We start from the raw sequence: 47,763 nt of genomic DNA, 5'->3' as shown, positions 1-47,763 counted from the left end.
GATCCTCAAACGACCCGTTTGAGGATCAGGTCAGCACGCTCGTTGCCAGGGGCGGGGTCAGACCCCGGCGGGTCCGGCCACCACGTCCTCCTCCTCCACGACGGGGGCGCTGAACTGCGACTCGTAGAGCCGCGCGTACGCCCCGCCGGCAGCCAGCAGCGCGTCGTGGTCGCCCTGCTCCACGATGTGCCCGTGCTCCATCACCACGATGGTGTCGGCGTCCCGGATCGTCGACAGGCGGTGCGCGATGACGAACGACGTGCGGTTCGCCCGCAGCGCGTTCATCGCCTGCTGCACCAGCACCTCCGTGCGGGTGTCGACCGAGCTGGTCGCCTCGTCGAGCACGAGGATCTCCGGGTCGGCGAGGAACGCGCGGGCGATGGTGAGCAGCTGCTTCTCGCCCGCCGACAGGGACGTCGCCTCGTCGTCCAGGAGCGTCGCGTACCCGTCGGGCAGCGTCCGGACGAACGGGTCCACGTGGGTGGCCTCGGTGGCGGCGCGGAACTCCGCCTCCCCCACCGTGGCGCCGTCGCGCACCCCGTACCGGAGGTTCTCCTCGATGGTGCCCTTGAACAGCCAGGTGTCCTGCAGCACCATGCCGATCCGCGAGCGAAGGTCGTCCCGCGTCATGTCCCGGGTGTCCACGCCGTCGAGCGTGATGCGCCCTGCATTCACCTCGTAGAACCGCATCAGCAGGTTGACCAGCGTCGTCTTGCCGGCGCCCGTCGGACCGACGATCGCGATCGTCTGGCCAGGCTCCGCGACGAGGTCGAGGTGCTCGATGAGCGGTGTCTCGGGGTCGTAGGAGAACGACACGTCCTCGAACGCCACCCGACCGCGGACGTGCTCGAGGCGTCGCGGGTCGGCCGGGTCCGGGTCCTGCTCGGGGGCGTCGAGCAGCTCGAACACGCGCTCGGCCGACGCGACACCGGACTGCAGCAGGTTCATCATCGACGCGATCTGCGTGAGCGGCTGCGTGAACTGCCGCGAGTACTGGATGAACGCCTGCACGTCACCCAGCGACAGCTGCCCCGACGCCACGCGCAGGCCGCCGACGACGGCCACGACCACGTAGTTGAGGTTCGCCAGAAAGCCCATCGAGGGCTGCATGGTCCCCGAGATGAACTGCGACTTGCGGGACGCCTCGAACAGCGCCTCGTTCTCGGCACCGAACTTCTCGGCGGCGGCCTGCTGGCGCCCGTACACCTTGACGAGCGAGTGCCCGGTGAACATCTCCTCGACGTGCGCGTTGAGCCGTCCGGTCGCCGCCCACTGCGCCACGAACTGCGGCTGGGAGCGCTTGGCGATCTGCATCGTGAGCACCACGGACAGCGGCACGGTGACGAGCGCGACCAGCGCCAGCACCCACGAGATCCAGAACATCATGCCCAGCACGCCGATCACCGTGAGCACGGAGGTCACGAGCTGTGCCAGCGTCTGCGTCGTCGTCTGCGCGACGTTGTCGATGTCGTTGGTGACGCGCGAGAGGATCTCGCCCTTGGCCTGCTTGTCCACGTAGCTCAGCGGGATGCGGTGGAGCTTGGCCTCCACCTCGTCCCGCAGGCGCCGCATCGTGTTCTGCACCGCGATCGTCATGATCCGCGCCTGGAGCCATCCGAAGAGGAACGCGCCCAGGTAGATGGCGAGCACCCACAGGAGGATCTGGCCGAGCCGCGTGAAGTCGACGCCCTGGCCGGACACGACGTTCGGCAGGGAGGAGATCAGCCCGGCCTGGGCGTCGTCGCCGGAGGCGCGCAGCATCGCGGCGGCCTCGTCCCCGGTGGTCCCCGCGGGGACGCCCGCGGACGCGAGCCCCTTGCCGACCACGCCGGCGAAGATGACGTTGGTCGCGTCGCCGAGGATCTTCGGGCCGGCCACGGTGAGCGCCACGGAGACGACGCCGCACAGGGTGAGCAGGACGACGCGTGCCCGCTCGGGCCGCATCACGCCCGCGAAGCGCCGGAGCGACCCGCGGAAGTCCATCGCCTTCGCGACGGGGGCGCCGCCGCCCATGCCCATGGGGCCGCCGCCGCGGGGGCCGCCCGGTCGAGGCGTCGCCGCCGGGGCCTTGCGTTCGGTGCTCATGCCGCCTCCTCGAGGGACATCTGGGAGGAGACGATCTCCTGGTAGGTCTCGTTGTCGGCCAGCAGCTCGGCGTGCGTGCCGCGCCCGACGATGCGGCCGTGGTCCAGCACGAGGATCTGGTCCGCGTCCCGGATGGTCGCCACCCGCTGCGCGACGACGAGGACGCTCGCGTCCTGCGTGCGGGGACGCAGCGCCGCGCGCAGGCGGGCGTCGGTGCTGTAGTCGAGCGCCGAGAACGAGTCGTCGAACAGGTACACCCGTGGCCGGCGCACGACGGCTCGTGCGATGGCGAGCCGCTGGCGCTGACCGCCCGAGAACGTGGTGCCGCCCTGCGCCACCGGCGCCTGGAGCCCTTCGGGGAGCGCCTCGACGAAGTCGCGCGCCTGCGCGATCTCGAGCGCGGCCCACATCTCGTCCTCGGTGGCGTCCGCCTTGCCGTAGCGCAGGTTGTCCGCGACGGTGCCGCTGAACAGGAACGCCTTCTGCGGTACCAGGCCGAGCATGGAGCCGAGGTCCCCGGTGGACAGGTCGCGCACGTCCACACCGTCCACGAGCACCCGGCCGCCGGTGACGTCGAAGAGCCGCGGCACGAGGTTGAGGAGCGTCGTCTTGCCCGCACCCGTGGACCCGATGATCGCGGTGGTCCGGCCGGGCGAGGCGGTGAACGACAGGTCGTGCAGCACCGGCTCGTCGGCGCCCGGGTACCGGAACTCGACGCCCTCGAACACGACCTCTCCGCGCGGTCCCTCGCCGTCGGCGAGCGAGGTGAGGGAGACCGGGGCGGGCGGCTCGGTGACGGAGGTCTCCGTGCCGAGGACGTCCGAGATGCGGCCGGCGGCCACGGAGGCGCGCGGCACCATCATGACCATCATCGTCGACATCATCACGGCCATGAGGATGTACATGATGTAGCTGAGGAAGGCCATGAGCGCGCCCACCTGCATCTCGCCGTTGTCGATGCGCTGCGCGCCGAACCACAGCACGGCGACGCTCGAGGCGTTCATGATGAGCATGACCATCGGGAACGCCAGCGCCATGAGCTTGCCCGCGTTGAGCGACGTGTCGTACAGGGCCTCGTTGGTGGCACCGAACCGCTCCAGCTCGCGGTTCTCGCGGACGAAGGCCCGCACCACCCGCAGCCCGGTGATCTGCTCGCGCAGCACGCCGTTGATCGCGTCGATCCGCTTCTGCATGGCCCGGAAGTACGGCACCATCCGCCACATCAGCAGGCCCATCGCGATGCCCAGCACGGGCACGACGACCAGCAGCAGCGCCGACAGCTCGACGTCCTCCTGCAGCGCCATGATGACGCCGCCGACCAGCATGATGGGCGCCATCACCATGATGGTGAAGGTCATCAGCACGACCATCATCACCTGCTGGACGTCGTTGGTCGTGCGGGTGATGAGCGACGGGGCCCCGAACTGGCCCAGCTCGCGGGCGGAGAAGCCCTGCACGGAGTCGAACAGGTCACGACGCACGTCGCGGCCCAGCGCGGTGGCGGTGCGCGCGCCGAGGAACACGGCGCCGATCGCGCACACGACCTGGCCGAGGCTCACGACGAGCATCCAGCCGCCCACCCGCATGATGTAGGCGGTGTCCCCCGTCGTCACGCCGTTGTCGACGATGTCCGCGTTGAGGGAGGGCAGGTAGAGGGACGCGAGCGTCGCCAGCAGCTGGAGCACCAGCAGCAGCACGACGGCGCCGGAGTACGGGCGCAGATAGCTCCGCGCCAGGGAGACGAGCATCAGGGCTCCTGAGGGTGGGGGGTGCGGGGCGTGGCCCCGGGGGGATTCTCCGTCGCCGCGGGCTCGCGGTCCTGGCTTTTTTCGTCGGCCGGCGGCTCGGCAGGCTCCTCGGCGGTGCGCGCGATGCCGTGCACGAGCGCGTCGGCGACCACGCGGGGCGAGGGCGCCGGCAGCAGGTGGTCCACGCGGGCGTGGGTGCCGGCGATGCTCGCCTCGAGGAGCGCCACCGCGACCTCGATCGGCACGCGCAGCCGGTGCTCGTCGGGCTGGAGCACGCCGACGAGCCCGGCGACCGTCGCCTCGCGCTGCCGCTCGCGCTGCTCCGCGAGCTGCGCGCGGAACTCCTGCACGTGGTCGGGCGGCACCATGTCTCGCGCGCCCGTGCGATGGTGCAGCACGCGCAGCACCGTCATCCAGCGCACGACGTCGCTCATCCGGCGCCGGCCGAGCTCGATGACGCGTTCGAGCCGCTCCTCGAGGGGTGCCTCGCGGTCGATCGCCGCCAGCTCGGCGCGGGTCTCGACCGGCCCGGAGGCTCGGTGCAGCCCCTCGACCGCGACGGCGCCGACCAGCGTGAGCTTGTCGCCGAACGCCCGGAACAGGGTGCCCTCGGCGACCCCCGCGGCGTCGGCCAGCTCGCGGCTCGTCACGTCGACGCCGAACTCCCCGACGAGCGGGAGCACGGCCTCGATGATGGCGGACCGCCGGTCGTCCGGGGAGAGGGGGGTGGCGCGACGGCTCGCGCCCGGGGCAGCCAGCATGGGCGTCATCGTAAGTGAGTGAGCACTCACTCGACAAGTGGTCAGCTCCGGCGGCGCCGCACCAGGACCAGGACCAGGCCCGCGAGCAGGAGCACCACCGCCAAGCCGGCGATCCCTGCCTCCAGCCCGGTCACGGGGAGCGGCCACCCGGGGCCGGCGTCGGGTGCCGGACCGGCGCCCGGCGGGCTCGCGGTCGACGTCGCTCCCGGGCTCGGAGTGCTCGGCGTGCTCGGAGCGCTCGGGGTCGGGCTCGGGGTCGGCCGGGCCGGCGGCACGTCCGAGCACGCCTCCGCCGCCGCGGCCTCGCCGTCCGGACCGAGCAGCGTGGCCGTGTTGAGGAAGCCGCTGCCGCGCTCCGCGCCGACCGCCCCCTGGCAGACGCGGGCGGCGTCGAGGACGGAGTCCGGCACCCGCGCGGAGACCGTGACGTCGAACCGGTGGCTGGCGCCCGCCGCGACCGAGGCCCCCGCCACGACCGTGGCGTCTCCCGTACCGTCCCACCTCGGGTTGATCCGGGCGTCGGACGACACGACGCGGGCCGCCACCACCCGGATCCCGCCGCCGAAGCGCAACCGGTCGGACAGGTCGTACCGCTGGGAGACGCCTCCGGGGTTGCCCACCGTGATCCGGTAACCGAGCTCGAAGACGCCCGCCCCCCGGTCCACGGGCCCGCTCACCACCTCCTTCTCGACGGTGAGCGCCGCCGCCCGGGCGTTCGTGAACCGGCACAGGACCGTGTCACCGGCCCGGACGTCCACGGTGGCGTTCGCGCCGTCCACGGTGACCTGGCCGCTCGACCCGGTGCAGTCCAGGCCCTGGAGCTGCCAGCCGTCGGCGCCGTCCTCGGCCACGGTATAGGTGCCCGGCTCCAGCGGAGGCGTCGTGAACGGCTCGTCCGCGTCCGCCAGGGTGAACCGCTCCTGCGCACCCCCGGCGGGGCCCCAGGCGAACCCGAACTCCTGGTCGGACGGCGGGACCGTCGTCTTGTCCACGACCAGCACGCCCCACCGGGTGTTCGAGTACGTGCAGGTCACCGTCTCCCCCGGGTCCAGGGCGATGGTGGCGTCGAGGCCGTCGACGGTCGACGTCGCGCCGTCGGCCATGCTGTCCGTGCACACCAGCCCGGTGCCTTCGTACCCGTCGCGCGCCACCTCCGCCAGGGTGTGCTCGCCAGGGGCCACGTCCTCGAACGTGCGGGCCCCCGTGCCGCCGGACGTCGTGATCGTGAAGTCCTCGGGGTCGAGCCAGGAGCCGGTGAAGCCGAACTCCGCGTCGGCTCCGTCCACCGCCTTCACCACGACGATGCGCCCGAGGCGGGTGTTCGTCGCCGAGCAGTCGAGGTGAGCCCCCGGGTCCACGGTGAACGCGCCCAGGTCGGCGACCGGGGTCGCGTCGCCCCCGCCTGCCGGCGTGACCGTGCACGCGAGCGTCTCGGTCGCGGTCCAGCCGTCGGCCTGCTGCTCGCCCAGCGCGTACGTGACCCCCGGCAGCAGCTCCGGGAGGTCCGCGCTGCCCGAGCCGCCCGCGGTGGTCACCGTGACCGTCTGGTCGGGCTGCCCTTCCGGGGTGAGCACGAACACGAAGTCGCCGTCGTCGCCCACGGCGGTCTTGGTGATCGTGCCGGTCGCCGGGTCGGGCGAGTTCACGACGTCGCACGCGACGTCCTGGCCGGACACCGGCACGAGCTGGAAGCCGGGGGCCTCGCTCGCGTCCTCGAGCAGGTCGCCGGCAGAGGTGCAGCTGAACCCGCCGGCCGTCCAGCCCGCCGGCACCTCACTCTCGACGAGGGTGTACGTCGCGCCCGGCACCAGGCCCGCCCACGTCCCCGGGTCCGACGTCTCGTCGCCGGTCCCGGTGAGGGTCCGCGTCCCCTCGGGAGCTCCGGGCGGGGTCAAGGTCACCGCGAACGACCATGCCGTGTCGTCGGGCGCGCCCGTCACCGTCTTGGTGACGCTCAGGTCCGCCGGGACGGCGGCGTTCGTCACGGCGCAGGAGATGTCGTCCCCTGGCTCGGGCGTGAACCGCACGCCGAGGTCGATCGGGACGTCGTCGACGTCGCAGGTCATCTCGCCGGCGTCGTAGCCGTCGGCCACCTCGGTGAGGTCGTAGGACGTCCCGGGCACCAGGCCCGTCCACCCGAGCGGGCTGCTCGGGGCGTTGCCGGTGCCGGTGGCGTCCTGCGTCCCGACGCCGCCCGCCGGCGGGTCGAGCGTGACGGGGAACGACCACTCGTGGTCGTCGGCGACCCCCTCGACGGTCTTGACAAACGACAGCTCGGCCGGAGCCGCGGCGTTGGCCACCCCGCAGGTGAGGCTCTGGCCCAGGGTGGGGCGCAGCTGGAGGCCGGCGGTCTCCGGGTCCAGGTCGGTGATGCCGGCGCACGTGAAGCCTGGCGAGGTCCAGCCCGCCGGCAGGTTCTCCGTCAGCGTGTAGAGCGTGCCCGGCACCAGGTCGGTGAACGTCGCCGGGGCGCTCGTCCCGTTCCCCGTGCCCGTGAGGGAGACCGGGTTGCCCGGCGTCGCCGCCGGGGTCAGCGACACGTCGAACGACCAGTCCAGGTCACCGTCGACGCCCGTCACCGTCTTGGTCACGGTGACGTCGGCGGGGCGGGCGGCGTTCGCGACCGCGCACGACACGACCTCGTTGAGGCCCGCCACGAGCTGGAAGCCCGCCGCCCCGCTCGCGTCGTCGACGGAGGTGCCCCCCACGGTGCACGTGAACGTGCCGCCGGTCCAGCCGGCCGGCAGCGCCTCGGAGAGCGTGTAGGTGACGCCGGGAACCAGGCCGGTCCAGGTGGCCGCCGCCGACGTGGCGGACCCGGTCCCGGTGAGGTTCTGCGTCGCCTGCGGCGAGGCCGCGGGCGAGATCGTCACGGGGAACGACCAGGCGACCTCGTCGGCCACGCCGGTCGTGGTCTTCACGACGCTCACCCGGGAGGCGGCGCCGGCGTTCGCGACCCCGCACTGGAGGGCCAGGCCCGGTGTCGCGGTGAACTGGAAGCCGGGGTCGGCGCTCTCGTCCGTCAGCCCGGGGCACTGGACGAGCCCCAGCACCCACCCGGCCTGCGGCGTCTCGGCGAGGGTGTACCTCGTGCCGGGCACGAGATCGGTCCAGGTCACGGGCGCCGACGTGGCGTTGCCGGTCCCGGTGGCCGCCTGCGGGCCCGCCGGGTCGGCGTCGGGCGTGAGCGTGAGCTCGAACGACCAGCTCAGCCCGGCGGCGATCCCCGAAACCGTCTTGGTGACGGTGACGGACGCCGCGGCGGCGGTGTTGACGAGCGTGCACTCCAGGCTCTGCCCGACTCCCGCGACGAACTGGAAGCCGGCGGCGGGGCTCGCGTCCGTCAGGCCGGAGCACTCCAGGCCGCCGGAGGTCCATCCGCCCGGTGCGGGCTCGCTGAGGGTGTAGGTCACCCCGGGCGTGAGGTTCGACCAGCTCACCGTGCCGGAGCCCGGCGCGGTGCCGCTGACCGTCTGGGTGCCCCCGGGCGTGACCCCCGCCGCCGGGCTCAGGGTGACCGGGAACGACCACGGCGTGCCGTCGGCCAGCCCCTCGGCGGTCTTCGTCACCTCCACCGACGCCGTCGCCGCGCGGTTGGAGAAGAAGCAGGTGACGACGTCCGCCGCCTCCAGCTCGACGGTGATCGACCGCGCCTGAGGGTCCAGCGTCCACCCGTCCGCCGTGTTGCAGAACGTCGCGTCGTTCAGGGTGTTGAGGCTCCACCCCGAGGGCATCTCGCCCTCGGTGAGCGTGTAGGTGCCTTCGAGCAGGCCGGTCCAGGAGCGGATCGCGCCGTCGACGCTCGGGTCGGAGTTGATGACGAAGGCCTCGTCCTCTGGCGCGATGCTCGGGCCGGTGACGGTGAAGTCGAAGTCCTGGTCGAAGTTCGCCGGGACCGACCTCTTGATGAGGATGAGGCTCCCTTCGACCGCGTTGGTGAAGTAGCACTCGGTGGTCTCCCCCGGCAGCACCTCGAACCCCAGGCGCCGGTTCTCCCGGTCCTCCGGGGTTCCGCTGTGGTCCTCGCCGCCGTACGTGCAGGACAGGTCCGCGAGCACGGTCTTCGGGTCGCCGTTGTCCGTGGTCTCCTCGAAGAAGTAGTCCTGGCCCGGCGCGACGTCCTCGATCACGGTCTCGTAGAGCGTGCCGTCGTCCCGCACGCCCTCGACCGTGAAGGCCTCGTGGCCGTCGACGTTGCTCGTGAAGTCGAAGTCGCGCGCCTGGTCGCCGGTGCCGTGCACCTCCTTGTAGAGGATCACCCGGCCGTCCGCGGTGTTCTCGGCCGTGCAGGCGATGCTGTCGCCCGCCTGCACGCCGAAGTCCGTGAGGTCGGCGATCGGCGTGGGGTCTCCGCCGGACGGCGTGCGCGTGCAGGCGAGCGGCCCGGTCTGCCGCCAGCCGTCGACGGCCTGCTCGGTGAGCGAGTAGCGGTTCCCCGGGAGCAGGGTCGGCAGGTCGACGCTGCCGGTCCCGCCGGAGGTGGTGACCGGGACGGTCGTGGGCGCGCCCGACGACGGCACGGTGTCCAGGAGGAAGGCGAAGTCGCCGTCCCCGCCCACCGACGTCTTGGTGATGCTGCCGGTCACGGCGGGTGCCGAGTTGTCGGCCACGCACGTGTACTCGGCGCCCGGCGCCACGACGAGGCGCGAGGCGTCGATCGACGCGCCGGTCCCGTCGTCGCAGACGATGCCCTCGGCGGTCCACCCGGCCCCGGGGCCGGCTTCCGTCAGGGAGTAGACGCTGCCGGGAGACAGCTCCGTCCACGTGTGGGAGTCGTCGCCGAGGCCCGGCCCGGTGCCGGAGAGGGTCACCGTGCCGTCCTGCCCCTCGGGCGCCGGCGAGAGCGTCAGGTCGAACGACCAGTCGAGCGTGTCGCCGATCCCGGCGGTGCGCTTGCGGATCGTGGCCGACGCCGGGAGCGCGGTGTTCGTCGCCGAGCACGCGTACGACTGCCCCGGCTCGATGTCGAGCTGCACGCCCGGCGTGAACGGGTCGTCGTCCCCGCCCCCCAGGCCGCAGGTGATCGGCCCCGCGTCCCACCCCTCGAGGCCGCCCTCCTGGAGCGTGTAGCGGCCCGGCTCGAGATCCTCCCAGGCGACCGACGACGAACCGGGCCCTGTCCCGGACACCTCCCGTGCGTCGTCGTCCCCGCCCTGGGGGGTGAGCGTCACAGGGAACGACCACTCGTAGTCGTCGGTGATGCCGGCGGTGTGCTTGGTGAACGAGACAGTCCCGGGCGCGATGTCGTTCTCCACCGTGCAGGCCACGCTGTCCCCGACCGAGACGGTGAAGTCCGTGACGTCCTCGATGGTGTGCTCGTCGCCGGTCGCGGGCGTGACGGTGCAGACGATCTCGCCCTCGACCCATCCGGGCTGGTCGCGCTCCACCAGGGAGTAGCGCACGCCCGGGACCAGCGACAACGCCGCCGAGCCGCTTCCCGCCGTCGTCGTGATCGGGACCGTGGCGGGGGTGTCGCCCGTGCCGAGGGTGGTCAGGTCGAACGTGAAGCTGCCGTCGCCCTCCGTCGTCGTCTTCGTCAGCGTGGCCTCCACGGGCGCGACGAAGTTGGTGAGGCTGCACGACACGCTGGCGTCGAGCGGCGCGACGAAGCGGAAGCCGCCCTCGATCTGGTCGACGCCGCCTCCTGTGCAGGTCTCCAGCCGCTGGGTGACCTCGTCCGGCAGGTTCACCTCCGTGACCTCGTAGGTCTGACCGGGCAGCAGGTTGTCCCAGCCGACGGTCACGGCCGACTGGCCCACCCCGGAGACCGTGGTCGGGTTGGTGGCACCCTCCGGCACCGGCGTGATCTGGACGTCGTAGGACCAGGGGTAGTCCGCCGACAGCCCGGTGGTGACCTTGCGCAGGCTCACCGACGACGGCTGCCCGGTGTTCGTCATGCCGCACGACAGCTCCTGCGCGACCCCCGCGACGAAGGTGAAGGTGAGGTCGTCGCCGTCGAGGTCTGCCACGGTGCCGTCCGCGTCCGTGCACGTGATCGGGCCCATGGTCCAGCCGGACAGCGGCTGCTCCCGGACCACGTAGCGCTGCCCGGGCACCAGCTCGCCCCACGACGTGCTCGCGCTCCCCGGCCCGGTGCCCGTCAGGGTGGTCGAGGTGCCCGGGTCCGGCGAGAGCGAGACGTCGACGCTCCACGCGAGGTCCGGGCCGATGTTCGCCGTCGTCTTGGTCAGCGTCGCCCGAGCGGGCCGGGCGAGGTTGGAGTACAGGCAGGTGACGATCGCGCCGTCCTCGAGCGTGACGTCCGTGGCAGCGCCGTCCCGGCTCCAGGTGAGGTCGGCACCGTCGGCGCGCTGGCACACGACGTCCTGGATGCCCCACCCCGGCAGCTCGTCCTCGGTGATCGTGTAGTCCCCTGCCGGGATCTCCTGCACCACCCACGACCAGTCGTCCCCGACGGTGTTGAGCGTGAACGCCGCGTCGTCGAACCCCTCCGGGCCCGTGACCGCGAAGGGGAAGTCCGCGTCCCACTCCACCATCGGCGCGGTCGCCTTCTGCACCACGAGGGTGGCCCCCTCCGGCTCCGCGATGTCCTCGAAGGAGCAGGTCAGCTGGGATCCGGGGCGCACGGTGAACGTCGCCGTCGGCGGTTCGACGTCCAGCTCCGCCTCGTAGTCGTAGGGCGGGTCCCAGCAGGACAGGTCGGCCAGCAGGTACCCCTCGGGCACCTCCTCGGAGACGGAGTACTCCCCCGGCGGCACCTCGAACTGCTGCGAGTCCGTGGCGTTCGTCGTCTGCGGCACGACCACCGGCGTGAGCGTGAACTCGCCGAGGTCACCGGTGAAGTCGAACGAGGTGCCCGCGCTGTCCTGGGGCACGCGCTTCTCGATCGTCACCGTGGCGAGCTGCGTGTTGGTGAACGTGCACCCGAGGTTCTCCCCGACCACCGGCGTGACCGTCACGGAGGCGCCGGTCTGGGTGGTCCCGTCCGTGCACCGGACCTCCGGCGTCATCCAGCCGTCGACGGCGTCCTCGGCCACGGTGAGGTCGTCACCTGCGGGCACGGCGAACGTCTGGCTCTCACCGTCGCCGAGGGTGGCCGTCTCGTCGCCCACGGCGAAGTCGAAGTCCTGGACGGCGCCGTCGGGCAGCGTCTGCTTGGTCACGGTCACCAGGGCGGCGTCGTTGGTGAGGGTGCAGTCGGTCCGCCCGCCACCCAGCAGGGTGAACGGGGTGGCCGGGTCCGTCACGTCGACGGTATGTCGCTCGCCCACCTGGTCGGTGTAGGCGCACTCCGCCGCGGTGAGCTCCCACGGTGGAGGCACCCCGGTCTCCTCCAGGTGGAGCAGCGAGCTGGACAGGACGTTCTCGTACGTCCGCGTCTGCCCGGCCCGCACGGTGTCCTCGATGCTCGTCCGGTCGGGCGGGACCACCACGCCCTGGGAGCTCTCGTTCGTGACCCGGAAGGCGAAGTCGTCGTCCGTCTGTCCTGTCGGCGTCCGCTTCGTGACGGTCAGCGTGCCGCAGTTGGAGATCTCGAGCGGCTCGGGGGTGTTGAAGAAGAAGTCGGCGATCGTCGCGGTCTCGGCGGCGCCGGTGCGCGACATCAGGGAGGTGATCGCGAAGGTCGAGCACTGGTCGTCCCCGAACAGACCCGCCGCGGTGAGGTCGATCGCGTACTCGCCGAAGGTGTCCTGCTGCTGGTTGCCCAGCGGGGGCGCCTCGGTGCGCTGGCCCATCGCGAAGGCGAAGTCGACGGCCCGGCCCGTGGTGGACCACGTGCCGGCCCCGTCCGGGTTCGCGCAGCCGTCGCCCGCGGTCGGGGTCCACTCGAGGAAGCGGGTGGTCCCCTCCGCGTAGAGCACGTCGAGCAGCAGGTCGTCGCAACGCCCCGGCTCCGGCCCCTCGAACACCGTGTAGATGCTCACGGAGCCGTTGCCGGCCCGGCGGGTGAAGTACCCGTACATGATGAAGTGCCGCAGGCCCGTCTCGTCGGACAGCGCCTCCGTCGCGTACCCCGCGCTGCACAGGTTCGCCTTGTCCTGCACGTTCGCGGGCGCGGCCACCCACGGGTTCGTGTTCCCGTTCTGGCTGCCCTGGTTCGCCGTCGGGTCCGTTCCCTGGCCGTCGCAGTTGGAGTAGGCGCCGTCGTCCCAGAAGAAGCCGCCCGCGAAGACCCCGGACGAGCGGAAGCCGCCCGCGGTGGTGTAGGGCGCGGTGGGGACGAACGTGGGGGTCTGTGTCGACGACGGCTGCGGCTGGAGGACGTCGTTCCAGTCGAAGGTGTCCGGCGGCGTCCCGCTCGTCTTGTCCCCGTCGATCTGGAACCCGGTCTGCAGACCCGAGGGGAGGGTGACGGCCGCCGCCTCTCGGCTCGGGACGCCGGGAGCCAGCGGCACGAGGAAGGCCAGGAGCAGCGTCAGCGCCGTCAGCCCGGCGACACGACGACGGCCGGCCAGGCGGTGTGCCCGTTCCGGCGGACGTGCTCCCTGCTGCGCTGACCCGTGCACCCGCCCCTCCCCGAGGACGCCGAACGGCTCGACCGTGGCGCCGCTGCCCCCTGCGACACGGCGCGCTGTCCCGATCAACGTACCCACGGGGCCGGGAGACCGCGCGACAGGAACCGGATCTGCGGGGACGACGGACCCCGCCACCCACGAGGGGTGACGGGGTCCGGTCAGGCAGCGTGACGACTACTGCTGCTCGGGGTCCGCCGGCTCGCCGCCGAGCGGGCGGGGCTGGGTGCCGGGCACCGGGGGCGTCGCCGGACCGCCGGCAGGACGCTGACCGCGCTCGGCCGAGGGGTCGAAGGGCGCGCCCGAACGGGTGCCCGCGCTGGTGGCGTCGGCCGTCGCGGCCTCGGCCTGGCGGCGCGCCTCGGCGAGGGCCTCGCCCGGGTCGGTCAGCGCGGTCTCGCCGAACGCGGTGCGCGGGCGCGGCGTGCGCTCGCCCTCGTCGTCCGACGGCGGGGCGGGGATGCCGGGCGTGCCCGGGACGCCGCCGAAGCCCTGCGCGATCGAGCCGAGCGCGGCCGTGAACTCCGTCGGCACGACCCACAGCTTCGAGGCGTTGCCGTTGGCGATCTGCGGCAGCATCTGCAGGTACTGGTACGCGAGCAGCTTCGGGTCGGCGTCGCCCTGGTGGATGGCGTCGAAGACCTGCAGGATCGCCCGCGCCTCACCCTCGGCGGTGAGGATCGCCGCCTGGGCGTTGCCCTCGGCCCGCAGGATCTGGGACTGCTTCTCGCCCTCCGCGGTGAGGATCTGCGACTGCTTGACACCCTCCGCGGTGAGGATCGTGGCGCGGCGGTCACGCTCGGCGCGCATCTGCTGCTCCATCGCGCCCTGCACGCTCGCGGGCGGGTCGATCGACTTGAGCTCGACGCGGTTGACGCGGACGCCCCAGCGGCCGGTGGCCTCGTCGAGCACCCCGCGCAGCTGGCCGTTGATCTGGTCCCGGCTGGTGAGGGTCTGCTCGAGGTCCATCGAGCCGACGACGTTGCGCAGCGTGGTGACGGTGAGCTGCTCGATGGCCGTGATGTAGTTCGCGATCTCGTAGACGGCGGACTTCGGCTCGGTCACCTGGAAGTACACGACCGTGTCGATGCTCACCACGAGGTTGTCGCTCGTGATCACCGGCTGCGGCGGGAAGGAGACGACCTGCTCGCGCAGGTCGACGCCCGCGCGCACGCGGTCGATGAACGGCACCAGCCAGTGCAGGCCCGGCTCGAACGTGTGCCGGTAGCGGCCGAGGCGCTCGATGATGAGCGCCGTGGCCTGCGGCACCACCCGCACCATCTTGAACAGCGCCACGACCACGAAGATCACGAGCGCGAGAATCACGATCCACAGCACGATGGTGCCGGCGGAGGGGTCGGACACGATGGTCCCTTTCTGTCGACGTCGAACAGGACTGCCGGCAGCCCCGGCAGGGTGGTACGCGACCGCAGGGCGGCTCCGTCAGGCGCTGTGCTCGGGCTGGGAGCGCGACGACGGGACGGGTTCGACGACGGCGGTCGCGCCCTCGATCCGCACGACCCGCAGCTCGGCGCCCGCGGGCACCCGCCCGGACGAGTCCGGCACGCCGTCGTCGACGAGCCGGGCGCTCCAGACCTCGCCGGCCAGCTTGACCCGGCCGCCGGCCTCGGTCACCTCGCTCAGCGCGACGGCCGGACGCCCGACGTGGGCCGCGACGTTGGTCTCCTGGAGCGGCACGCGCTGCTTGAGGTGCTGGAGCAGGAACGGGCGCAGCAGGAGCACGAGCAGCAGCGCGAACACGCACGCCACCACGAACTGCAGCCAGACCGGGCCGCCCGCGGCCGCCGTGACGGCGCCGGCGACAGCGCCCCCGGCGAGCATGATGAACACGAGGTCGAGGGAGAACATCTCGATGGCGGCCAGCACGAGTGCCGCACCGACCCACCACAGCCAGGAATCCATGGTCACCTCCGCCAGGCCCTGCGCCGGGACCGGAGTGTCACGGCCACAGGGTTTTGCTCAGACTTTACCAAGTTTCCCCCGGCGCTGGGGAACGGTCAGCGACCGGCCGGGCGGGCCGCCCGCGCGAGCCAACGACCGCCCCCGTGGGCCACCATCAGCGGCGTCCCGAAAGCCTGCGAGAGGTTGTCCGCGGTGAGCACCTCGTGGATCGGCCCGGCGGCCTGGATCCCGCCCTGGCGCATGAGCAGCAGGTGCGTGAAGCCCGGCGGGATCTCCTCGACGTGGTGCGTGACGAGCACCAGGACGGGCGAGGCAGGGTCCGCCGCCAGCTCGGACAGGGCGCTCACCAGCTCCTCGCGCCCGGCGAGGTCCAGCCCGGCGGCCGGCTCGTCGAGCAGGAGGATCTCCGGGTCCGTCATGAGCGCGCGCGCGATCTGGACCCGCTTGCGCTCCCCCTCGGACAGCGTCCCGTAGTACCGGTCCGACAGGTCCGCGACGTCGAACGCCGCGAGCAGGTCCTTGGCACGCTGCTCGTCGAACTCCTCGTACGTCTCCTGCCACCGGCCGGTGACGCCGTAGGCGGCCGTGAGCACCACGTCGCGCACCGTCTCGTGGCCGGGGATGCGGTCCGCGAGCGCCGCGGAGGCGAAGCCGATCCGGGGACGCAGCTCGAAGACGTCCACGCGTCCCAGCCGCTCCCCCAGGAGCTCCGCGGTCCCGGCCGTCGGGTGCGAGCGGGCCGCGAGGATCTGGAGCATCGTCGTCTTGCCGGCCCCGTTGGGCCCGAGGACCACCCAGCGCTCGCCCTCGTTCACCTGCCAGTCCACGGCGTCGAGGATGGTGGTGGTACCGCGTCGAACGGTGACGCCCTGCAGGTCGAGAACCGCGCTCATGAGGCCCGACCCTACCCGAGCCGGGACGCCGGACCGCCCTGCGTCCCGACGGGGCGGACGTCTAGTGTGAGGCCGTGGAGACCTCCCCCGACGCACTGCCGCGCAGCGTCGTCCTCGCGCTCTGGCTGCAGACCGTGGGGGCGGCACCCGGCGTCGTGGTGCGCAGCGTGCAGGGCGACGACGAGCCGCACGGCGTGGTGGGGATGCCGGGCCGCGAGGACGACGCCGACCTGCGCGACCTCGTCACCGCGTGGCTCGACGGGCCGCGCGAGGTCTGCGCCCTCCTGCCCGCCCCGGGCGACCTGGGCGGCGTGCCCGCCACGGTGAGCGCCGAGGCCACCGACGCCGGGGAGTGCGTGATGGTCACCACCGGGGCCGGGTCGTGGGCCGCGGTGCCCGCCGTGACGACGTTCGGGAGCTCGTTCGAACCGGGCCACCTCGTGGCGTGGCAGGTGCGCCCCGTGCCCTCGTGGTCCACCCGGGTGGCCGGCACGCTGGGCTCCTTGGCGGACGCGGAGCGCGAGCTGCGCACCAGCCTCGTCACGGCCACGGACGCGCTCGACGCGCTCGACGTGGCGCGCTGGCGCGACGACGCGGCCGACGCGATCGAGCGCCTGCGCGGGGGCAGCACCGACGGGTGGCCGGTGCCCGCTCTCGACGGCAGGCGAGCGCGGGTGCTGCAGCTCGCCACCCGACTGCTGGCGATCGTCGACCTGGCGACCGTCGACGACGGCGGCGCCGTCAACGTGTGGCAGTCCGACCAGCGTTCGACCGCCCTGCGAGAGGTGGAGCGCACCGCACGTCGCGCGCTCGCCGCCGCGACCTACGGCGTCGTGCGCTGACGGGTCGGTCGCGCAGCCGGCCGCTCAGCCGGCCGCTCAGCCAGCCAGCACGCCCCGGTACACGTCGAGCGTGCGCTCCGCGACGGCCTGCCACGAGAAGAGCTCCTCCGCCCGGCGCCGACCTGCGGCACCCATCTCGGCGGCGCGTGCCGGGTCGTCCAGCACCCGCCCGAGCGCCGCGGCCAGGTCGGCGACGAACCGCTCGGGGTCCAGCGGCGTCCCCGTGCCGTCGTCGGCCTGCTCGATCGGCACGAGGGCGCCCGTCACGCCGTCGTCGACCACCTCGGGGATGCCGCCCGTCGCCGTGCCGACCACGGGCAGGCCCACGGCCATCGCCTCGAGGTTGACGATGCCGAGCGGCTCGTACACGGAGGGGCATACGAAGACGGTGCTGGCCGCGAGCACGGCGACCAGGTCGGGGCGCGGCAGCATCTGCTCGATCCAGACCACGCCGGCCTCGGCGCCGGCCCCACCCGGGCCGGCCTCGCCCGTGCCGCCCCGCGCGCGGCGCAGGTCGGCGACCAGGCCGCGCACCTCGTCCATCAGCTCCGCGGTGTCCGGGGCTCCGGCGCACAGCACCAGCTGCACCTCGCGCGGCAGGCGGGCGGCCGCGCGCAGCAGGAACGGCAGCCCCTTCTGCCGGGTGATGCGGCCCACGAAGACGACGGCCGGGCGGTCGGGGTCGATGCCGAGGTCGCGCACCACACGGTCCGTCTGCGGGTCGTCGTCGGCGGGCCGGCGCCAACCGGCCAGGTCGATCCCGTTGTGCACCACGTGCACCCGCGCCGGGTCGAGCTCGGGGTACACGCGCAGGATGTCGGCGCGCATGCCCGCCGACACCGCGATCACCCCCGCGGCGCCCAGGTACGCGGAGCGCTCCGCCCACGACGACAGCGCGTACCCGCCGCCGAGCTGCTCCGCCTTCCACGGCCGCAGCGGCTCGAGGGAGTGCGCGGTCACGACGTGGGGCACGCCGTGCAGCAGCCCGCCCAGGTGACCCGCGAGGTTCGCGTACCAGGTGTGGGAGTGCAGCACGTCGGCGCCCGCGGCGTCCTGCGCCATCGCGAGGTCGACACCGAACGTGCCGAGGGCGGGGTTGGCGCCGGCGAGCTCGGCCGGCACGCCGTAGCCCGTCACCCCGGCCGCGTCGTCGTCCGCGCGCGGGCCGTCGAAGCAGCGCACCCGCACGTCGACGTGCCGGCGCAGCACGGCGGACAGCTCCTCGACGTGGACCCCCGCGCCGCCGTACACGTGCGGCGGGTACTCGCGGGTCAGGAGGTCGACCCGGAAAGGACTGCTCTGCGGCGTGCTCACGCCGCCAACCTAGCGGTGCGGGCGGGTCGCAGGCGCGGTGGCCCACGACGCCCTAGGGTCGGGGCATGGCGTCGACCCAGCCCCGCGTGCTCGCGATCGTCCTCGCCGGCGGCGAGGGCAAGCGGCTCATGCCCCTCACCGCGCACCGTGCCAAGCCGGCGGTCCCCTTCGGAGGGATCTACCGGCTCGTGGACTTCGCGCTGTCCAACATCATCAACTCGCGCTACCTGCGCGTCGTCGTGCTCACCCAGTACAAGTCGCACTCCCTGGACCGGCACATCTCCAAGACCTGGCGGATGTCCTCGCTGCTGGGCAACTACGTGTCGTCCGTGCCCGCGCAGCAGCGGGTGGGCAAGCACTGGTACCTCGGCTCGGCCGACGCGATCTACCAGTGCCTCAACATCATCGACGACGAACGTCCCGACATCGTGGTCGTGGTCGGTGCCGACCACGTGTACCGGATGGACTTCTCCCAGATGGTCGAGTCGCACGTGGCGTCCGGGGCGCGCGCCACGGTGGCGGCCATCCGGCAGCCCATCGCGATGGCCGACCAGTTCGGTGTCATCGAGGTGGACCGCGAGGACCCGACGCGCATCAGGGAGTTCCTCGAGAAGCCCGAGAGCCCCGTGGGCCTGCCCGACTCCCCCACCGAGGTGCTCGCCTCGATGGGCAACTACGTGTTCGACGCCGACGCGCTCGTCGAGGCGGTCACGAAGGACTCGGCCGACCCGGACTCCCGGCACGACATGGGCGGCGACATCATCCCCGCGTTCGTGCGCGACGGTACCGCCGGCGTCTACGACTTCATCCGCAACGAGATCCCGGGCTCCACCGAGCGCGACCGCGACTACTGGCGCGACGTCGGCACCATCGACGCCTACTTCGAGGCGAACACGGATCTCATCGCCGTCCAGCCCGTGTTCAACCTGTACAACCAGGACTGGCCGCTGCTCACCGGGTACACGGGGCTCCCGCCCGCCAAGTTCGTGCACGCGGGGCCGGGCCGCCTGGGCCACGCCGCCGACTCGATCGTCTCGCCTGGTGTCCTCATCTCCGGCGCGACGGTCGCAGGGTCCATCCTCTCCCCGGGCGCGTACCTGCACTCGTGGGCCACCGTGACCGACGCGGTCCTGATGGACAACGTCCAGGTGGAGCGGCACGCCCAGGTCCACCGCGCCATCCTCGACAAGAACGTGGTGGTGAGCGAGCGAGCCCGGGTCGGCGTCGACCACGAGGAGGACCGGGCCCGCGGCTTCACCATCTCCGCGTCGGGGATCACCGTCGTCCCGAAGGGCACCGTCGTTGCTTGACCCCGATCCCCGCACCGCTCCTGCCGAGCGGGTCCGTCCCCGCCTGGTCGTGACCGACGTCGACTCGACGTTCATCACCGCCGAGGTCATCGAGATGCTCGCCGACCACGCCGGCACGCGCGCGCAGGTCGCCGAGGTGACCGAGCGCGCCATGCGGGGCGAGCTGGACTTCGCCGGCTCCCTGCGCGAGCGGGTCGCCACCCTGCGCGGCGTCCCCGTGGAGGCCCTGACGGCGGTGCGCGAGGCCGTGGTGCTCACGCCGGGCGCCGCCGACCTCGTCAGCGAGGTGCACCGCCGCGGCTGGGAGTTCGGCCTCGTCTCCGGCGGCTTCGCCGAGATCCTCGGCCCGATCGCCGCCGCCCTCGGCATCGAGCGCTGGCGGGCGAACCGCCTGGAGGTCGCCGACGGCGTCCTCACCGGCCGCACCGTCGGACCGGTCGTGGACCGGGCCGACAAGGCAGCCACGCTGCGCCGGTGGGCCGACGAGTGCGGCCTGCGGATGGTCGACACCGTGGCGGTGGGCGACGGCGCGAACGACCTCGACATGATCGGCGCCGCGGGCATCGGCATCGCGTTCGCGGCCAAGCCGGTCGTGCGCGCGCAGGCGCCGTTCAGCGTGGACGGGCCCCGCCTCGACGCCGTGCTCGACGTCATCGACGAGGTCGACGCCGCCGCGGGACGCGCCCCCCGCACGGTGCGCCCCTAGCACGGTGAACCCCTAGCACGGCGCGCCCCTCGGCGGACGGGCCGGCGCCCGGCCCCCGCGCTCCCCACCCCCGCCCGTCGCCCGGGCGGAGACCCGCCGCCGCTGGCACCATCGACCCAGGCGGGAGGAGGACGCGGATGTCCGACGTCGGATGGTGGTCGGTCGCCGGCGCCCTCGCGGTCCTCGCGATCGTGTACGGGGTCCAGTGGGTGGCGGGCCACTGCGTCGCCAACCAGGTCCTGGACAAGCTGGGCCGCCCGCGCCCCACCCCGGGGTTCACGATCATGGTCCGGTCGGATACGACATGGCCCTACCCGCAGATCTCGTGGCAGAAGAGGTGGAAGCGTCCGGCGTCGGAGCTGTCGGCCTTCACCTGGGCGGACGAGCGGCCGTCGTGGGACGAGCAGGCCGCCCAGCTCCGGCGCTCGTTCCTGCGCCGGACCCAGGAGACGGCGGAGAAGTGGCGGACGATCTTCGCCGCGCTGCTCGCCGTCTTCGGTGCCGTCCTCCTCGTCAAGCCCAGCCTGCCGCAGGGGCCGCAAGGGATGGGGCTCGGCCTCTACCTGTGCACCTGGGCGGCACTCGTCCTCGCGGTGCAGGCGGTCGCGTACACCGGGTGGGCTGCCGCCGGTCTGCCCAAGATCCTGGTCGACGTCGACGCCGAGTCCGCGTTCATCGAGACGACCCTCCACGCCGCCCACGCCCTGGCCCGGCTGCGGGTCGGGCTCGTCTGCGGCGCGCTCGCGGCGCTCGCGCTGCTCGGAGGGTTCGCGGCCCTGCTGGCTCCCCCCGGCTGACACCCTCACCAGCCGTAGCGCCAGACGGCCGGCAGGGCCAGGATCGGACCCATGGCGACGACGGTCGAGACCAACGCTCTGAACACCATCGACGAGTCCGAGCGGCACGGGCGCCCGCGCGACCTGTTCTGGCCGTGGTTCGCGGCGAACGTGTCCGTGCTCGGCCTCGGTTACGGCGCGTACCTGCTGGCGTTCGGGGTGTCCTTCTGGCAGGCCGTCGTCGTGGGGTTCGTCGGCATCGTGGTGTCGTTCCTGTGCTGCGGGTTCATCTCGTTGGCCGGACGGCGCGGCTCCGCCCCCACCATGGTGCTCAGCCGCGCCGCCTTCGGCGTGGACGGCAACCGCCTGCCGTCCCTGCTCTCCTGGATCCTCACCGTGGGCTGGGAGACCGTCCTGGTCGCGCTCGCGACGCTCGCCACCGCCACGGTGCTCACCACGCTCGGGTGGGGCGGCGGCACGGTGACGCAGGTCGTCACGCTGGCCGTCGTGGCGCTCGTCGTGGTCACGGCGGGCATCTTCGGCTTCCAGCTCGTGATGCGGCTCCAGCAGATCATCACCGTCCTCACCGCGGTGCTCACCGTGGTGTACGTGGTGCTCGTGGCGGGCCACGTCGACTGGGCGACGGTGGCGGCGATCCCGCCCGGTCAGGCGCCGCAGGTGATCGGCGGGCTCGTCTTCATGATGACGGGGTTCGGGCTCGGCTGGGTCAACATGGCCGCCGACTACTCGCGCTACCTGCCCCGCACGTCGTCCGGACCGGGCGTCGTCGGCTGGACGACCTTCGGCGCGTCCCTGCCGCCCGTGCTGCTCCTGGTGGCGGGCCTGCTGCTCGCCGGCTCGGACCCCGCGCTCGCCGACGCGATCGGCGCGGACCCCATCGGCGCGCTCGCCGTGCTGCTCCCCGAGTGGTTCCTCGTCCCGTTCATCGTCGTCGCCCTGGCGGGGCTCATCGGCGGCGCCGCGCTCGACATCTACTCCTCCGGCCTCGCCCTCCTGTCCCTCGGCCTGCCCGCGCCCCGCTGGGTCGCCGCCGCGATCGACGGGGTGCTGATGGTGCTCGGCGCCGTCTACGTCGTCTTCGTCGCCGACGACTTCTTCGGGCCGTTCCAGGGGTTCCTCATCACCCTCGGCGTCCCCGTCGCCGCCTGGTGCGGTGTGCTCCTCGCCGACATCGCGCTGCGCCGTCGCGACTACGCCGACGCCGAGCTGGGCGACCGCCGGGGGCGGTACGGGAGCGTGCGGTGGTCCGCGGTGCTCCTCGTGGTGGGCGGCACCGTGCTCGGGTGGGGCCTCGTGACCAACTCCTACGCGGGGTGGCTGTCGTGGCAGGGCTACCTGCTGGGTCCCCTGGGGCTCGGCGGCCGCGACGGGCAGTGGGCGGGAGCCAATCTCGGCGTGCTGGCGGCCCTCGCCCTGGGGCTGCTCGGGACGTTCTTGCTCACCGCGCGCACCGTCCGCCGGCAGGAGGCCGCATGACCGCAGCGCTGGTCGTCGTCGACATGCAGACGGTCTTCGGGCGACCCGGCAGCCCCTGGGCGTCGGCGGACTTCCCCGCCGCGGCCGCGGGCGTGCGGCGGCTCCTGCCCGCGTTCGACGGGCGCACCGTGTGGACCCGCTACGTGGCACCCGCGGCACCCGCCGGCGCGTGGCAGGAGTACTTCGCGCAATGGCCCTTCGCCCTGGTGCCGGACGACGACCCTCTGTACGCGTTCGCCGACGGCCTCGACCCGGCGGGCGCGCCCGTCGTCACCGCGACGACGTTCGGCAAGTGGGGGCCGGAGCTCGACGCGGCGACCGGGGGTGCCGGGGAACTGGTGGTGGCGGGCGTGTCCACCGACTGCTGCGTGCTGTCGACCGTGCTGCCTGCCGCGGACGCCGGGCGGCGGGTGCGGGTGGTGGCCGACGCGTGCGCCGGCGCGAGCCCCGCGGACCACGAGCGGGCGCTGGCCGCGATGCGGCTGTACGCCCCGCTCGTGGAGGTCACCTCGGTCGACGAGGTGCTGGGCGACCTCTGAGAGAACGGCGGGCGGCGGCAGCGCCCGCCCCTGGGACGGTCAGGAGGGGCGGCCCACGTGCACGAGCCGCGACGTGCTGCGGCCCCAGTCCGCCCACGACAGCTCGGCGGACTCCAGCACGGAGTAGGTGGCCGTCGGGACGCCCACCCGCACCTGGGCGAGCGCCGCCGGCTCGGACCCTTCGGCGGCGAGGTACGCCGCCGTCGCGGCCATGGTCGGCTCGTGCCCGACGACGAGGACGGTCCGTGTGGAGTCCTCCACCTCCCGCAGGAGACCGAGGACGTCGCGCACGCTCGCCTCGTAGAGCTCGTCGCGCACCTCGAGGACGGTGGCCGACGAGCCCGACAGGTGGGCGGAGGCCAGGTCCCAGGTCTGCCTGGTGCGCAGCGCGGACGACACGAGCGCGACCTGCGGCACGAGACCCGCCGCCGTCAGGGCCATGCCCACCCGGCTCGCCTGCTTGCGCCCGTTCAGCGCGAGCGGCCGCTGCTCGTCCGACAGCGCGCCCCTGCCGGGCTCCGCCTTCGCGTGCCGCAGCAGCACGAGACGCCGGGTCGGCGCCTCGTGGTCGGCCTGCGTTACCGCTCTCATGCGCTCCGTCTCACAGGTCGGTCCGGGGGTCGCTCCGGGACCGGACCCGTCACTGACCCATCGCGTGCACACCACCGTCGACGTGGACGATCTCACCCGTCGTGGCAGGGAACCAGTCCGAGAGAAGCGCCACGACGGCGCGCGCAGCAGGCTCCGCCGTCGTCTGGTCCCAACCCAGCGGGGCGCGCTGCGGCCAGGCGTCCTCCATGGTCGCGAACCCCGGGATGGACTTCGCGGCCGTGGTGCGGATGGGCCCGGCGGAGACGAGATTACACCGGATGCCGTGCGGCCCGAGGTCACGGGCCAGGTAGCGGTTCGCGGACTCCAGCCCGGCCTTCGCGACGCCCATCCAGTCGTAGACCGGCCAGGCGAACGAGGCGTCGAACGTGAGCCCCACGTAGGCGCCGCCCGACATCAGCGGCCGCGCCGCCTCGATCAGCGACTTGTAGGAGTAGGTGGAGACCTGGAGCGCCGTGGCGACGTCGCCCCACTCGGCCGCGAGGAAGTTGCCGCCCATGACCGACTGCGGGGCGAAGCCGATCGAGTGCACGACGCCGTCGATGCCGTCGACGTGCTCGCGCACGCGCTCCGGGAGCGCCGCGAGGTCCTCGTCGCTCGTGACGTCGAGCTCGACCACGGGCGCCGCGACCGGCAGCCGCTTGGCGAAGGCCTGCGTGAGCTTCATCTGGCGGCCGAAGGAGGTGAGCACCACCTCGGCGCCCTCCTCCTGGGCGAGGCGGGCGGCGTGGAACGCGATCGAGCTGTCCGTGAGGACGCCCGTGACGAGGAGCTTCTTGCCGTCGAGCAGAGCCATGATGACCTTCCGGTTGTGCGGGGGGTGGAGCGGAGCGGGTGATGCGCGACGGGCCCGGGCCCGCCGGTGGTCTCGGTGCGTCAGTGCCCCATGCCGAGGCCGCCGTCGACGGGGATGACGGCCCCGGAGACGTACGCCGCGGCGTCGGACGCGAGGAAGCCGACGACGCCTGCCACCTCGTCGGTCGAGGCGAACCGGCCCGCGGGGATGCTCGCCTTGTACTGCTTCTGGGTGGCCTCGGGCAGCGCCGCGGTCATGTCCGTCTCGACGAAGCCCGGCGCGACGACGTTCGCCGTGATGCCGCGGCCGCCGAGCTCGCGGGTGATCGACCGCGCCATGCCGACGAGCGCGGCCTTGGACGACGAGTAGTTGACCTGCCCGGGGCCGCCGTACAGGCCGACGACCGACCCGACCAGCACGATGCGGCCCTTGCGCGCACGGATCATGCCCTTGGACGCCCGGCGCACGCAGCGGAAGGTGCCGGTGAGGTTGACGTCGAGGACGGTCTCAAACTCTTCGTCGCTCATGCGCATGAGGAGCTGGTCGCGCGTGACGCCCGCGTTGGCGACGAGGACCTCGACGGGGCCCAGCTCGCTCTCGACGGCGGAGAAGGCCGCGTCCACGGCGGCGGAGTCCGTGACGTCCGCGACGTAGCCGTGCACGCCGGCGGGGAGGTCGCCGCCGCGGTAGAGCGTCGCGACGGTGTCACCGGCCGCGACGAAGTGCTCGGCGATCGTGCGGCCGATGCCGCGCGCGGCGCCGGTGACGACGACGACCCGGCCCGTGGGACCGGCGCCGGCGGCGGGCGCCGGGGTGGGCTGGGAGGCGGGGGCGTCGGTCACGGGGTCTCCTCGGCGGTGTGCTCGTGGTCGCGGTCGGTGCTGGTGGGGTGCTGGTGGGACGAGGTGCAGGTGGGACGACGGGCGCTGCCGCACGGCGGGTGCGGCGGCCGACGCCCTGGTGACGGTACCCCGACGCGGCGCTCCCGCAGGGTCGCGGCGCGTCACAGGTCCTCGCGGCCGTTTGTCGGATCCCTACAAGGCGACCGCCGTGCCGACCCGTCCGGGGCGGCCGCGGGCCCGCCGTAGACTGGCCGGGTGAGCAATGCCCGCGCGACCCCGCCGGGTCCGCGCCCCTCCGGGAACCACCGGCACGGCGGGGACCGCGGTGCCGAGGTCCCCTCCATCACCAGCGCCCCGGAGCCGCTGGAGGAGGACCAGGCGCGCCGCACCCGGCGCTACCTGGTGCAGATGGGCATCCGGATCGTCTGCTTCATCGGCGCCGTCCTCGTGGACGAGCTCTGGGTGCGCCTGGTGCTCGTCGCCGCCGCCGTCGTGCTGCCGTACTCGGCCGTGCTGTTCGCCAACGCCGGGCGCGACCGCGTCTCGTACGACACGTCGCCCGTGTCCGACGTCCCGCCCGCGGAGCTCCCGGGACCGCTCCCGGCACCTGACCGGCACGACCCTGCCGGGCCGGGGTCGTTCGACAGCGGTCACCGCGTCGTGGAGCACCAGGACGACGACGGTGACGACCGGGACACCCAGGACGACGCGCACACCCAGGACGACGCGGGCGACCGGGACGGCGCGGGCGGCCGCACCGACGAGAACCGTGGAGGAGACCGCTGATGGACGTGCTCGGGACCGGGGCCGACGCGGTGGCAGGCGAGCTGGTCTGCTCCGCCAAGGGCTGCCGCGCGGACGCCGCGTGGGGCCTGCTGTGGAACAACCCGCGGCTGCACACGCCCGAGCGCCGCAAGGTCTGGCTGGCGTGCGACGACCACCGCGAGCACCTCGAGCAGTTCCTCGGGGCACGCTCCTTCTGGAAGCAGACGGTCCCGGTCGTGGAGCTCGACCGCGCGTGACCGCCTCCCCCGCGCCCTCGTCGGGCCGCTCCGCCGACCTGCCCGCACCCGCCGCCCCGCGCACGCGCAGGCAGTGGATCACCCTCGGCCTCGGCGCCGTGCTGCTCGCGGCGCTGTGCATCCTCGCCGCCGTCTGGCAGTGGCACCGGTACACCTGGCGCGAGGCCCAGATCGAGCTGGTCGAGACCAACTACGCCGCCACCCCGGCCCCGCTCGAGGACCTCCTGCCCGAACCGGGCGCCGTGCTGCCCGCGCACGACGAGTGGCGCCCCGCGGTGGCCACCGGCACGTACCGGCCCGAGGACACCGTGCTGCTGCGCAACCGGCCCGTCGGCGGCCAGCCGGGCTTCCACGTCCTGGTGCCGTTCGAGACCTCCGGCGCCGACGGCCGCCCGCTGGTCCTCGTCGTCGACCGCGGCTTCGTGCCCCTGGGCGAGGACGCGGGCAACCCGTCCTCCGTCCCCGACCCGCCGAGCGGCCCGGTCGAGGTGACGATGACCATGCGCCCCGACGAGCCCACCTCCACGCGGGGCACGCCCCCCGGGCAGGTGCAGGCCATCAACACCGCCCAGGTGCTCGCCGCCGGGCAGGACGGCGCAGGCTGGGCCGACGGGGCGACGGTCGGCGGCTACGGGCAGCTGCGCAGCGAGGACCCCGCACCCGCGACGGCCCTCGGCGCGCTGCCGGAGCCGGACACCGACCCGGGCTCGCACCTGAGCTACACCGTGCAGTGGTGCATCTTCGCGCTCGGCGCGCTCGGCGGGTACGTCGTGCTCTGGCGCCGTGAGACCCAGCCCGTGCGCGTCACCGCCGGCGACCTCCTGGCCGCGCAGGACGGGCCGGACCCGGACGGGTCCGGCCGAGGTGGCCCTGCCGGCCCTGCCGGCCCCTGGGGCCCGCGACGGCGGCGCGTGGACGAGGACTACGAGGACGCCCTGCTCGACGCCGCCGAGCGGAAGGACACCGCGCAGAAGGACGCCGCGCAGGGCGACACCGCCCGTCAGGCGAGGGACACGAGCTCCGCGTAGTCCGCCGACCACAGGTCCTCGTCGCCGTCCGGCAGCAGCAGGACGCGCTCCGGGTTGAGCGCCTCGACCGCGCCGTCGTCGTGGGTCACCATGACGACGGCGCCCTCGTACGTGTCGAGCGCGCCGAGGATCTCCGCGCGGGAGGCGGGGTCCAGGTTGTTCGTCGGCTCGTCGAGCAGCAGGACGTTCGCGCTGGAGACCACCAGCGTGGCGAGCGCCAGCCGCGTCTTCTCCCCGCCGGACAGCACGCTGGTCGGCTTGTCGGCGTCGTCCCCGCTGAAGAGGAACGACCCGAGCACCGAGCGCACCTGCGTGTCGGTGAGGTCGGGCGCGGCGTGCCGCAGGTTCTCGACCACGGTGACGTCCATGTCCAGGGTGTCGTGCTCCTGGGCGTAGTACCCGATCTTCAGGCCGTGCCCCGGGACGACGCGTCCGGTGTCGGGCTCCTCGACCCCGCCGAGGATGCGCAGCAGCGTGGTCTTGCCCGCGCCGTTGAGGCCGAGGATGACGACGCGGGAGCCGCGGTCGATCGCGAGGTCGACACCGGCGAAGACCTCCTGCGAGCCGTAGCTCTTGGACAGCTCGGTGGCGGTCAGCGGCGTGCGGCCGCAGGGCGCCGGCTTCGGGAACCGCAGGTGCGCGACCTTGTCGGCGCGTCGCTCGCCCTCGACGCCCGAGAGCATGCGCTCGGCGCGCTTCATCATGTTCTGCGCGGCGGTGGCCTTGGTGGCCTTGGCGCGCATCTTCTCGGCCTGGGCGACGAGGGCGCCGGCCTTCTTCTCGGCGTTGGCGCGCTCGCGACGGCGGCGGCGCTCGTCCTGCTCCCGCTGCTCCAGGTAGGCGTCCCAGCCGAGGTTGTACTGGTCGAGCTCGCCGCGGTTCGCGTCCAGGTGGAACACCTTGTTGACCGTGGCGCGCAGCAGGTCGACGTCGTGGCTGATCACGACGAACCCGCCGCTGTACGTCTTGAGGTAGTCGCGCAGCCACGCGATCGAGTCGGCGTCCAGGTGGTTCGTCGGCTCGTCCAGCAGCAGCGTGTCGACGCCGGAGAAGAGGATCCGGGCGAGCTCGATCCGGCGGCGCTGACCGCCGGAGAGGGTGTTCAGGGGCTGCGCGAGCACGCGGTCGTCGAGCCCCAGGTTGCTGGTGATGCGGTGCGCCTCCGACTCGGCGGCGTACCCGCCCGCGGCGAGGAAGCGCGCCTCGAGCTTCGGGTACCGCTCGAGCGCCGCCGTCTGGGTCTCGACGTCGGCCGACGCCATGAGGCCTTCGGTCTCGCGCATCTGCGACACGATGTGGTCCAGCCCTCGCGCGCTCAGGACGCGGTCCATCGCGACGACGTCGAGGTCGCCCGTGCGCGGGTCCTGCGGCAGGTAGCCGATGTCGGTGCCCCGGGTGATCTGTCCGCTCGTGGGCAGGGTCTCCCCCGCGAGCGTCTTGGTGAGCGTCGTCTTGCCCGCCCCGTTGCGGCCGACGAGGCCGATGCGGTCGCCCGGGGCGATGCGGAACGTCGCCTCGTGCAGCAGGGTCCGGGCGCCGAAGCGCAGCTCGACGCCGTGGGCGGTGATCAAGGCAGGGGTGTCCTTCGTCGGTACGGTGGGGGGCGGTGCCAGTCTACGGGCCGGGACAGCCTCGCCACGAGGACGCCCGTCACACCCGCCCCGGCCGACGCTAAGGTGTGCGCGTGACCCTCCCCGACGCGCTCCCGGTGGACGCGCGCGCCCGCGCACGCGGCCCCGTCCGGTGAGCACACCGGTGACGGCGGTCCCGCGGACCGCGTCCGCGCTGCTCGCGCTCCTCGTGGTGCTCCTCGGCCTCGGCGCCCGGCTGCTGCTGCCCGCTGCTGTCGGCGGCCCGGTCGGCGACGCCCTCTACGCGACGCTCGTGGTGCTCCTCGTCGCCCTGGTGCGGCCCCGCACGAAGCCCGCCGTCGCGGCCCTCGTCGGCCTCGTCCTGTGCGGCGCGGTCGAGCTGGCGCAGGCGACGGGCGTGCCCGCCGAGATCGTGGCGCGCGTCCCGGTGGCCCGCTTCGTGCTCGGTACGACGTTCGTCCCCACCGACCTCGCCTGGTACGCCGCCGGGGCCGCGGCCGGCGGGGCCGTCGTCGCCCTGGTCGCGTCCCGGCCCGCCCGGGTCGACGGCAGGCTGCGGCACGTGAGCGCCCCGCCGGACCGCCGCAGTCGGCGCGCCAGGGTCGTCGTGCCCGTCGTCGTGGTCCTGCTGCTCGGCGCCGCGGGCGGCGCCCTCGCGTGGGTGCTGCACGACGAGGCGAGCGCGCTGACCACCGAGGTCGCCGTCGCGCAGGAGACCCTCGACGACTCGGCCGACCGGGTGGCAGACGACACCGTCCGGCCCGCCCTGGCCGCGTCGATCGACCGGGCCGAGGCCCTGCTGGGGGCCACGCCGCTGCTCGAGCGCCGCCCCGGCGACGCGGACACGCTGCGTGCCGAGCTCGCCCGCGACGCCGAGGCGGTGCAGCGCTCCCGCCTCGAGCATGCGCGCGCCCAGGTCACCGAGGCCCGCGAGTCCCTCGCCCCCGTGACCCGTCGGGCCGAGCAGATCCTGTCGGCCGCCGCGAGGCTCGCGGCGGACGGTCAAGGGGCCGGCGACGCGGTCCGGACCAGCGCCGACGACGCCCTGGCCACCGCGCAGGACGCGCTGGCTGCGACGTCCGACGAGGCGCTCGACTCGGTCGGAGCGGCCGGCGCGCCCGCCGTGGAGGCGGCCGCCGCCTCTCTCGGCGCGAGCCGCGACGACCTCGGCCGGGCGACGACCGACCTCCTGACCGCGCAGGACGCCGTCGTGTGCCCCGAGCCGGACCAGGTGTGGTTCCCGGAGACCGGCCGTCTCGCCGACGACCGGCTCGCGGAGATCCCGTGGGCCTCGGGCTACCGCGTGCGGTCCGACGTCCTCGACGGCCTCGTCGCCCTCGACGACGCCTACCGGGCCGAGTTCGGCACGCACCTGACGGTGAACTCCGCCTACCGCAGCCACGCGCAGCAGGTCGCGGTGTACGACCCGGAGCACCCGAACCCCCTGGCCGCGCCCCCGGGCTGCTCGAACCACGGCCTGGGCACCGCGGTCGACCTGAGCATGGGACCCGCCGGCTTCGACAGCCCCGCCTACGCCTGGCTGAAGAAGAACGCCGGGCGGTTCGGCTGGACCCACCCCGACTGGGCGGAGCCGGACGGCCGCCTGCCGGAGCCGTGGCACTGGCAGTCCGAGAAGACCCCCGTCGGCTACGGCTCCTGACCCGAGGGTGTGAGCGGGAGACACGCCCGCGACACGCCGGGACGCGGGGCCAGACGCCCGCTCACAGCGTGGGGCGGGGTCAGGTCCCGGGCAGGGAGCGGACGTCCAGCGGGATCTCCGTGGCGCCGGCGCCGTCGCGCTCCACCCGGAACACGGGCCGTCCGGGGCGCTCGCACACGGCGTCGACGGCCACGCCGTCGACGAACCGGACGGCGGCGTACTCGTCCACCGCGTACCCGGCCGGGAGCGCCCCCGACGCGACCCAGCCCAGGTAGGCCTCGCGCCGGTCGGCCTCCCCCAGGTAGTGCGGGCAGGCGCTGCCGGGCAGCAGGCCGAGCCCGTCCTCCAGGGGCGCGAGCGGCCCGAACGAGTCGGTCGAGGAGGCCTCGAACCAGCAGTTCATGCCCGCGCTGATCCCCGCGAGCACCGTCCCCTGCGCGGCCGCCCGCGCGAGCAGCTCCGGCAGGCCGTGGCGCCGCCAGACGTCGAGGAGGTTCGCGGTCGAGCCCCCGCCGACGTACACGACGTCCTGCTCCAGCAGCACGTGCGGGTCGGTGTACCCCCACGGCTCGCGGCAGAAGAGCGACAGGACCGACGTCCTGGCCCGACCCGCGAACGCCGCCTCGAACCGGCGGGCGTACCCGGCGTCGTCGCCGCTCGCCGTCGGGACGAAGCACACTCTCGGGGTGGCCTTGCCCGTGAGGTCGAGAAGGTGGTCGTCGAGGGCCGAGGAGCCGTCGTCCGACATCGAGAAGCCGCCGCCGCCGAGGGTGAGCACCGTGCCGTTCATGGCCGCACCCTAGCCAGCGCGACGCACGGGGCGCCCGTCCTTTCCCGCGTCCTTCCCAGCAGGTCCACCAGGGCGCGGCCGCGGGCCCACCCGCGAGCGACCTACCGCCCACCGCCCTACCGTGTGCTCGTGACCTTCAACGACGGCGGACAGTTCGAGGGCGGACGCGTCCGCAAGGGTGGGCGAGGCCGGGGCGTCGCCGTCGGCGGCGGGATCGGCGCGGTCGTGGTCGCGCTGCTGGCCGTCCTCCTCGGCGGCGGGGACCTGGGGCAGCTCACGGACGCCCTGGGCGGCGCGGAGGGCGACGCGGGTGCGCCCGTCGGGGCGGGCCAGGAGCAGTACGTCGACGACTGCACGGCCCAGCAGGCGAACACCGACCGCGAGTGCCGGCTCTCGGCCACCGTCCAGTCCCTGGACGCGTACTGGGACACGGTCCTGCCCGCCCAGGCGGGCGTCCGGTACACGTTGCCGGAGGTCGTGAGCTTCTCCGGGTCGACGGCGACGGGCTGCGGCTCGGCGTCGAGCGCGACCGGTCCGTTCTACTGCCCGCCCGACCAGACGGTCTACGTGGACGTGTCCTTCTTCGACCAGCTCAGCGCCCAGTTCGGCGCCGAGGGCGGGCCGCTCGCCGAGGAGTACGTCGTGGCGCACGAGGTGGGCCACCACGTCGAACAGCTCACCGGCGCGATGGACGCCGCCGACCGGGGCGGCAGCGGCCCGGAGTCCGACTCGGTGCGGATCGAGCTGATGGCGGACTGCCTGGCGGGGATGTGGGCGGGATCTGCCGCGACCGAGGTCGACCCGGACACGGGGGTCACGTTCCTCGACCCGATCTCGCAGGACCAGCTGCACCAGGCGCTCGACGCCGCGGCCGCCGTCGGGGACGACCACATCCAGCAGCAGGCGACCGGCCGCATCAGTCCGGAAGGGTTCACCCACGGCACGTCGGAACAGCGGGTGCGCTGGTTCAGCGTGGGGTACGACGGCGGCACGCTGCGCGACTGCGACACCCTGTCCGCGCGGCGGCTCTGAGCGCTCCCGGGCTGCAGCACCGCAGGTCAGAACCTACGATCCGAACATGGGTGACGGAGCGAACCAGCACACGATCCTCGTGACCGGTGCGTCCGGTCCGGCCGGCCGCACCCTGGGTGCCCAGCTCGCCGCCAGGCACGACGCGGGACGGCGCCACGTGGTGGGCGTCGACCTCGCCCCCAGCCCGGTGGCCGGCTACGCGGCGGTCGAGAGCGTCCCCGCCGCCGCCGACCCCGCCTACGACGCCGCGACGCTCGAGCTCCTGGCCCGTCACCGGCCCCGGCTCGTCGTCCCGACCGTCTCGGACGAGCTGCCGCGGCTCGCGGTCCTCGCGCGCGCCGCCGGGCTCGGGGACGCCGTCGTCCTGTCGCCGCCCGGCCCCGCCGCCGTCGCGGGCGACAAGCTCCTCACCATGTGGGCGCTCGCGCGCGAGGGCGTCGCGGTGCCCCGGCACGCGCCCGCCGACGAGGTGGCCTCTGCCGCCGAGGCGCTCGCGTGGGACGACGCGCCGGTCGTGGTCAAGCCGCGGGTCTCGCGCGGCGGCCGGGGCGTGCAGGTGGTGGAGCATCCCGACGACCCGGTCTGGGCAGGCCTCGACGCCTCGTGGGTGGTGCAGGCCTTCGCTCCCGGGACGGAGTACAGCCCGCAGGTCTACCGGTCCCCCGCGGACGGCCGCTGCGTCGTCGTCGTGCTGGAGAAGACGGGGCGCAAGGAGGGCCGGGTCGGCAACGCGACCACCGTCGAGCGGCTGCCGGAGGGCGCGGTGCCGGACGTCGAGGACCTGGCACGGCGCACGGCCGAGGCGCTCGACCTCGTCGGCCCCCTCGACATGGACGTGCGGCGCCTCGCGGACGGCACCCCGGTGGTCCTGGAGGTGAACGCCCGGTTCGGCGCCGTGTCCGCGGGCGCGCCGGAGCTGCTGGACGCCGTCCTCGACGAGTGGCCGGGCCGGTCGTGACGTCCGTCCTGGTCGCCCTCGTCCTCGTCCTCGGTCTGTCGTTGCTGGTCGTGGGCCTCGTGCGGCTCGCGTTCGTGCCCGCCGCCCTCGTCTTCGAGGCGCGGCGCCGCCGCGACGACCCCGGGCCTGTCGGGTGCGGCCCCGAGTTCGACCGGGTCCCCCTGGTGAGCGTCGTCGTGCCGGCCTTCGACGAGGCGGTGGTCATCGAGAACTGCGTGCGCTCCGTCGTGCGCAGCGAGCACCCGTCGCTGGAGGTCGTGTGCGTCGACGACGGCTCGTCCGACGACACGTTCGCCCGGATGGAGCAGCTCGCGGCGGAGCACCCGCAGGTGCGCGCGCTGCGGCAGGAGAACGCCGGCAAGGGTGCGGCCCTCAACACGGGGATCGCCGCGGCGCGGGGCGAGATCCTCGTGCTCGTCGACGCCGACGGGCTGTTCCGCCCGGACACCGTCACCCGGCTGCTGCGCGGCTTCCGCGACCCCCGGGTCGGGGCCGTGTGCGGCAACGACCGGCCGGTCAACCTGGACCGCGTCCTCACGCGCCTGCTCGCGCTCATCAGCCACGTCGGCACCGGCCTGATGCGCCGCGCCCTGGACGTGCTCGGCTGCCTGCCCATCGTCTCGGGGAACATCGGCGCGTTCCGGCGCGAGGCCCTGGACCGCATCGGCCCGCTGCGCACCGACACGCTCGGCGAGGACCTCGAGCTGACGTGGCGCGTCCACCGGGCCGGGTACCGGGTGACGTTCGCCCCGGACGCGCTCGTGTACGCCGAGTCGCCGTCGACCCTGCGAGGGCTGTGGCGGCAGCGGGTGCGCTGGTCGCGCGGGCTGCTGCAGGTGACGGCGATGCACCGGTCGATGGTGGGCAACCCACGGTACGGCGGCTTCGGGCTCTACCTGGCCTACAACACGCTCGCGCAGGTCGTCGCCCCGTTCGTCCAGGTGGTGGCGCTCGTCGTGCTCGCCGCGCTCGTGCTCGTGGACGGCCCCACCTGGCTGCCGTCGTCGTGGTGGGCCTGGGTCCTGCTGCTGGGGCTGCCGCTCTCGGTCGCGCTGCTGCTCCTCGCGGTGCTCCTGGACCGCGCCCCCGGCGACCTCCGGCAGGCGTGGACCCTGCCCCTGTGGCCGGTCTACTCGGTGATGATGACGCTGGTGGTGCTCGACGCCGCCCGGCTCGAGCTCGGGAACGCGGAGAACCGATGGAACAAGCTCGACCGCAGCGGGACGGTGTCGGTGCGCGGTCTCGTCGACGACGATGGCCCTGGGTCCTGATCGTCGTGCTCGCGCTCGGCGCGGCGGTCGCGGCCGCCGTCCTCCTCGCGCGCCCCTGGGAGGACGTCCCGCCCGCGATGCGGCCGGCCGTCGCCCCCGACGAGCGGCGGTCGGTCAGCGTGGACTTCGGCATCGTCACCGACCCCGGCACCGACTGGGCGGCGGTCGACCGCCACCTCGACGCCGTGGGTGCCAACGGCGTCGACCTCAACGCCGGCCGGGTCGAGTTCACCGCCTTCGACTGGCCCGCCCACCCCGACGTCGCGGCGGAGCCCGGCGCGGACCACCTCGCCCGCGCGGCGCGCGCCCTGCACACGAACGCGGACGGCTCCACGCGGCAGGTCGGGCTCGTCGTCGACGCGTACGTGCCCGAGTGGATCGCCGCCGACCCGTCCGTGGCCGGGCGCTCCCCCGACGGCAGCCCGTCGCCCTACCAGGCCTCGGCCACGCAGCTCACCACCGGCGAGGTCGGCGACCGCCTCGTCGCCTACGTGACGGCCCTCGGCGAGCGCTACGACCCGAGCCAGATCGCCGTCACCGAGCTCTTCCTCAACCGGTGCTTCGGCGACGACGACCTCGCGCTCTACCGGAAGATGACGGGGGCCGACGACTGGCCTCGCGACGCCGCGGGCATGATCGACCAGGACTCCCCCGCGCTCGCGACGTGGAAGGCGGAGGTGCTCGCCGGGCTCCTCGGCCGGATGCGCGCCGCCCTCGACCAGGTGCGCGGCGGGGACGGCGCGCAGATCGAGCTCGCGATGGACGTCCGCGTCGACTGGGACGACCCCGCCGGCGGGGCGACCGGGAGCGGTCACGACTACCGGGTCCTCCTCGGCGCGGCCGACCGCCTGGTCGTGTGGGCGTACGTCGGTTCCGGGCACACGCCCGCCGACGTGGAGCGGGTGACCGCCGCGCTCGCGGGGGCGGGCTTCGACATGTCGCGCCTCACGATGTCGGTCGGCCTCTGGGCGGGCGGCGCCGACGCCGATCCGCCCCGGGCCATCTCCCCGGCTCTCATGACGCGGTCGATCGAGGCGGCCTCCACCCACGGGATCACGGCCGTCAACGTCACTCCCCTGTCGCACCTGTCCGCCGCCCACTGGACCGCCCTGGGGAAGGTCTGGGCAGGCTCGTGACCGTCCAGGACGCTCAGCCGGCGCGTCAGCCTGCGCGGCCGACCGACCCTGCGAGGTCGGGCAGCACGACGTCGACCTCCGTGCCGTGCCCGAGCTCGCTGCGGATCGTCATCGTGCCGCCGTGGTCGTGCACGATCTGGTCCACGAGCGCCAGCCCGAGACCCACGCCCCGCACCTGGCGCCGCCGCGTGTCGCGGGTCCGGTAGAAGCGCTGGATCACCCGGTCGAGCTCGTCGGGGGCGATCCCGGTGCCGTCGTCCGCGACCCGCACCCGTGCCCGGCGGCTGCCGTCCGGGGCCCGGTCCGCGGTGACGACGATCCGGACGTTCCCGCCCCGCCGGCTGTACTTCACGGCGTTGCTCAGCAGGTTGTCGACCACCTGCCCGAGCCGGTCGGCGTCCGACAGGAGGGGCACGCGCGGGTCCCCCTGGACCTCCACGTCCACGCCCGCCGCTGCTGCGGTCGGTGCCTGGCTCGCGACGGCGTCGCGCGCCACCTGCACGACGTCGACCTCCTGGGCCACCATCCGGTAGGTCCCGGAGACGATCTGCGCGCTGGTGAGCAGGTCGTCCACCAGCGTCTGCAGTCGGTGGGCGTTGCGCTCCACGACGGCGAGATACCCCCGCTGCTCCTCGTCCAGCCTGCTGCCGTCGAGCCGCAGCAGGTCGAGGTAGCCGAGGATCGACGCGAGCGGCGTGCGCAGCTCGTGGCTCACGAGACCGATGAACTCGTCCTGGGTGCGCTCGTCCTCGAAGCGGGCGGTCACGTCGGTCACCACGAACAGGTAGCCGGCGGGCAGCTCCGGGGCAGAGCCGCCGAGCGCCGGGCGCGGGGTCACGACGAACTCGAGGTGGCGCCGCCCCCCGTCGGGCAGGACGCAGACCCACTCGTCCACCTGCGTGCCGCCGGTGGCGGCGCACCCGACGAGCACGCGGTGCACGGCGTCCGGGCCGTGGGGGGCGCCCGGGGCAGCCAGCCGCTCCGCGAGCTCCTCGGGCGCGACGAACCGGTCCATCGGCGTGCCGAGCAGGTCCGCCTCGCGGCGCCCGAGCACCCGCTCCGCCCCGACGTTGACCGACACGACCGTCCCGGCCTCGTCGGTCGCGACGAACCCCTGCTCGGTCGCGGCCGCCATCATGCTGCGCAACGTGTCCCGCGAGTCCCGCAGCCGCTGCGCGCCGACCGCGAGGTCGTCCCGCGCGAGCGTCAGCTCCCGGGCCTGGCGGCGCGCCACCCCGACGATCCCGTGCGCCCCGACGGCGACGAAGCCGATGATGAGCAGGTCCACGAGCGCGTGCACCGCGGGGTGCACGACGTCGTTCTTCGTGATCGGCAGCAGGGACGGCACGAACATCAGCACCGCCGACCCGCACAGGGCCACCACCAGCCCCCAGGGGCCCGGTTGCAGGGCGAGGCTGACCACCGGCAGCACGAACAGGACGTGGAAGCTCGCCAGGGACAGCGTGGAGCCGATCGACAGCACGCCGATCGCCAGCATCTGCACCAGCGGCAGCACGTACCGCCAGGCGGTCGGCCACCGGTCCCAGCGGCCGAGGCTCCCCACGGCCTGCACGGCGACGACCAGGGCGGCCGCCAGGGCGACGAGCAGGCCGTCGCTGCCGATCCCGCTGGTCCAGTGGATCACCAGGACGAGCGCGAACGAGATGGTGAGCGGCAGCTGCCGCAGCCCGACCGCGTCGTCCGCGAACCAGGCCGTCCAGACCCGGCCGTAGACCTCCGCGATCCTCCCGGCCGTGCCGCGCTCCATCAGCCCGGCCCGTCCGCCTCGGGGCGCCAGACCCCTGCCTCGACCGGGACGCCGGAGTCCTGCCCGTCGACGGCGGGCACCGCGCGGACCCGGGAGGCCCGCGCGACGGTCTCGCTCGACCGCACCGTCTCGAGGGGCTCCACCTCGCGCGCCGGGCTGAACCGCGCCCAGTACCGGGCGGTGGCGCGCACCACGTCGGGCTGCATGTACTCCCGGTGGGCCTGCGACACGTAGGCGGCGAGCATCCGCAGCTTGGTCTCCACGAAGCCGTCCACGTCGACGAAACGGGTCGGTGCGAAGTCGACCGTGGCCGACGGGCTCTGGAAGCACCACAGGCTGGGGACCTCGCGGGCGGCGATCTGGACGGCGGCGTTCACCGCCCGGTGGTCCTGGTGCCGGTCGTGCGCGCTGTGGGTGTAGACCCGGTCGGGCACGACCTCGGCGACGACCTCCTCGATCGCGGTGATGGGGCCGGCGGCCGGGTCGAGGTGGGTGTCCGGGAAGTCGAGGTGCACGAGGCGCGCGCCCACGACGGCCGCGGCGGCGAGGGCCTCCTCGTGCCGATCTGCGACAGCCCCGCCGACCGCCCCGCCCGAGAGCGTGAGGATCACGAGCTCGTCCCCGGCGGCCGCGTGCGCCGCCAGGGTGGCGCCGATGCCGATCTCGACGTCGTCGGGGTGCGCGCCCACCGCCAGCACCCGTTGCCGCGACGACTCCCGCTCGCGCCGCGCCCGCTGCGCCAGCTCCGTGGCGCGCTCGACGACGTGGGACGCCGTCACGGGCTTGACCAGGAAGTCGTCCGCCGCCTCGCGCAGCGCCGAGACCGCGTAGCTGACCGACGGGTGCGCGGTGACGATCATGATCGGCAGGGTCGGGTCGGTCGCGCGCACCTCCGGGAGGATGTCCAGACCCGAGCGTCCCGGGAGCTGGATGTCGCTCACCAGGATGTCGTAGGTCGCGGAGCGCAGCGCCCGCAGCGCCTGGTCGGCGTCGCCGGCGACGTCCACGTGCATCCCGCCGTAACGCTCCAGCGCGATGCGGAGGAACTCGGCCGCGTCTGGGTCGTCCTCGAGCACGAGCGCCCGGAATCGGTCGTCCGACAATGCTCCCCCTCGCGGTCCCGGTCTCGCTCGTACCGTACGCGCCGGACGACCGGGACGCGCGAGGACGCGCACGTCAGGGGTCCAGGCGCACCCGCGGCGCCCGGGCCCCCGACGCCTCGGCCAGCCGGCGGCCGAGCTCGTCCGCCGGCAGCTCGGCGCGGGCGCCGGTGGCCGCGTCGGTCACGGCCAGGACGCCGGCCCGCGCCTCCCGTGGTCCCAGCACCGCGAGGAGCGCGTCCCGCCGCCCGCGGGCGAGCCGGACGCGGTTGCCGAGCGACCCGCCGGACTCGACGCGCACCCGCACCCCACGTCGCCGCAGCGCGCCGGCCGCCTCGGCGGCGGCCGCGGGGTCGTCACCCACCGGCAGCAGGCACACCTGCACGGGCGCCAGCCAGACGGGCAGCCGGCCCGCGTGCTGCTCCAGCAGGAAGGCGACCATGCGCTCCATCGAGCCCACGGTGCCGCGGTGGATCATCACGACGCGCTGCCGCGAGCCGTCCGCCGCGGTGTAGCCGAGGTCGAACCGCTCCGGCTGGTTCAGGTCGAGCTGCACGGTCGCGAGGGTCTCCTCGTGCCCGCGGGCGTCGCGCACCTGCACGTCGAGCTTGGGCCCGTAGAACGCCGCCTCCCCCGGGCCGTCGACCCACGGCAGCCCGGCCGAGGCGAGCGCGTCGCGCAACCGGTCCTCGGCGTCCGCCCACTGCGCGGGCGCGCCCAGCCAGCCGTCGGAGTCGTCGCTGCGCGAGAGCCGGACGTGGTCGAGCGCGATCCCCAGCACCTCCAGCACGCCGAGGACGGCGTCGAGGGCGGCCCGGACCTCGTCGGCCACCTGGTCGGGCCGGCAGAAGACGTGGGTGTCGTCGAGGTTGATCTGGCGCACGCGGGACAGACCGCTGAGCACCCCCGAGCGCTCCGCCCGGAACATCGATCCCAGCTCGTGGTAGCGCACCGGCAGGTCGCGGTGGCTGCGCGGCTCGGCGGCATACAGCTGCGCGTGGTGGGGGCAGTTGGCCGGCCGCAGCACGAGCGGGTCGTCGCTGCCGTCGTCCAGCGCAGGGAACATGTCGGCGGCGAACTTCGCCAGGTGCCCCGACCGCTCGAAGAGGGACCGCTTGCCGAGCACCGGGGTGTACACGGGCTCGCAGCCGCCCGCGAGCGCGACGTCCTCGGCGAGCCGCTCCAGCTCGCGGCGCACGGCGGCGCCGGCCGGCTGCCACAACGGCAGTCCGGGGCCGACCAGCGGGCTGGTGGTGAAGATCCCCATCGCGCGGGCGAGGTCGCGGTGGTCGAGGACCGCCGGCTCGGCGCCCGCGTTCAGGTCGGCGTTCAGGTCGGTGTTCACGTCGGTGCTCCTTCGAGAGGGAGCCGCCCGGGTACGACGAAGGCCCCGGAGCGAGCTCCGGGGCCTGGGTGCGTGCAGTGCGGGTGCAGCGGTCAGTCGGCGCCGGAGGTGTCCGGCGTCGTCGTGACCAGCTGGCTGCGCATGCTCTGACGCTACGCGGCCCGACGTCGCGAGGTCAACGGCGCCGGCCGACGGACGGCGGGGACCCACCGCGCCGCCGTGAGCCCCCGCCGTCGTGCGCGCGTCAGCCCGCCGCGGCCGCCCACCGCTGGCTCGCCGCCGCGGTGTCGGTGCGCTGCACCACCGCGCCGCCCGGGTCGGCCGTCAGCGAGAGGCCGGAGTTCTTGTTGCGGAGCTCGAGCCTCCCGTCCTGGACGCTGACCTGCCAGACCTGGTTGTCGGTGCCGCCGCAGCCGTACTGCCCGACCAGCGCCCCCTCCGCCCGGGAGCTGGAGAACACGTCGACGCACTGGCCGCTGCCCGCGTTCCGGATCGTGTAGTCCGTGCCGCCGAGCCGGGTGAGGATCCACTTCTGGCTCGGCGAGCTCGACTCCGGCGCGACCGTGAGCTGGGTGGACTCGTTGCCGGGCGCCGTCAGCCGCTGCCCGCTCGCCAGGGTGAGCGAGTACTGGCCGTCCGCGACCGGCGGCGGCACCACCACCTGGGTGCCCGTCGCGAGCGCGAACACGTGCACCGCCGCGTTCGACGGCAGCGTCACCGCCACGACCCGCTTGTCCGGGTCGACGGGGATGGTGTTCGTGTACAGGCGGTACTGCGTGGTCGGGTAGGCCGCCCCGGACGGGGTGTTCTTGCCGAGGGTGACGACGGCGATCTTCGCCCCGTAGGAGTTCGTCGCCAGGCAGCACCAGTTCGGCATGCCCAGCGTGCTCGCGGCGGTGCTGCCGTCGGCATAGTGCACCGTGACTCCGCCCGTCGCCGACCCGCTGGTACCCGTCCCGAGGACCCCGATGACGTTGCCCTCGCCGGAGACGGGGACCGTCTGCCCGGCGCTGCCGACGTTGTCGGGCGTGCCCGGAGGGGCCGACGGGAACGTGAAGTCGAAGCCGTTCGCGCTCACCGTCGCGCCCGGGGTCACCCCCTGGGCGGCGAGCCGCTCCGCGATGAAGCTGCTCCCCCCGCCGTCGATGTCGCCCTTCTCCGGTGCTGCCAGCGTCGTCACGGCGACGTTGTCGAACGCCGCGGCGAGGTCGGCGTAGGCGACGGTCGTCTGCGCCCGCGCCGCCACCTGACGGGGTGTGGCCCGCACGCGGTAGTCGACGGTGCCGCTGATCGTCGTCTGGCCGGGCGACGCCGTCGGCGGCGGCGTGACGTCGAACGTCGCGGTGAAGGTCGCCCCGTCCTTGAGGGCCTTGGCGGTGGTCGGCGACGTCGCCGCCACGGTCCACCCTTCAGGTGCGCTCAGGGCCGCCCCGGTGACGTCGACCGGCGTGCCGGTGTGGTTGGTGACGGCCAGCGTCGCCTGTCCCGCCGTGCCGGCCAACGACAACGACGGCGCGGTGACGACGGCGTCGACCGCCCGCTCCTGCGGGTGCTGCCCGCCGACGGCCGACGACCCCGTCACCCGGACGTCGAAGGCCCTGTCGGTGTCGACCCGCGCCGTCTGGACCGTCAGGACGCCGCTCGCCGGGTCGAAGACGTACCCGGGGCCGCGGTCCAGGTCGTCGACCGTCGCGGCCGCGGACAGCCGCTCGCCGCCGACCCGCACGGTCGCGGGAGCGGTGTCGGTGTGCAGGGTGAACCGGTAGCTGCGTGCGGTGGGCTTGCCGGTGTAGTCCCCGGTCAGCGCGCCCACGGCGACGTCGATCGGGCCCTTCCCGGCCTGCGGGGCGGACACCGCGAGCCGCTGCGAGGCGTGCGCGCCCGCGGCGTACTCCTGCGTCCGGCCGTCGTCCTCGTAGAGGGTGAACTCGGACGACCCCTGCGGGTACACGTCCACGTCCAGCCGCGCCGCCTGCTTGCCCGCCTGCCAGTCGGTGGTCCCCTCGGGGAACATCGGCACGATCGCGCCGCCGCGGACGAACAGCGGCAGCCGGTCGAGCGGGGCGGAGTACCCGTCGATCGTGGTCGGGCCGGTGTACGTCCGCCCGGTCCAGTAGTCGGTCCAGGTGCCCTCCGGCAGGTAGATGCCGTCGCGCACCGTGCTGTCCTCGTACACGGGCGCGACCAGGAAGTCGTCCCCGGCGAGGAACTCGTACTTCACGTCGTCGCCCCACGTCTTGGGGTCGTCCGGGTAGTTCACGTACAGCGGGCGTGTCGAGCCGAGGCCGGTCGCATGGGCGTCCGCCTGGTACGTGTACAGGTAGGGCAGCAACCGCTCGTGGAGCTGCAGGTACGAGCGGTTGATCGACGTGTACGGCTCGCCGTACCGGTAGGGCTGCTTGTCGCTCGCCGCCCAGCCGCTCATCGCGTACGTCATCGGCAGGAACATCTTCCACTGCAGGTCGCGCGTGTAGGTCTGCGCGCTGCCGCCGAAGATGCCGTCGACGTCGCCCGTCGTGGCCGCCTGACCGGACATGGTCGAGCCCGCGTAGGTCGGGATCTGCCAGCGGATGTAGTCCCAGCTGCCCGACTGGTCGCCGCTCCACATCGCACCGCACCGCTGCGTGCCGGCCCAGCCCTCGATGGTCACCACGGTGGCGCGGTCGGCCGAGCTGTCCTCGATGCCGGCGCTCGCCTTCTCGCAGGCAGACAGCGCGAAGCGGTAGCCGGGGCCCACCCAGGCGACGTCGGTCTTGCGGACCCGGACGCCGCTGGCCACCTCGGCCGGCTGCTCGGTCAGGTCGGCCTGCGTCCACAGCCCCAGCTCGGAGCCGTGCTCGGTGAGCATGTCGTGGGTCTCGGACAGGTCCTCGTACCCGCAGCCGTAGCCGTCGTTGACGAGCATCCAGCCCAGGGGCATGTCGTGGTCCGTGTAGCCCTCCGCGATCGCGGTGGAGTCGCGCAGCGTCTCGCGCTCGCCGCGGTTGGCGTTGTGCAGGTAGCAGTCGGCGTCGCCGAGCTCCATCGCGTACATGGGCAGCATGGCGGGGCGTCCGGTCAGGGTGGTGAGGTCGTCGAGCACCTTGCGGGTGTCTCCGACGAAGTAGTAGGCGTCGAACCGCTGCTCGGCGTGCTGCGTCGCGACGGGGTCCCCGAAGGCGTAGCTGCCGGGCGCGAACGTGTTGCGCAGCACCCCGTAGCCGTTGCTGGACAGGTAGAACGGGGACGCGTTCGGGTTGCCGCCGTCGTCCCAGTCGTAGTCGCGGGAGATCGTGATCGTCTCGTCGCGGTGCGAGAACCGTCCGTTCTGCATGCCACCGCCGAAGAACTGCTCGGTCGCCCCGCGCGTCAGGGACTGCGTCGTGCCCGACGGCCCCCACGCAAGCGGCGCGGTCTCGGCCCACAGGCGCCGGCCGTCGGCGTCGGCGAGCGCCAGCGTCAGGGGCGACTTCGTGACGGTGAGCGTGGCCTGCGTCGTCGTGATCCGGTACGCCGCGTCGTCCTCCGTCACGGTGGTGGCGGCGTCGCCGTCGAGCTGCCCGACGACGATCTTCGCGGCCGGGGCGGCGGGGTCGCTCGGGGTGTCGTTCGCCGGGTCGGTGAACTTCCCGTCCGGCGCGAGCCACACCCGCAGCGCGCCCGGGTCGAGGAAGGACACCCGGAGCCGGGCCTCTCCCCCGGCGGTGGTGCCGGCGGCGAACGTGTACGTGTCGCCGTCGCGCTCGAGGGCGGTGACGTCCGCGAGCGACGTCCCCGCCACGGCCGGGGCGGCCTCGGTGGGCGCAGTCCCGGCCGTGGCCGAGGCCGTCGCCGGCACCGCGAGCGCCAGCCCCGGGACGAGCACGAGCGCCGTGAGCGCGGCCACCGCGCCGCGCCTTCGCCGTCGTCCCGGCCGTGTCCCTGTCGTGCTGCTGATCCGTGAACCTGTCTTCGTCGACATGTCGGTCTCCCGTGATCCAGGCACTTCGACGGTCACGCTCCGCCCTCTCCGTCGAGGGCGCAGTGATCGAAGTTGCTCGGATTCTCGCAGTGATGCGCGCGAACAAGCAAGGGGAACGTCATGTCGCGTCGACCGGCTGCCGCGCCTACGCCTCCAGGAGCTCGGTCCAGGCCTCGGTCTGCTTGGCGATGACCCCCTCGACCTTCGACACGAAGCCGCCTCGTCGAGACGGCGGCTGCGCCGGGTCGAAGCCTGCGAGCAGGATCTCGAGGCTCCTGGCGGTGCGTGCGTACGAGCCGGCGATCCGCTCGTGCTGCTCCCCCGCGACGTGCGCCGCGACGGCCGCCGCGACGGTGGCCAGCGCACCGACCCACGCCGACACCTGCAGCCCGTCGACCGCACCTCCGAGCGCCGCGAGGACCCCCGCGGCGAGCGTGTCGGCGAGCTGGACCCGGCGCCAGCGCCGACCGACGGCGTGGTGCTCGGCGGCGCGTCGCGCGTGCCAGTCCTGCTGCCCGCGCGCCCGGTCCTCCGCGTAGTCCGCGAGGGAGGAGATCTCGGGCAGGCGGGGGTCGTCGGTTCGCGCAGGGGCGGGCAGGAACAGGTCGGCGTCCGTGCGGTCCTCGACCGCACGGACCTTGCGCGCGAGCTCCTTGTCCCGGTTCGCCTCGGCGAAGGGCGGGGCGCCCGCGAGGTACATGTAGGCCAGGCTCTTGAGCGACTCGGCGGCCGCCCGTGCGTTCAGCCGCTCGCGCACCCTGGCGTTCGTCAGGAACTGCGCCTGGACGAACGCTGCCGTGGCGAGGGCGACCGCGCTCAGCCCGCCGACCGCTCGGGCTGCTCCGACGGTGAGGCCGCCCGTGGCGACCGTGACGGCGGTGACCGACCCGAGGACGATGAGGCTCAGGTTGGCGATCCGCGCACGTTGCAGCCCGGAGTGCAGCCGCTCCGCTGCCGCCGACCAGCACAGGTACTGCTCCCAGAGCAGCTCGATCGGCATCCTGGCCCCCCGGCGGTCACACGTGGAGCTCGACGTCGCGGTAGAGCATCCCGCCGTACCAGTCGAGGTTCTCCTGGGCGAGGTGCTCGGCCACCTGCCGGCCGAGCCTGCTCAGCTCCTCGGGACGCGTCGCCACCGACAACCGCTCGCCGAGCGTCGCGAGGACCTCGCCGCTGTGCAGGGCGCGGGCCGCGTTCTGCTGCAGGTTGCGTTGCGCGCGCAGCGCGCCGAGCGCGGCCCCGACGGCGGGCAGCACGATCGCCACCAGGGCGAACAGGCCCGCGAGGTGTCCCCCGGCGTCACGAAGGTCCGTCACCAGGTGGGTCGCCACCGCCGCGAGGGTCACGGCGAACAGGCCGTACACCGCACCCAGCACGGCCCGCTCCTGCCGACCCAGCCGGCGGCCGCGCGAGACCTGGTACCTGGCCTGGTCCTCGACCCAGCCGCGGACCAGCAGCTCGCGCAGCTGCCCGGCGCGCACGGGGACGTCGCCGCGAGGCCGTGCCAGCCAGAGCTCCTCCGCGGCGCGAGGGACCCAGCGCCCGGTCCGTTGACCGACCGACGCGCCGGTCCGGCCCCGGGACCCGTCCTCGACCAGGGCGAGGAAGAAGGAGCTGCGGCACACCTCCGCCAGGGCACGGTAGGAGAGCCACCTCGCATGGAGCTCGCCCCGTCGCGCCACGACCACCAGGGCGAGCAGGCCGACCAGCAGGACGAGCTCGCCGGCGACGAGCCAGACCTGGTCGTGCAGGACGACGACCTGCAGCGCCCCCAGCGCCACGGCGAGCGCAGACCCCACGAACAGGCCGCTGGTGGAGAGGTTGTACAGCCGCTGGTACCGGACGGCCAGGGCGTCGGCGCGGTCGAAGGCCGGCGAGATCCAGCGCAGCCAGGGGTCGAGCACCCCGTCGGGGACGGCGGCCGCCTGGGCCGCCCGGCGGACGGTCCCGGCGAGGCCGTCCGCGCCGTCAGCGCCGTCAGCACCCGGGGTGGACTCACCGACGAACCGGGCGAGCTGGACGTAGGCCGTGACGTCCAGGCTCCCGGTGTCGCGCTCCAGGCGCCAGGTCCCCGGCTGGATCCGCCAGATCACCGGGGACGGCACGGCACGGCGCGCCGCAGCCACCACGTCGGCGGTACCTCCCAGGCCGTGGGCGGGCGCCCCGTCCCAGACCGCGACGAGCACGTCGCACCGCTCGACCACGCGGTAGCCGGCCAGCATGTACGCCGACTCGCGGTCTGCCGACGCCGGTTCCGTCCGCACGGAGGCGGCGCGGCCGAGCAGCTCGCGGAACTCCGCCCGTGACGCGGCGCCGTCGAAGTCGCGCTCGTAGTCGTCGGCCGGCAGGGGCAGCGCGGCCTCGAGCACCGCGCCAGGCTCCGCGAGGACCGTACGGGCGATGATGCGGTCGGAGCCCTCGGCGAGCGCCGACACGACACCGAACAGGACCTCGTCGATCCCCGCCGCCTGGACCGCCGCCCGTGTCTCGGCGATCACCTGGGACACGGCCGCGACGAAGGCGTCGGTCTCGGTGACGTCGCGGTGCCCGGTGGCGCCGATCCAGACCCGGACCGGGACACGCACCACGGGCCGTGACCCCATGGCTCAGAGACCGGACGGCACGGGACCGTCGCCCCCGCCGCCGGAGGTGTCCGTGGCCAGGACGACGATGAGGAGCACCAGCCCGAGGACCGCCACGGCGAGGCAGGTCCAGAACGCCGCCTTCGCCCGCCGCTCCTTCCTGCTCAGCCCGACGCCGGCCACGATCACGCCGGCCCATGCGACGAGCCCGAGGCTGAACAGCCCGGCGCCCGCGAGCACGAACGCCACCGTCGACAGGACTGCGCGGTCCGACGGGGCCACGGTCGGTGCGGGCGCGGCCGGCGGTGCGGCGGCAGGTCCCTGCGCCGCCGCACCGGCCCAGGGGCGCGGCGCTGCGGCTCGGTGCGGCGACGACGGGGCGGACTGCGGCGGCACCCGTGACGGCGTCGACGGCGCAGACGTCGGCCCGGACGACGGGGCCGGCTTCGGCACCGTCGCTGCGGGCGCAGGCGCGGGCGTCGGGACGTGGGTGGGCGTCGGGGCGGAGGGGGCGGGCGCCGGAACGGAGGCGGGTGCAGGCGCAGCCTGCGCCAGGAACGCGACGATGGCCGCGTCCACGTCCTTCACCACGTCCGGACGGCTGCTCAGGCGGTGGAGCAGGTCCACCAGGTCGTCGCGGGTACGCGGGTCGTCCTCCATCTTGAGGCTGAGCTTGATGTCCTCGAGCAGGCGCGACTGCTGCCTCCACGTCAGCTCGTCGGCGTCCAGCTGGACGACGAAGTCGTGGATGTACGCGCCCGGCACCGGTGGGCGTTCCGGCGTCGGGTCGACCGGGACGGGCGGCATCGCGCCCAGTCTCTTGACCTCGTTCATGAGGGTGATGAACGAGTCGACCGACGTCGGGTCGTAGTCGATGATCTGCTCGAGCGACTCCTGGGTGCGTGCCAGGTCGATGTCGTCGATGCGGACGACGAGGACCGGCTTGCGGAGCGCGCGGGCGTAGGCGCGTTCGGCCTGGCACGCCTTCGACCGGCGCGAGTGCTGGGAGAGCGCGTAGACGAGCACGTCCGTCTGCTCGATCTGGTCGAGGATCTGCCCCCACCAGGTCCCGCCGCCGTGCAGCTCCCGGTCGATCCAGGCGTCGACGTCCACGTTGCGCAGCGACTTGGCCATGATCTCGACCGGAGGCCGGTCGGGGCTGGAGTAGCTGATGAACACGTGGGGGTTCGGCATGGCGCACCTGCTCAAGGTCGGCCGCGGCGGAGACCGCGTCACCTCGAAGGGAACGACCGCGGCGGGCCCTGATACCCGACGCGCACGCGACCCGCGGGGCCGCGTACGTCCCATCTCCGACCGGGGCGCCGGGGTCGCAGCGGTTCGCGACAAGTTCACCCACCCGTTGCACCGAAGACGGAGGGACTCACGGCGTCGCCGTGAGTCCCTCCGTCCCCTCCCTCCGTCCT

At 73.9% G+C, this 47,763-nt stretch carries 34 protein-coding genes; 14 read left to right on the top strand and 20 right to left on the bottom strand.

The window, feature by feature from the left end:
• Nucleotides 1-57 precede the first annotated feature (57 nt).
• The 7 genes from ACFT55_RS03920 to ACFT55_RS03890 all read right to left on the bottom strand — a co-directional run bounded on the left by ACFT55_RS03920 (nt 58) and on the right by ACFT55_RS03890 (nt 15,884).
• The gene (locus tag ACFT55_RS03920; RefSeq protein WP_380241688.1) at nt 58-2,085 is read right to left on the bottom strand and encodes an ABC transporter ATP-binding protein; all 2,028 of its coding nucleotides are present in this window, start codon (nt 2,083-2,085) and stop codon (nt 58-60) included.
• Nucleotides 2,082-3,833, bottom strand: coding sequence for an ABC transporter ATP-binding protein (locus ACFT55_RS03915; RefSeq protein ID WP_380241685.1), 1,752 nt, complete (start codon nt 3,831-3,833; stop codon nt 2,082-2,084). Before ACFT55_RS03915 ends, ACFT55_RS03920 begins: the two co-directional genes overlap by 4 nt.
• Nucleotides 3,833-4,594, bottom strand: a complete 762-nt coding sequence (locus ACFT55_RS03910) for a TetR/AcrR family transcriptional regulator (protein WP_380241683.1) — start codon at nt 4,592-4,594, stop codon at nt 3,833-3,835. Before ACFT55_RS03910 ends, ACFT55_RS03915 begins: the two co-directional genes overlap by 1 nt.
• 41 nt (nt 4,595-4,635) lie before the next feature.
• Entirely contained in the window at nt 4,636-13,149 is an 8,514-nt protein-coding gene (locus ACFT55_RS03905; protein ID WP_380241680.1) for a hypothetical protein, read from the bottom strand.
• A 96-nt stretch (nt 13,150-13,245) separates the two neighbouring features.
• Nucleotides 13,246-14,436, bottom strand: a complete 1,191-nt coding sequence (locus ACFT55_RS03900) for an SPFH domain-containing protein (protein ID WP_380241690.1) — start codon at nt 14,434-14,436, stop codon at nt 13,246-13,248.
• 75 nt (nt 14,437-14,511) lie between these two features.
• Nucleotides 14,512-14,991 (bottom strand): NfeD family protein, encoded by a 480-nt coding sequence (locus ACFT55_RS03895; RefSeq protein ID WP_380241678.1) that lies wholly within the window; start codon nt 14,989-14,991, stop codon nt 14,512-14,514.
• Nucleotides 14,992-15,086: 95 nt separating this feature from the next.
• Nucleotides 15,087-15,884 (bottom strand): ABC transporter ATP-binding protein, encoded by a 798-nt coding sequence (locus ACFT55_RS03890; RefSeq protein ID WP_380241676.1) that lies wholly within the window; start codon nt 15,882-15,884, stop codon nt 15,087-15,089.
• 74 nt (nt 15,885-15,958) lie between these two features.
• Between ACFT55_RS03890 and ACFT55_RS03885 the strand changes: the two genes are divergently transcribed.
• A complete protein-coding gene (locus ACFT55_RS03885) occupies nt 15,959-16,726 on the top strand; it encodes a hypothetical protein (protein WP_380241674.1) in 768 nt (255 codons plus the stop codon).
• Between the two features lie 36 nt (nt 16,727-16,762).
• Here the strand turns inward: ACFT55_RS03885 and glgA are convergent, their stop codons facing one another.
• Nucleotides 16,763-18,040, bottom strand: coding sequence for a glycogen synthase (glgA, locus tag ACFT55_RS03880; protein WP_380241672.1), 1,278 nt, complete (start codon nt 18,038-18,040; stop codon nt 16,763-16,765).
• Nucleotides 18,041-18,105: 65 nt separating this feature from the next.
• Between glgA and glgC the strand changes: the two genes are divergently transcribed.
• The 5 genes from glgC to ACFT55_RS03855 all read left to right on the top strand — a co-directional run bounded on the left by glgC (nt 18,106) and on the right by ACFT55_RS03855 (nt 22,868).
• Nucleotides 18,106-19,350 (top strand): glucose-1-phosphate adenylyltransferase, encoded by a 1,245-nt coding sequence (gene glgC, locus ACFT55_RS03875; RefSeq protein WP_380241670.1) that lies wholly within the window; start codon nt 18,106-18,108, stop codon nt 19,348-19,350.
• On the top strand, nt 19,343-20,056 hold the full coding sequence (gene serB / locus ACFT55_RS03870; RefSeq protein ID WP_380241668.1) for a phosphoserine phosphatase SerB: 714 nt from the start codon (nt 19,343-19,345) through the stop codon (nt 20,054-20,056). The genes glgC and serB overlap by 8 nt, the downstream gene beginning before the upstream one ends.
• A gap of 137 nt (nt 20,057-20,193) precedes the next feature.
• Nucleotides 20,194-20,853: a hypothetical protein gene (locus ACFT55_RS03865; RefSeq protein WP_380241665.1), complete on the top strand. Its 660-nt coding sequence runs from the start codon at nt 20,194-20,196 to the stop codon at nt 20,851-20,853.
• Nucleotides 20,854-20,904: 51 nt separating this feature from the next.
• Nucleotides 20,905-22,329, top strand: coding sequence for a purine-cytosine permease family protein (locus tag ACFT55_RS03860; protein WP_380241663.1), 1,425 nt, complete (start codon nt 20,905-20,907; stop codon nt 22,327-22,329).
• Nucleotides 22,326-22,868 carry a cysteine hydrolase family protein gene (locus ACFT55_RS03855; RefSeq protein WP_380241661.1) on the top strand — a complete coding sequence of 181 codons (543 nt, stop codon included), beginning with the start codon at nt 22,326-22,328 and terminating at the stop codon, nt 22,866-22,868. Before ACFT55_RS03860 ends, ACFT55_RS03855 begins: the two co-directional genes overlap by 4 nt.
• 39 nt (nt 22,869-22,907) lie before the next feature.
• Here ACFT55_RS03855 and ACFT55_RS03850 read toward each other — a convergent pair whose 3' ends face one another.
• The 3 genes from ACFT55_RS03850 to fabG form a co-directional block, all read right to left on the bottom strand.
• Nucleotides 22,908-23,459: a SixA phosphatase family protein gene (locus ACFT55_RS03850; protein ID WP_380241659.1), complete on the bottom strand. Its 552-nt coding sequence runs from the start codon at nt 23,457-23,459 to the stop codon at nt 22,908-22,910.
• A gap of 49 nt (nt 23,460-23,508) precedes the next feature.
• Nucleotides 23,509-24,273 (bottom strand): enoyl-ACP reductase FabI, encoded by a 765-nt coding sequence (fabI, locus tag ACFT55_RS03845; protein WP_380241657.1) that lies wholly within the window; start codon nt 24,271-24,273, stop codon nt 23,509-23,511.
• An 80-nt stretch (nt 24,274-24,353) separates the two neighbouring features.
• Nucleotides 24,354-25,115, bottom strand: a complete 762-nt coding sequence (gene fabG / locus ACFT55_RS03840) for a 3-oxoacyl-ACP reductase FabG (RefSeq protein ID WP_380241654.1) — start codon at nt 25,113-25,115, stop codon at nt 24,354-24,356.
• Between the two features lie 255 nt (nt 25,116-25,370).
• Between fabG and ACFT55_RS03835 the strand changes: the two genes are divergently transcribed.
• The 3 genes from ACFT55_RS03835 to ACFT55_RS03825 are packed head-to-tail and all read left to right on the top strand — an operon-like array spanning nt 25,371 to nt 27,165.
• Nucleotides 25,371-25,901, top strand: coding sequence for a DUF3099 domain-containing protein (locus tag ACFT55_RS03835; protein WP_380241652.1), 531 nt, complete (start codon nt 25,371-25,373; stop codon nt 25,899-25,901).
• Nucleotides 25,901-26,137: a hypothetical protein gene (locus ACFT55_RS03830; RefSeq protein ID WP_380241651.1), complete on the top strand. Its 237-nt coding sequence runs from the start codon at nt 25,901-25,903 to the stop codon at nt 26,135-26,137. The genes ACFT55_RS03835 and ACFT55_RS03830 overlap by 1 nt, the downstream gene beginning before the upstream one ends.
• Nucleotides 26,134-27,165: an SURF1 family protein gene (locus tag ACFT55_RS03825; RefSeq protein WP_380241649.1), complete on the top strand. Its 1,032-nt coding sequence runs from the start codon at nt 26,134-26,136 to the stop codon at nt 27,163-27,165. The genes ACFT55_RS03830 and ACFT55_RS03825 overlap by 4 nt, the downstream gene beginning before the upstream one ends.
• Here ACFT55_RS03825 and ACFT55_RS03820 read toward each other — a convergent pair.
• Nucleotides 27,138-28,736: an ABC-F family ATP-binding cassette domain-containing protein gene (locus tag ACFT55_RS03820; RefSeq protein ID WP_380241647.1), complete on the bottom strand. Its 1,599-nt coding sequence runs from the start codon at nt 28,734-28,736 to the stop codon at nt 27,138-27,140. The genes ACFT55_RS03825 and ACFT55_RS03820 overlap by 28 nt on opposite strands.
• 172 nt (nt 28,737-28,908) lie before the next feature.
• Between ACFT55_RS03820 and ACFT55_RS03815 the strand changes: the two genes are divergently transcribed.
• Nucleotides 28,909-30,417, top strand: a complete 1,509-nt coding sequence (locus tag ACFT55_RS03815; protein WP_380241645.1) for a DUF2809 domain-containing protein — start codon at nt 28,909-28,911, stop codon at nt 30,415-30,417.
• A 79-nt stretch (nt 30,418-30,496) separates the two neighbouring features.
• Here the strand turns inward: ACFT55_RS03815 and ACFT55_RS03810 are convergent, their stop codons facing one another.
• On the bottom strand, nt 30,497-31,207 hold the full coding sequence (locus ACFT55_RS03810) for a Type 1 glutamine amidotransferase-like domain-containing protein (protein WP_380241643.1): 711 nt from the start codon (nt 31,205-31,207) through the stop codon (nt 30,497-30,499).
• A gap of 129 nt (nt 31,208-31,336) precedes the next feature.
• Between ACFT55_RS03810 and ACFT55_RS03805 the strand changes: the two genes are divergently transcribed.
• From ACFT55_RS03805 to ACFT55_RS03790, 4 genes are read left to right on the top strand one after another with little or no spacing between them, the layout of a single operon-like run.
• The gene (locus ACFT55_RS03805; RefSeq protein ID WP_380241641.1) at nt 31,337-32,239 is read left to right on the top strand and encodes a neutral zinc metallopeptidase; all 903 of its coding nucleotides are present in this window, start codon (nt 31,337-31,339) and stop codon (nt 32,237-32,239) included.
• Between the two features lie 46 nt (nt 32,240-32,285).
• Nucleotides 32,286-33,197 (top strand): ATP-grasp domain-containing protein, encoded by a 912-nt coding sequence (locus tag ACFT55_RS03800; protein ID WP_380241639.1) that lies wholly within the window; start codon nt 32,286-32,288, stop codon nt 33,195-33,197.
• Entirely contained in the window at nt 33,194-34,468 is a 1,275-nt protein-coding gene (locus ACFT55_RS03795; RefSeq protein ID WP_380241637.1) for a glycosyltransferase, read from the top strand. The genes ACFT55_RS03800 and ACFT55_RS03795 overlap by 4 nt, the downstream gene beginning before the upstream one ends.
• Nucleotides 34,396-35,604 (top strand): hypothetical protein, encoded by a 1,209-nt coding sequence (locus tag ACFT55_RS03790; protein WP_380241635.1) that lies wholly within the window; start codon nt 34,396-34,398, stop codon nt 35,602-35,604. The genes ACFT55_RS03795 and ACFT55_RS03790 overlap by 73 nt, the downstream gene beginning before the upstream one ends.
• Nucleotides 35,605-35,629: 25 nt before the next feature.
• Here the strand turns inward: ACFT55_RS03790 and ACFT55_RS03785 are convergent, their stop codons facing one another.
• The 7 genes from ACFT55_RS03785 to ACFT55_RS03755 all read right to left on the bottom strand — a co-directional run bounded on the left by ACFT55_RS03785 (nt 35,630) and on the right by ACFT55_RS03755 (nt 47,533).
• Nucleotides 35,630-37,372 carry an ATP-binding protein gene (locus ACFT55_RS03785; protein ID WP_380241633.1) on the bottom strand — a complete coding sequence of 581 codons (1,743 nt, stop codon included), beginning with the start codon at nt 37,370-37,372 and terminating at the stop codon, nt 35,630-35,632.
• Complete coding sequence (locus tag ACFT55_RS03780; RefSeq protein ID WP_380241632.1) at nt 37,372-38,475, bottom strand: response regulator; 1,104 nt, start codon at nt 38,473-38,475, stop codon at nt 37,372-37,374. The genes ACFT55_RS03785 and ACFT55_RS03780 overlap by 1 nt, the downstream gene beginning before the upstream one ends.
• Before the next feature lie 73 nt (nt 38,476-38,548).
• On the bottom strand, nt 38,549-39,817 hold the full coding sequence (locus ACFT55_RS03775; protein WP_380241630.1) for an aminoacyl--tRNA ligase-related protein: 1,269 nt from the start codon (nt 39,815-39,817) through the stop codon (nt 38,549-38,551).
• A 244-nt stretch (nt 39,818-40,061) separates the two neighbouring features.
• Entirely contained in the window at nt 40,062-43,682 is a 3,621-nt protein-coding gene (locus tag ACFT55_RS03770) for a TIM-barrel domain-containing protein (protein WP_380241628.1), read from the bottom strand.
• A 220-nt stretch (nt 43,683-43,902) separates the two neighbouring features.
• Nucleotides 43,903-44,757, bottom strand: coding sequence for a DUF4231 domain-containing protein (locus ACFT55_RS03765; RefSeq protein ID WP_380241626.1), 855 nt, complete (start codon nt 44,755-44,757; stop codon nt 43,903-43,905).
• A 16-nt stretch (nt 44,758-44,773) separates the two neighbouring features.
• Nucleotides 44,774-46,360, bottom strand: a complete 1,587-nt coding sequence (locus tag ACFT55_RS03760; RefSeq protein WP_380241624.1) for a hypothetical protein — start codon at nt 46,358-46,360, stop codon at nt 44,774-44,776.
• A 3-nt stretch (nt 46,361-46,363) separates the two neighbouring features.
• Nucleotides 46,364-47,533, bottom strand: a complete 1,170-nt coding sequence (locus ACFT55_RS03755) for a toll/interleukin-1 receptor domain-containing protein (protein ID WP_380241622.1) — start codon at nt 47,531-47,533, stop codon at nt 46,364-46,366.
• Between the last annotated feature and the right edge of the window lie 230 nt (nt 47,534-47,763).

The organism is Isoptericola sp. NPDC057191 (genome assembly GCF_042670225.1).
Taxonomy (GTDB): domain Bacteria; phylum Actinomycetota; class Actinomycetes; order Actinomycetales; family Cellulomonadaceae; genus Isoptericola.
Note: the sequence above shows the minus strand (reverse complement) of the source record. Positions and strands in the feature narration are given on the sequence as shown.

What these genes read in the sequence shown, in the direction of transcription:
- ACFT55_RS03755 (WP_380241622.1), bottom strand. Translation starts at nt 47,533, where the DNA reads ATGCCGAACCCCCACGTGTTCATCAGCTACTCCAGCCCCGACCGGCCT.
- fabI (WP_380241657.1), bottom strand. Translation starts at nt 24,273, where the DNA reads ATGGCTCTGCTCGACGGCAAGAAGCTCCTCGTCACGGGCGTCCTCACG.
- ACFT55_RS03915 (WP_380241685.1), bottom strand. Translation starts at nt 3,833, where the DNA reads ATGCTCGTCTCCCTGGCGCGGAGCTATCTGCGCCCGTACTCCGGCGCC.
- ACFT55_RS03810 (WP_380241643.1), bottom strand. Translation starts at nt 31,207, where the DNA reads ATGAACGGCACGGTGCTCACCCTCGGCGGCGGCGGCTTCTCGATGTCG.
- ACFT55_RS03855 (WP_380241661.1), top strand. Translation starts at nt 22,326, where the DNA reads ATGACCGCAGCGCTGGTCGTCGTCGACATGCAGACGGTCTTCGGGCGA.
- ACFT55_RS03890 (WP_380241676.1), bottom strand. Translation starts at nt 15,884, where the DNA reads ATGAGCGCGGTTCTCGACCTGCAGGGCGTCACCGTTCGACGCGGTACC.
- ACFT55_RS03830 (WP_380241651.1), top strand. Translation starts at nt 25,901, where the DNA reads ATGGACGTGCTCGGGACCGGGGCCGACGCGGTGGCAGGCGAGCTGGTC.
- ACFT55_RS03760 (WP_380241624.1), bottom strand. Translation starts at nt 46,360, where the DNA reads ATGGGGTCACGGCCCGTGGTGCGTGTCCCGGTCCGGGTCTGGATCGGC.
- ACFT55_RS03790 (WP_380241635.1), top strand. Translation starts at nt 34,396, where the DNA reads ATGGAACAAGCTCGACCGCAGCGGGACGGTGTCGGTGCGCGGTCTCGT.
- ACFT55_RS03785 (WP_380241633.1), bottom strand. Translation starts at nt 37,372, where the DNA reads ATGGAGCGCGGCACGGCCGGGAGGATCGCGGAGGTCTACGGCCGGGTC.
- ACFT55_RS03920 (WP_380241688.1), bottom strand. Translation starts at nt 2,085, where the DNA reads ATGAGCACCGAACGCAAGGCCCCGGCGGCGACGCCTCGACCGGGCGGC.
- ACFT55_RS03865 (WP_380241665.1), top strand. Translation starts at nt 20,194, where the DNA reads ATGTCCGACGTCGGATGGTGGTCGGTCGCCGGCGCCCTCGCGGTCCTC.
- ACFT55_RS03860 (WP_380241663.1), top strand. Translation starts at nt 20,905, where the DNA reads ATGGCGACGACGGTCGAGACCAACGCTCTGAACACCATCGACGAGTCC.
- ACFT55_RS03765 (WP_380241626.1), bottom strand. Translation starts at nt 44,757, where the DNA reads ATGCCGATCGAGCTGCTCTGGGAGCAGTACCTGTGCTGGTCGGCGGCA.
- ACFT55_RS03895 (WP_380241678.1), bottom strand. Translation starts at nt 14,991, where the DNA reads ATGGATTCCTGGCTGTGGTGGGTCGGTGCGGCACTCGTGCTGGCCGCC.
- ACFT55_RS03850 (WP_380241659.1), bottom strand. Translation starts at nt 23,459, where the DNA reads ATGAGAGCGGTAACGCAGGCCGACCACGAGGCGCCGACCCGGCGTCTC.
- ACFT55_RS03800 (WP_380241639.1), top strand. Translation starts at nt 32,286, where the DNA reads ATGGGTGACGGAGCGAACCAGCACACGATCCTCGTGACCGGTGCGTCC.
- ACFT55_RS03910 (WP_380241683.1), bottom strand. Translation starts at nt 4,594, where the DNA reads ATGCTGGCTGCCCCGGGCGCGAGCCGTCGCGCCACCCCCCTCTCCCCG.
- glgC (WP_380241670.1), top strand. Translation starts at nt 18,106, where the DNA reads ATGGCGTCGACCCAGCCCCGCGTGCTCGCGATCGTCCTCGCCGGCGGC.